Here is a 42,747-nt window from a genome sequence, read left to right as displayed (position 1 = left end):
ACTACACGAAGGTTCTGGAGCCGCTGGCCGACAAGCTCGGCGCGGCGCTGGGCGCCTCGCGCGCGGCGGTCGACGCGGGCTACGTGCCGAACGACTATCAGGTGGGTCAGACCGGCAAGATCGTCGCACCGCAACTGTACGTCGCGGTCGGCATCTCGGGGGCGATCCAGCATCTGGCGGGCATGAAGGACTCGAAGGTGATCGTCGCGATCAACAAGGACGAGGAAGCGCCGATTTTCAGCGTCGCCGATTATGGTCTCGTGAATGACCTGTTTACCGCCGTACCTGAGCTGGTAGAAGCACTTCGATAACGACAAGCCAACAATCGCCGCATCCCGACGGACAAAATCAACCGGAGTTGCCATGAACGAAACAGTCATGTCGGACACCGCGCAACGCAAGGCACTGGCAGACGAGCTGGACAGCTATAACTGCCGTATCGCCCAACCCACCGATGGCCCGCTTTTCACGCGCGAGCCACAATCGACGATGCAGGCGGCGCACTGGAAAGCCGCCGATCTCGCGCGTCTGCTCGAGAAAATCGGGGCGAATATCAAGCTTGAAGCGGGCGGTCAGCGTAGGACCTTGCGTCTCGCCAACCGCGGGTTGCCGTTTGGCACCACGCCGACGATCTGGGCCTCGATCCAGTACATCCTGCCTGGCGAGATCGCCACCGCCCATCGCCATACAGCCAGCGCGCTGCGTTTCATCATGCAGGGCCGTGGGGCAGACACGATCGTCGACGGCGAACGCTATGAGATGAATGAGGGCGATCTCGTGCTCACGCCGGCTTGGGCCTGGCACGATCACGAACACAAAGGCGATGAGCCGATGATCTGGCTGGACGTGCTCGACATCTCGCTGGTGCGCTCGATGCACGCGACTTTCTTCGAGGGCTCCGCTACACCACGCCAGCCGGTACTGGCGATTCCGGATCACTCGTATCGCCGCTACGGCAGTGGTCTCATGCGTCCACTCAACGATACCGCCGTACCCGAACTCAATCCGCTGCTGGTTTACTCGGCGGAACGCGCACAGGAGGCGCTGCGTCTTGCAGCTGGGTTGCCCCCCGATCCATTCGACGACACCGCACTCGAATACGTCAATCCGGTGACAGGTGGCCCGGCGTTGCCGACGATCGGCACGGTGTTGCAATCGTTGCGACCAGGCATGCATACGAAAGCACATCGCCACACGGGCAGCGTCGTCTATTACGTGATGCGTGGAGAGGGCGCGACGATCGTCAACGGCACGACGTTCGAATGGGGCGCGGGCGACTTCATGGCGATTCCGCCCTGGGCTGTGCATGAGCATATCAATCGCTCTCACGAGACGTCCACGATGCTGTTTCAGGTCAACGACATTCCGGCACTGCGCAAGCTCGGCCTGTATCGCGAAGAGGCCGTCGAGGTCGCACCGGCATGACGGAACTGGGAAAGTCGATAAACACTGGGAGACTGTAGATGCAAACACCCGTATTGATTGTGGGCGCTGGCCCAATCGGACTGGCACTCGCCGGCGACCTCGGTTTTCGCGGCGTGCCGTGCACGCTGATCGAACGAAGCGATGGCCAGGTAACCCAGCCGAAGATGGACATGGTCGGCGTGCGTACCATGGAATATTGTCGGCGCTGGGGTATCGTGCCGTGGGTACATGATGCTGGCTATAACCGCGCCTATCCGCAAGACTGCGCCTGGGTGACAGGACTGAAGGGCTACGAATTCGGTCGGGAAGTATTTCCCAGCCCACAGGACGAAAAGTGTCCGCCGCAGAGTCCGCAAAAGCGCGAACGCTGTCCGCAAAATTTCTTCGATCCGGTGCTGCGTCGCTTCGCGCAACAACAGAAAGGCGTCGAGATTCGATACAACACGGAGCTGGTCGAATTCAGCGAGACCTCGGACGGTGTGGTCGCCAAGGTGCGCGACGTGAAAACCGGCGAAGAGTCGGTAATCGAGGCGAGCTATCTGGTTGGCTCGGACGGCGGCGCGAGCGTTGTGCGTCAAGCGCTGGGTATCGGCATGACCGGCGAGCCGACGCTGACGTATACCACCAACGTGGTGTTCCGTAGCGACAATCTCGAAGCGTTGCATGACAAGAAGCCGGCGTACCGCTATATCTTCATCGGCCCCGAGGGAACGTGGGCCACGCTTGTCGCCATCAACGGACGCGATCAGTGGCGCTTCTCGCTCGTTGGCGACGAAACACGGCTCACGCTCACAGAGGAGCAGATGAGTGCCGCGATCGTTCGCGCGGTCGGCCGCGAGTTCGACTTCGAGATTCTGTCGATGCTGCCGTGGGTTCGCCGCCAGTTGGTGGCGGACAGCTATGGCACGAAGCGCGTGTTCATCGCCGGTGATGCAGCGCATCTGACGTCCCCCACCGGAGGCTTCGGCATGAACACCGGTATTCAGGACGCGGTCAATCTGTCGTGGAAACTTGCCGCCACGTTGCACGGCTGGGGTGGCGAGCACCTGCTTGCGACTTATGAAACGGAACAGCGCCCGGTGGCGATCCGCAACGTCGCGGAGGCGACCGGCAATCTCAAACGGATGCTCTCGCCGAGGGTGTTGTCGCCGTCCAGGGAAATCTTCGAAGATGGTCCCGGTTCCGAAGCGGCGCGTATCGAGTTCGGCATTCAATACACAGAACTGATGAAGCGCGAGTGGTTCTCGATCGGCATTCACCTTGGGTATATGTACGAGGGTTCGCCGATCATCGTTCCCGATGGCACGCCGCAACCGCCCGATGAGGTGTCGTCCTACGTGCAGACAGCGCGTCCGGGCTCACGTGCGCCGCACGTGTGGCTTGCGCAGGACGAATCGACGCTCGACCTGTTCGGTAAGGAGTTCGTGCTGATGTGCTTCTCGCCGGCGGTCACGGAGAGCGAGGCATTGCGCGACGCTGCGGCCCGGCGTCATGTGCCGTTCAGGTCGGTCGATATCGATAACGAGGAAGCGCGCCGCCTGTATGAACGGCGACTCGTGCTGGTGCGTCCAGACGGACAGGTGGCCTGGCGTGGCGATGAACTGCCGGACGATCCGCTCGCGCTGATCGATACGGTGCGCGGTTCGGCTAATACGAAGACGAACACGATGTCATTGGCACAGCAGAACGAGGCTTAAGAAAAGGACACGCGGCTGAAAAGGCCGCGTATGTCCTGGCCGGCGACGCAAGATATGCAGCACCGACATAACTGAGGAGCCCTTCATGAAAACGTACAGCAGAGCGTGGTGGCTTGATTTGCAAAACCATGCGGTCACGACGAAAGACCGACTGGTGTGCGCGATGATGCTGTGCGCGCTGGCATATACGGGCAGCGTGCCGGTGGTGGAATAAAAAAATCGTTCTCCCTTACTGCGGAAGAACGATATTCGATCCTGGAGAGATCAGGCAGTCTGCTTTTAGTGCAGTTCAGTCGCGTGTGGCGCTTGTGCCTGTCGGCACAAGACGGTCCAGAAACTCCAGGATGGCCGAGTTGAACGCATCGTTGCGATCGCCCGCGATCATATGCCCGGCGCCCGGCATCAACGCCGTTTCCAGTTGCGGCAAACGTGCGCGCAATTCATCGATCCCGCTGCTTGAGACGACATCGCTCTGCGCACCATGCACGAGCAAAGTGGGGATCTTGATGTTTGGGCACATGTCGAGCAGACGGTTGGTGCTTTTCTCGCGCTGCTCGTCGTTGCGACTGGCGAAGAAACGCGGGTCCCAATGCCAATAGAGACGTCCGTCTTCGCGCAGGCGAAGATTCTTCATCAACCCGCGCGGATCACGAGGGCGCGGACGATGCGGGTTGTAAGCCGCGACCGCATCAGAAGCCTCTTCGATATTGGCGAAACCGTCCGGATAGCCGTTGAGGAAGTCGTGGACACGACGTAGGCCCCTCGGGTCGACGCGCGGCGCGATGTCCACCAGCACCAGCGCACGGGCCAGCTTGCCCTTGCTGCGACCGACGGTATGCATTGCCGTCATTCCCCCCATCGACGCGCCGATGAGCACCGGTTCGGCAGCCACCATGCCGATCACGGCTTCGAGGTCGTCGGCAAGGTGGTTATAGGAGTAGTTCAGTTCAGCCGACCAGTCGCTTTCGCCGTGACCGCGTGCGTCGAATGCGAGTGCATGGTAGCCGAGCTCACCGAGTGTTTTGACCGTGCCGCGCCAGGAATGACGTGTCTGGCCACCGCCGTGCAGCAGGATCACGGCGGGCCGACCGGGTTCACCGCTTTCCGTCGCGCTCAAGGTGACGCCGTCTTCCATCTTCATACGGCGCGTATGCAGACTGTGGTGCACGGGCGGTTTCGTTCGGGCAGTATCCATGCGTTCGCCTGCTTCCGTTCAGTTGACCGGTTTGTCCCACACAGGGTGATTGCCCCCTTGGCTCTGCACGACGTCGAGCGTCATCGCGCCGACTCCGGCGATTTCGATCGTGACCTTGTCGCCGCCATGAAGCGGGCCGACGCCGGCAGGCGTACCGGTTGCGATGATGTCACCGGGGTAGAGCGTCATGACGGCGGAGGCCATGCGAATCATCTCCGGAATATCGACGATCAGATCCCGCGTACTGGCTTTCTGTCTAATCTCGCCGTTCACCGAGAGTTGCAGATCGATCGCGTCGTAGTCAGGCACTTCGTCGGCGGTCACGAGGTAGGGGCCGACCGGGCAGAACGTGTCATAGGATTTGCGCATCACGCGCTCTTCCTTGCCACGCACCACTACGTCAATCAGGCACGCGTAGCCGAACACGTGTTCGAGCGCAGCGGCGCGGCTGATTTCACGGCCGCCTTTACCGAGAATGATCGCGAGCTCGCATTCGTGATGAATCTGACGATTCGCAATCGCGGGTAGCACGATCGGCTCGGACGGCCCGCTCAGGCTCGAGTTCGCCTTCAGGAAAAAGCCTTGGCCGTCCGCCTTGAATGGCGAAATGAGCCCGGTGCCGCGCTTCATTTCTTCCACGTGCGCGTGGTAGTTCGCCGGGAATGCGATCACCTTGTTAGGCCACGCGACCGGCGTTTCCAGCTTCACGCTCGAAAGCGGCACGCGATTGCCGCTTTGCGCATGGTCCTCGAGTTTGTCGCGCAACGCGGCAAAGCGGTCGATCACGTGCAGCATGCCAACCGGCGGCCACGTGTCCGGCGTGGCGTTCACGAGATCGGATACGTCGACGATATCGTCACCGACCACGACGCCGATTCGTCCGCCATCGAAACTTGCAAGTTTCATGTCAATTTCCTGGTTGAGTTGTTCCGTGTTTCTGGCTATTGCGTGCGCCGTCTCAGTGTCCGCCGATTGCCTCATCGTGTTCGCCGATAGCGGGTGGCCCCGAACGCGCAGTCAGCCTGCGGTCGTCGAAACTGGCCGGGTAACGCGCCGTGCGAATCGGGCCGACCGGCGAATCCACGAAGCTGTACACCTGATTGTTTTCTACCTGCGGGTCATGCAGGAACTCGTCGAGTGAGAACACCGGCGCGGCAGGCACGTCCATCTCGCTGAAGCGTTGCAGCCAGAATGCCGTGTTGTTTTCCTTGACAACCGCGCCGACGCGGCGAAAAAACTCTTCAGCCATGGCGACCGGGTCACGCATCTGCTTGAATTCGTCCTTCCATTCCGGGCGTTCGATCGCGTTGAGCGTCTTCGACATTTGCGCGCCGTTGGCAGGTGAGATCACGACGAAACCATCGGCTGTCTCCAGCACTTGCGATGCGGGTGGTTTCCACGCGGACGTGTCGCCCTCGAATGTGCGGTGCTGGAACATGTCGGGGAAGTTGAAATAGCCCATCACGTCGAGCATCGGCAACTGAACATAGCCGCCTTTGCCGGTTTTCTCGCGCTCGTACAGAGCGGCCAGCACAGCCTGCGCGCCGAATGCACCGGTGACCTTGTCGACCATATTGAACGGCGTTACCGCGGGCTTGCCGTTGCGTCCCTCTGACGCGACGATGCCGGTGCGGCCCTGGATCAGCGAGTCGAAAGCAGGGGCATTGGCAAGCGCGCCAGTGTCGCCGAAGCCGTTGATCGACAACCGGATCAGACGCGGATAGCGCGTTTCCAGTACATCGCGGCCGAGCCCGAGCGACGCGGCGACGCGGGGCCGCCAGTTCTCGATGAGGATGTCCGCGCGTTCTAGCAGGTTATGCAGGCGGTGCGTGCCTTCTGCCGTTTTCAGATCGATCACGACGCTGCGTTTGCCGCGATTCGCGTTGGTCCACGACGCGCCGTAGCCTTCACGGTTGTGGCCGAATTTGCGGAATCCGTCGCCGCCAGGCGGCTCGACCTTGATGACGTCGGCGCCGAGATCGGCGAGCATCATCGAGGCAAACGGTCCCGTGAGAAAACTTGAGGTTTCCACGACGACGATACCGTCGAGCGGCCGCTTCGGTACTGTAGCTTGAGCGGAGGATGTGGTGTGGTCGAGGGTGTTGGGGTCTGACATCGGGCGTCTCTCTGGCTGGATTTGCTGCCGTGTGAATATTCGTATCTCGTGATAGTAATTAATATCATTGGATCAACCTTTGAAATTATCATGATGGATCGCTTTGACGATGTCAAGCGGTAGTGATGCTGAGGCACGCGGGAGTGCGGCGCCGGGAGAAGCTCGCAACGGGTAAGGCAGACAGTCGAAGCGCTGTGCTCAAAAACGAAGTGGCCGCGTATTGCCCGATATACGGGGCAGTACGCGGCCAGATGAATGCCGAAAGATTGGGATACGGCGAGCAATGGTGCCGATGGTCGAGTCGCCGTACGTGACCGCGCCTTAAAACTTGTGCCGGATACCGACCCGAACCACCACCTGGTTCGATGTGTCGCTCGGCGTGAGTGTGACCAGGTAAGGCACAGCAGCCTGATTGGTCGAATCGACACCGGAGGCTTTCATGAATGCTCCCGTCAGATAGAGGTCGGTTCGCTTCGACAGGAAGTAATCGGCGATTGCATTGACAGTCTGGTATTTGGCGGGCTTCTTCCCGTCAACGGCGCCGCCAGTGAGATAGTTGTACGCCGCACCGATTTCGAGCGTCGGTGTGACGTAATAGCCCGCAAAGATCGAGTAGTTGTTGAATGCCGCGTTGCCGGTGTACCCAAATGGATTGGTTTGGCTCAGCGTACCCGAGTTCGGACTGTTCAGATTCTGGAAGCGGGTATTCGTATAGCCACCGCCGATCGTCAGGCCGCCTGTCGTGTATTGCAGCGCCGACGCGAAGATTAGCAGCTTCCCAGCCGATGCAAACCCGCCGTAAATCGGATTGACCTGGACACCAGTCACGGAGCCGAGGTTATTGCCCGTGGGTGAACCTGTCGAACCATTGCCCCAGAACGACTGGTTTGGGTTGTCGATATGCATGTATCCGGCTGCGGCAATAACAGGCCCGGTGGTGTAACGCGCGCCGACCGACCAGATACTGTTCTTGCCGAACTCTCCCGGCGCACCGCCGAAGCTATACACGCCGGTTACAAGAAGCCCGTGATAGGTCGGGCTCGTATATTTGATCGAGTTATTGATGCGCTGGGAATCCGCTACGTTATCGATGTCGCCAGGGTGGTCGGCGAATGCGCCGCCCGCGTACGTGCCTGCCTGCATCACGCCGATCACGTCGACGATCGAGTCGTATTGTCGGCCGGCGGTCAGTGAGCCCCACGGCGCCGTCACTCCGACGAACGCCTGGCGGCCGAAAAAGGTACCGCCCTGCTGGAATTTACCGGTGCCGACGTCGAAGCCGTCCTCAAGCGTGAAGACTGCCTTGTAGCCGTCACCCAGATCTTCGACACCTTTGAGGCCCCAACGTGAAGCCTGCACCAGACCCGTTGTCATGGAGATGACGCTGCCGCCGGTTCTACCGTTCGGCGCACCGGCTTTGGCAGTCTGTGCGTTGTTGACGTAGTTAATACCTTCATCCAACAGACCATATAGCGTGACGCTGCTCTCTGCGAAAGCGGGTGCCCATACCGCGAGAGTTAGCGCACCTATCAAGGTTTTTGTGAGCTTCAACATTGTCTCCTGGGTTTCTTATTGCACCGGATCGGCGCTTCATGAACCGGGTTTTATTGAATGTTTTCTGGCTCTTTGTATTGTTATTGGATGAACCATTGATCGAAAATATAAAGTATCCAATTTTGCTGTCAAACCGAGCAAACCCTAATGCATACCGTCATGCATCGCGAACATGCCGGCGCGCTTTCGCCGGGTATTCATCCGGGTATTTGTCGGTTGTATTCCAGGAAACAGTCACGCGATCGAACTCTGATCCACGACTTCCTCGGCATCGGCCAGCGCGACCGGTCGCGGCGCGGCCTTGAACGAAAACCATGCGATTGCGCTCGAGACAATCAGCGCGACGATCATTGAAATGGTTGGATCGCTTGGCGAGAGGCCGATCGCGGCAGTGCAGAGTGACCCATATGCCATCTGCAGGCAGCCATAGAGACCGGCCGCCGCGCCGACCACGGAGGCATCGACATCGAGCGCGCTGCTGATCGCATAAGGGCTCGACAGTCCGGTTGCAAAGAACATGACGATCATCGGTACCATCACCGAGACGAGTGTGATCGAATTGGCGGCATACGACACGATGAGGCTCAGCGACGCGCCCGCCATGATGGCGGCCGCTATCAGCAGTGCCGATCGCGCGGGAAAACTTCCTGCCATGTGTTTGGCTGCGCTTTGGCCGCTTGCCAGTCCGACCACTAGCGAGAAGTACGCGAAACCGAACGCTTGCGGCGACAGTCCGAGACGCGACTCGAGAATGAATGGCGAAGCGGACAGGAAAGCGTAGATGCCGGTGGTCGCACTGGCGCCGCCGATGCTATATGCGAGAAACGACGGCGAGCGCAGCAGGTGGGTATAGCTGATCAGGTAGCGACCGATCCGGAAATTGCGCGACGGGACGTGCGTTTCCGGTACTACGAGCCACACGGAGACAAGCACGAGCACATTCGTCGCGCTCATCGTGATGAAGATCCAGCGCCAGCCGAGATGGGCAACGAATTGCGCGCCGATCACGGGCGCGACCGCTGTTGCAACCGCCATCGCAATGCTGAGTGTGGCAAGGCGCCGGATCAACGTCGTCGAGCCCGAACTGTCTCTGGCAATCGCGCGTCCGAGTACGAGCCCGGAACAGCCACCCAGCGCCTGCAAGACTCGGGCGAGTTCGAGCCACTTCAACGACGGGGCGCAAGCGGCCGCGACGCTGGCTATCGCAAACAACGTCAGTCCTGCCAATAGCACTGGACGCCGCCCGTAGCGATCCGAGAGTGGTCCGTAGATGAGCTGGCCGATTGAAAGCCCAATGATGTATAGCGTGATCGTCAAACCGATTCCTGCCGTCGATGCATGCAGATCGCGAGCCGCCGACGGCAGAGCGGGCACGAATACATGAAGCGGAAACGTACCGGACAGTGTGATGCAAACAAGGATGAACAGCGATGGCGCACGCACGAGGGTTTGAGTGGAAGCACAGGATGTATTCATGGTGGCGCGGCTCAAAGACGGTGACGGAAGCAGTCCTCAGGACTGGATGTTGGCCGTATGGGCGAGTGGATGGCTAGCGAGGCACGAGAAGCTCGACCACCAGTTCGGGGCGCTCCAGCACGCCGGATTCCATTGCACGAACCGTGCAGGATAAGCCGGCCAGCCTGTCGCCGATGATCGCGACGTCCACTATGTTCTGTGCCGCTGCAGTCAAGCCGTCGTGGCTCTACATGGAAGTACGCAGCTAGTAAAGTCACCGTTGTGTCATTGGATGAACCATTAATATATGGCTGCGTCAGTATGGATGTCAATGCGGATTCGTCGAGGAAACGGCACGCTGCTGCATTTCCGGCGGTAGGGTATACAGCAATCGTTTTGTTTTTACAATGGATGAACCATTATGTTTTGCGATGGATGTGATACCTGCCGGTGAAAAAATCTGAGGACGACGTGATGAAATCTCGCATGCAACTGATGGTAGGCGACGTATCGGCGACAACCCTGAACGATGCCACTATCAGAAGCTTTCGATGGGTGATCCTGCTCGTGATCTGGGCCGCGTTCATGGTGAGTTGCGTAGACCGTTTTGCATGGGCCAGCATTGCCGCCCCAGTGGGGCACGCGCTGGGGTTCAAGCTCGCGTTGCTGGGCTCGCTGACTACTGCGTTTTATGTGGGCTATACGGTATCGTGTCCAATCGGTGGGATTCTTGCCGACAGGTTTGGCAGCCGCGCAACATTGGCGATCTCAATGTTTCCACTTGGCGTGCTGACATTCTGTTTCGGGTTCGTACAGACGTTCGGAATGGCAGTCGCGCTACATTTGTTGATGGGTTTTGCCGCGGGCGCGGAATATGGCCCGACCATCAAGATCCTGACGATGTGGTTCGGCAAGGACAAGGGCAGGGCGTTCGGCATCTGGGCGACCGGTACGTCGATCTCGGTCGTGGTGGCGAATGCAACCGTGCCACGTATCGCCGCGGCTTACGGCTGGCAGGCGGCGTATCAGATCCTCGGCATCGCGACATTGGTCTTTTCTCTTATCTGTTTCTGCGTGATTCGCAACACGCCCGACGGACAATCGGTGCCGCATATCACGCGGAAGCAGATCGCTTCGTTGCTGAAGAATCGCAACCTGTTGCTGCTTGCCCTCGGCGGTGCCGGGGCGTTGTACGGTACGCTCGGTTTCGTCGCGTGGGCGAACGCGCTGATGACCATTGCACACGGTATATCGCCGGTAGTGGCGGGTTCCGTACTGGTGTGGTTTGGTGTCGGTGCGTTCGTGTCGAAGCCGCTGTTCGGTTGGCTGTACGATCGGTTGGTCAATTACGCAAAGATCGTCACGATTCTCAACCTCGTAATCTTTATCGTGCTGCTAATTGTGTTCGGAAATTGCTCGTCGATTTCCTCGTATTATGCAATTGCACCGTTTCTCGGCGCGGCCGCTTACGGCTATACGCCGCTTCTGATCGGCCTGTTCACCCAGGCATCAGGACCGCAACTGGCTGGCGCAGCGGCTGGCTTTGTCAATACCGTCTGGTCGGTAGGCAGCTTTATCTCGCCTATCGTTGCAGGCTATGTGTTCCAGCATGGACGCTCGCTGACGAATACGCTGGGTGTCATTGCCATCGGCCCATTGCTCGGCGTGATTCTGCTGTGCTTCGTGCGCAAGCGCGCGGTTGCCGAGTCCTGACACTTACGTCGTTTCCCCTGGTATCGCTCTCCTTGACATCGTCACGCTCGATGACATATTTTCAAATGGTTGGGCCATTCAATGGTTTTAAAATAAACTTATCGATCAGGAGACATCATGCGGCGACGTTCCGGCGGGATATCTGGTTTGCTCAACGCTGCACGGCGAGGGCGCTGGCTGTTGCGGGCTGTGGTACTCGCGTTGCTCGCGAGCGCGTGGGCGCATACCGCATTGGCCGCGGCGCCTGTGCTGAAAATCTGTCATATCGACGATCGCAGTGGCGCGGCCGCTGATACCGGCACGCAGGGATATCAGGCCGTTCGTCTTGCGGTCGATCAGATCAACGCTGCCGGTGGTGTCGCCGGCCATCAGGTGGAACTGATCGGCTATGACGGCAAGACTGATCCGCAACTGTCGGCTTCGTTTGCGGCACGTTGCGCAGAAGATGATCATGCGCTGCTGATTATCGGCGCAAATCCGGCCGCGGTGGCGACGGGTATTGCCGCTGCTGCGAACGAGGACAGGATTCCGTTTTTCGTAATGGGCGCAACGGTCGACAAACTTACCGACCCGCCCGCGCCTTACCTGTTTCGTTTCGGTCCGGCGAACCGGCAGGATGCCGGGGCCGTGGCCGATCTGCTCGCGAAGCAGGGCTTTCGGCGCATTGCGATCATCAACTGCTCGGCACCATTCGGTATTGATGGTCAGCGCGCGATACTTGCCGCGTTGGCGGCTCGTCACATTTCCGTGGTGGTGCAGCAAACCTACGATACCGGGGCAGCCGATCTGACGCCGCAACTGCTGAGTATTCGCGATGCGAAGCCCGATGCGATGGTGATCTTTCCCTATCCCGCGGACGGTGCGCGCGTGCTGAGAACGGCGCAGCAACTGAATCTGAAGGTGCCTACCGTCGTGGTGCGCAGCGCCTTGCAGCAGGCTTTGCTCAAGTTGGCTGGTTCGAGTGCCGACGGCGTACTTGTGCCGAACACGGTCGACCCGAATCGTGCCGACGTAAAAGCGTTCTTCGCCGCATTCAATACGCGCTTTGGTCCGCATCTGCCGAACTTGTATCCGGCCGTGGCCTACGACGCGGCCCAGGCCGCGTTCCGCGCATTGGCCCAACCCGATGTCATCAAGGCCGTCGATAGTGGCAATGTGGAACAGGCGCGAGCGGCATTGCGCGATGCCGTCGAAAAGATCGGTTCGTTCGACGGCATCGAGGGAGCAACGGGCACGCACTATCAGTTCAGCGCGACGCGGCACCAGGGGCCGCCCGACGAGCACTGGTTCACGTTCATCGAGGTGGCTGAGAATGGCACCCGTTTCGTGGCCGCGAATCTCGACACGTTCCGGCCGAAACCCTGAGAGTCGGGTAAGGGCGGCGTGATGCGCGTCAGGTTCGCCGCCTGATTTTCTGCCACGCTCCGGTGTTTGGCGAGTGCGATGTCGCGTCTTCACGCTGTGGCAGATAGTGGCGCTCAAGCGCCTTCAGATGAACTTCCATTTCTCCAACTGCGTTCTCGGTGTCCCTTGCGAGCAGTTGCTTCAATAACCGGCGACGCGACGCCATCACCGTGCTGCTCGGCGCGGGTGTCAGGACTTCGAGCAGCAGGACCTGAATCTCGATTAGCGCGTCGGTGAGGATGATGAGCAGCGGGTTGCGCGACGCATTCGCGAGAATGCGGAAGAACTCGAGATTGATCGATACGCGTTCGCTGATATTACCTGCCTTCACCGCTGTTTCGGCGGCACGCACATTGTTGACCAGCGCGTCGAGATCCGCTTCGGACCCGCGTTCGCAGGTGGCGCGCGTGGTCGCTAACGCAACGACCATGCGTGCCTCGGTCAGGTGTTCGTGGCCGAGGGTGCCGAGCCGGAACAGGTCGGCGATGCCGGTGACCACGCCGTCGCCCTGGCCTTCGCGCACGAAAGCCCCACCGGTGGTCCCTTTGCGAAATTCAAGGACTCCGGATATCTCCAGGGTTCTCAGTGCTTCGCGCACGGTGTTGCGACTCAAGCCGAATTGCTCGGCCAGATCGCGCTCAGCGGGAAGCCGGTCGCCTGGACGCAATTCGCCGCTGCCGAGTTGCGCGCGGATTTGCAACGCCACTTCCTCGAATGCGCGACGAGCCTGAACGGGTGTGTGCGACACGGATGAGGCTGGCGCATCAGGACTCTCGTGAGATGGTGTTGCCCGTGCTTGTCTCGTTCGTTGTGCAGTATCCATGAGTCGAGCCTAAGTGGGATTGAGTGCCGATGGTACCCCGCGGACGATGCATTGGTGTACATGAAGACGTGTCTTTTTTATCGATGATGCGTCGACGCATTTTTCTGCTCGAAATAGTTTACTTGAAAGGTTGAACCATTTAATCTATATAAATATTGACATCTGAGTTGCCGACCCTTCGCGCGGTAGCTACTCATCTGGAGACGATCGATGCAACGTGGACTAGCCCATCCGTCACTCAGTCAGGCCGTGCGCCAGTTCGTTCAGCGACAGCATGGATTGCTGATCGACGGTAAGTGGAGCGAGGCACTGTCTGGCAAGACACTCGATGTCGAGGATCCCGGCACAGGCGAGTTGTTGACGCAAGTCGCAGCCGGTGAAGCTGCCGACGTGGACCGTGCCGTACGTGCCGCCCGCGTGGCGTTCGACAGCGGCCCATGGCGCCGCGTCAAGCCCGCGGAGCGCGGCAGGCTGCTGTGGAAGCTTGCCGATCTGATGAACGATCATGCTGACGAACTGGCTCAGCTCGAATCGCTCGACAACGGCAAACCGGTGGTGTTCGCGCGGGCAGTGGATGTCCTCGGCTCCATCGATATGGTTCGCTACTACGCCGGCTGGGCGACGAAGTTCGGCGGCGAAACGATCGATGTCTCCGTTCCCGGCGAATGGCATGCCTATTCGACGCGCGACCCGATTGGCGTGGTGGGGCAGATCGTGCCGTGGAATTACCCGCTCGGCATGGCGATATGGAAAATCGCGCCGGCACTCGCGGTAGGCTGCACGATCGTTCTCAAGCCGGCGGAGCAAACATCGTTGACCGCCTTGCGTCTCGGCGAACTGATTCTCGAAGCCGGCTTCCCGCCCGGTGTCGTCAATGTCGTTACGGGTTACGGTGAAACCGCGGGGTACGCGTTGGCGGCGCATCACCAGGTGGACAAAATCGCCTTCACCGGGTCGACGGAAGTCGGCAAGCTCGTCGTCAAAGCGGCGCTCGGCAACATGAAGCGCGTGTCGCTCGAACTAGGTGGTAAATCGCCCGTCATCGTTTTTCCCGATGCCGATATCCAGAAAGCAGCGCCGGCACTGGCACGCGCAGCTTTCTTCAATACCGGCCAGGTGTGCTCCGCGGGAACGCGGCTCTATGTACACGAGCACATCTATGACGAACTGGTCGATCAGGTGTACGCCGAGGTGTCCGGCTGGCAAATCGGTTACGGGCTCGACGCGGACACGAAGATGGGACCGCTGATTTCAGCTGCGCAGCACGCCCGCGTCACCGGCTATCTCGAAGCCGCGCGCAAGGATGGAGCGACGGTTCTGGGCGGTGCACCGAGCGAGGCGGAACAAGGCTATTTCGTGACGCCGGCCGTCCTCAAGAATACCCGGCCGACGATGTCAGTGGTGCGCGAAGAAATCTTCGGCCCCGTGCTGTGCGCAATGAGCTTTCGCGACGACGAAATCGAGCAGCTTGCAGAGCTCGCGAACGATACGAGCTACGGGCTTGCAGCCAGCATCTGGACTCGCAACCTTGGCGTCGCACACAAACTCGCGCGGCGCATCAAGGCCGGCTCGGTCGGCGTGAACGCGCATTCCGTGCCCGATCCGGCATTGCCGTTTGGCGGTTTCAAGCAATCGGGCTGGGGCCGTGAACGGGGTCGCGAGGTGCTCGAACTGTACACAGACGTGAAAAGCGTCGCCATCAATCTCGATTGATCTACTCGAATAGAACCGGCGCGCGTGGCGCCTGACAGTCATCCTGCCGCTGTCTGGACTCCGCTTACTCCGTTTAACTGGCTCAACCGATGAGGTAATTGAAGTGAATGAAACCCTAAGTCAACTGGTGACCTACGAAGCACGAGACGGTCGCGCGTACATCACGTTCAACCGCCCCGAGAAGAAGAACGCGCTTACTGAACAGATGCTGGACATGTTGATGGATCACCTCGATCGCGCCGAGGCCGATGACGATGTACGTGTAATCGTGTTTCGCGGGGCGGGTGGAGACTTCTGTACCGGACACGATCTTGCTGAAGTCGGCCACGAATACGGCGAACCGCAACTAGATGCGACGGGCAAACCGCGTCGTCCAAGTCAGCGGGCGCGCCTGCATCACGACAGGCACTACATTGCCCGTTTTCAGCGTATTTTTCTGTCGCCCAAACCGACGCTTGCATTGATCAGCGGCTATTGCATCGGGGCGGGCTTGTACATCGCCGAAGGTTGCGACCTGTCGATTGCGTCGGACAACGCGAAGATCGGCCATCCGGAGCAGAAGCTCGGCCTGTCCGGGGCGTCGTACTTTGGCGCCTGGGAAATCATGGCGATGGGGCCACGCAAGGCACGCGAGCTCCTGTTGCTTGCCGAACTGTGGAGCGCACAGGACGCACTTGCCGCAGGACTCGTGAACAGGGTCGTGCCGCAAGCGGAACTCACCGAGGCCGGCGAAGCATGGGCGGAACGTATCGTGCGCCTGCCACGTGACGGCCTGGCGATCGGCAAGGCGGCGGCGCATCTGGCTTATGACTCGCTGCGGCTCACGAGTCAGTTCTCGTACGGCTATGTGATGCATGCACTCGCGACTAACGTGCGCTACGAGAAAGACGAGTTCAATTTCATGAAGGCAAAGCGCGAGTCCGGCGTGCGGGCATCGAGCCACGGCCGGGAAGCGTTCTATAAATCGTCGGACGGCGCGGATACGCCCTCGTAAGCGCGCCCGAACGCTGCCTTGTTATGCACGCGGGTTTCATGGAAAGGAGATGACGTTGGGTGCTTTACACAAATTGCGCGTGCTGGATTTCACGCAGATGATGACGGGGCCGATGGCCACGATGATGCTCGGCGATTTCGGCGCCGACGTCATCAAGATCGAAGCACCGGAAGGCGATCCGTTTCGCGCATCGGGTGAAGTGACGCTGGGTGGCGACGGCGTGTTCTTTCTCAGCATGAATCGCAACAAGCGCGGCGTCGTGCTCGATCTGAAAACCGAGCAGGGACGCGAAACGGTCAAGGCTTTGGCCGCCCAGGCCGACGTCCTCGTCGAGAATTTTCGTCCAGGACTTGCCGAGAAGCTGGGGCTGGGCTATGACGAGTTGAGGGTGCTCAACCCGAGGCTCATCTTCTGCTCGATTACGGGTTTCGGTCGCGATGGCCCGGACCGCGATCGTCCGGCGCTCGACCAGGTGGTGCAAGCCGAATCCGGCCTGATGCAGATAACGGGGACGACGCAAAGCGGCCCGCTCAAAACGGGCTTTCCTTTCTCCGATCTCGTGACCGCACTGCTTGCCACGGCCGGCATTCTCAACGCGGTTATCGCGCGCTACGAAACCGGTGTCGGCCAGCGAGTCGATCTGTCGATGCTCGACGCGTCGATCTTCAGTATCGCGCCGCGTGACGTCTATTACGCAGCAACTGGCAAGACGCCGCCCCGGACCGGCAACGAGCATTGGGACATCGTGCCCAACAATACCTACGCGACACGCGATGGCCGCGAGATCATGGTGATCTCGATCAACGACAAATTCTGGGTCATCCTCGCGCGCGCTCTGGGGTTGGGTGAGATGGCGATCGATCCATTGTTCGCGACGAAGTCCGCACGTCTGAAGAACCGTCAGTTGCTCGACGAGCGGGTCGCGGCGGCATTTCGTGAGCGCACGCTGGCCGAATGGGAAACGGTGTTGCGTGAAGCGGGCGCGATTTATGGCGCGGTACGCACGTGGGACGAGGTCTTCAACGATCCGCGCGTCGCCGGTGATCTCGTGCACTCGATAGAACATCCGTCTGCGGGCCCGCTCTCGGTCCTCAAAAACCCGCTGCAATTTTCCGCGACGCCGAACGAGATTCGCCGCCCACCGCCGCGACTCGGCGAGCACACGGACAGCGTGCTCGCCAATCCATTGGCTGCCTGGGAAGCGCGCTGAATAATGTGCTGAACAGCGGGCTGAGCGATGTGCCGGGTGCGGCCACTTTATGAGTTCACGTGGAGTAGAAAACATGTCAGAAAAAGTCGCTGTCGTTACCGGTGCGAATGGTCTGATTGGCCAGGCTATCTGCACCGTGCTGGAGAAGCAGGGATATACCGCGGTAGGTCTCGACATTGCCGAAAAAAGCGCACGAGGCGGTGCATATCGCCAGTGCGATCTGACCGACATCGACGCAATCGGCGCGGCGTTTGCCGCGATCGATAACCAGTACGGCACCGTGCGGGTATTGGTCAACAACGCGGGTGTCTGGCACGGCAAGACGTTTTTCGACATCACGCCCGCTGACTACGCCTTTACCTTCGATGTCAACGTGCGCGGCATGTTCTTCGCTTCGCAGGCGGTGGCGCGACGCCTGGTCGAGGTGGGCGGCGGCGGGGCGATCGTGAATCTGGCTTCGATCGTGGGACATACCGGCAGCGCGGTGACGGATTACGGCGGATCGAAGGCCGCGGTCATGGCTATTACGCGCGGTCTTGCAAAGCCGTTGGGCGCGCACGATATCCGTGTCAACGCGGTTTCGCCCGGCACGGTCAATACCGCGATGGGGGCTGCCGTGCCGAAAGCCGCGCGCGAGAAGTTCATCGCCGGCACCGCGCCGCAGCGTGCCGCGGAACCCGAAGAAATCGCGAACGTAGTGGGCTTTCTGGTGAGCGACGCGGCCAGCTACATGTACGGTGCAATCGTCGACGTGAACGGTGCCCTCTACTAATTGCAGCCATGACGCAAAAGATCAGGATTGCCATGGTCGGCGCTGGCGCAATAGGCGGGTATATCGCAGGGCATCTGGCGCGCGTGGCGCGCGCCGAGGTGAGTGTCGTCGCGCGCGGGCGCACGCTTGCCGCGCTGCATGCGGCCGGCCTGCATATCACCACGCCGCGCGAGACGTTCTCCGTCGCGGTCAATGCAGTTGACGACCCGCGCGAGCTAGGTCCGCAAGACTATATTTTTCTTACGCTGAAGGCACACCAGGTCGATAGCGTGCTCGACACGATCGCGCCGCTGATTGGCGCGAGAACGACTGTGCTTCCGCCGACCACTGGCATTCCGTACTACTTCTTCTACGGTCAGCAAGGCGCTGTTGCCGACAGCCGGCTGACGCTTCTCGATCCGGATGATCGTCATTGGCGCGCCATGCCCCCGGCACAGGCACTGGGTGTCGCTTACTGGATCGGTGCGCACTCGCCCGAGCCGGGTCACGTCGTACAGGATGGCGAGCGGGCTGCCTGTCCCGTCGGCGAAATCGACGGTTCCAGAAGTGAGCGCGTCGTGTGCCTGAGCGAACTTCTGAGCGATGCCGGTATTTACGCGCCGGTGCGCGAGAATATCCGCGGCGATATCTGGGTCAAGTTCGTCAACAGCCTGTGCTGGAATCCGGTGGCCGTGCTCACGCTTGCGCGCCTCGGCGAAATGACAGAGGCACGAGGCGTGTTGCCGGTCGTCAAGGCCATGATGGAAGAGGCCGATGCAATTGGCCGGCAACTCGGCGTCGATATCCCGCAGGTACCGGACAAGCGCATTGCCGTCACACTGGGCGCTCGCGCACACAAGATGTCGATGCTGCAGGATCTCGAGCACGGCCGTCCGCTCGAACTCGACGTGCTGACGCGCTCCATCGACGCACTGCGCACGCTTGCCGCCATACCCACTCCCACCGTCGACACGGTTCTTGCACTCGCGCAACTGCGAGCCCGCAGTGTAAGTCATCCTATATAACGGTATTCCTGAGAGTTCAAAGCATGTCAATGCACACCACGCCTGAAACGTCCGCGTCAGCCAACGAGGCCTTTATTCGCCCGCTGGCCGGCATCAGAATCGTCGAAGCGGCCAGCTATCTGGCCGGACCGTTCGCCGCGCAGATGCTCTCCGATCTGGGCGCTGATGTGATCAAGGTCGAACCGCCCGGCGGCGATCCCTATCGTAACTTCGGCTTGAGCCGTCATGGCGTGGGCGTCGTGTGGGGAAATGCTAATCGCGGCAAGCAGGGGGTCGTACTGGACCTGAAGACACCGCAAGGTCTCGAATCATTCAAACAGTTGCTGAGCGGGGCGGATATTTACATCGACAATCTGCGCCCGCATGTCGCCGAAAAACTGGGTGTCGGCAAGGAAACGGTCGAGGCGCTCAATGCATCGCTGATTCGCCTTTCGATCACGGGCTATGGACCTGACGGCGATGCTGCGCGAGAGCCGGTTTTCGATGCGCTGGTGCAAGGAAGAACCGGTCTGATCGCGTACGAGGCTGCAGGCGGTGTGCCGAAAGCTACCAATAGTTTCATGGTCGACAAGCTTTCCGCGAGCTTCGTCTGTCAATTGGCGCTGGCTGGGCTGCTGGCGCGCAATCGTAATGGCAAAGGCGTGCATATTCAGACTTCGATGCTCGACATGGTCTCGTACTTCAATTTCCCGGACATGTTCCAGCATCGCACGTATCTGAATGACGATTCGTCATGGCGGGCACCGCCGCAACCCGTCGTCGCGACGCAGGACGGCCACATCGTGCTATCGCCGGTGTCGGGAAAACAACTGGCGAAGACGCTCGAAGCGATCGGCCACCCGGAGTGGAAAGACGAGCTACGCGGCATTGCCGACAAGGCCGAAATGACGAGTACGTTCTTTCAGCGTATTGCAGTGCCGCTCAAGGAGCGTACCAGCCGTGAGTGGCTCGAGAAATTCCGTGAACTCGAGGTGCCATGCGGTCCTGTCAACGACCCGGATCAGCACCTCGACGACCCGCAAGTGCTTCACAACCGGCTGTATTCAACGCTCGATACGCCGTTCGGCCCGGTCCGTTCGGTGCGCTATCCTGGTGTGTTCGACGGCAACCTGCTCACTGCCCGTTTTTCCGCTCCTGCACTAGGCGAGCACGACGTTACCGTACTGCGGGAAACCGACCAATGAGTTCGCTTTCCGGGTGGCGTCGCAGCGTGCGCTCCGGTGGTTCGGTGCGTGCGGGCGCAGTGGTCGCCGGTGCTGGCCTGAATATGCTGGTCAATACAGGGCCAGTGCTGTTGTTCAGCTTTGGCGTGTTCGTCAAGCCGATCATTGCTGATACCGGCTGGTCGCGCACGACCATCAGCTCTGCAGTGCTGTATGGCCAGATTCTGCTGGCACTGTGTGGGCCGCTGACGGGGCTTGCGGTCGATCGCTTCGGCTCTCGGTACGTCGCGCGATTCGCGGGGCCATTGTTGGGTCTGGGGGTGGCGATGATTGGCCTGCTATCGAGCAGTGCGAACAGCTTCGTGCTGTTCTTTGCGCTGAGTTTTCTACTCGGCGCGGCGCAGGTACCGGTTACCTATGTGAAGGCGGTGGCCGGTTGGTACGACAAACATCTGGGATTCGCTTTGGGGCTTGCGTTGATGCTAAGCGGGCTCGGCGTGGCATTGTTGCCGCCATTGTCGGCGGCGCTGATCGATTCAGTCGGCTGGCGCGCTGCCTATCTTTGTCTGGGTGTGTTCGTATGGCTAGTCAGCGTGCCGTCCGTGCATTGGTTGCTGCATGAACCGCCGCGGGGCGGCAGCATAGTCGTGCCGGTCTCGCGCGAGGCTACCGGGAACAAATCTACCGGTCTCTCACTGAGTGCAGCTTTACTGACGCGTGCGTTCTGGCTGATGGCACTCAGTTTCTTCCTGATTTCGGTGGTGGTCGGCGCAGGCACATGGGTGTTGCCAATCGTGCTATCAGACTATGGACTGAAGGCTCAACAAGGCGCGTTGGTGATGACGGTTGTCGGCATCGCGATGATGGTCGGTCGGGTTGGCTGCGGCGCGCTGCTCGACCGGTTTTTTGCGCCGTGGATTACCGCCGCTGTGTTTGTCGGCACCGCGATCGGCTATGTTTGCCTGTCCGCGGGGATATCAGTAGTAACAGTACCTGTTGCTGCGATCCTGATCGGCTTTACGCTGGGGTCGGAAATCGACGCGCTTGCTTATATGACGTCACGCGTGTTTGGTCGTCGGCACCTGGGTGCCATTTACGGTTCGCTGATGTTCTGCTTCAGCATTGGACTTGGATGCGGCCCCGCGCTGTTCGCGCAGATATTTTCTCGTACTGGCAGCTATCAGATTGCGTTTCAGGCTGCTGTTGCGGCAGCTGTGGTTGCTGCGTTGGCGGTTTTCGGTTTGCGGCGAAGCGACCTGCGTTTTCATGCTTGAATCGCTTCACTGTGTTCAATTCATTCATCTTCCAGGTAATTTCGCATCTACGAAATCTGGTTCGTCAATGAACGGTGTTCACGAGGTGACAGAAAGAGCGTTGATACGGGGGCTGCGGCTTCCTGTCTAGTAGGGGGGCGAATAAGAGCCAAAAATAGGGGCACTACCCACTGACAGCAGAATTGAATTTTCACAATGTGGGGCGATGCTGGGCAGAAAAGAGTGGGGGTGAAAGTAGGGGTGACCTTTGATTCCAGAATCGGGAGTCAAACCGGGTATGGGCCTGCGGGCAGGGTAAAGATGCCTCCGTCTCCGCCCAACAAGCGTGCCAACATCAGCTGTGGTTCGTTGTTTGTAGCGGACATGCACTGTGCGCCAGCAAGATCAGGAACGGTTCAGCGTGAGCTTGGACTCGCGAGGCAACATAGCGAAGCGTGTGTCTAATACATGCCAGCGAGCATGACCGACAGCGTTTGAAAAAATGGGGGACGTGACGGTATTAATGACGGTATCGTCGACCTCAACTTCTCTTTTTGGGCGATGACCTCGACGATTTGGTCGAGGGACGCGGGTGACTATCCAGAGCCGGTTGCCGAAAGCCGTCAAGTGCCGACCTGTAGTGTCGGTATCGGTGACGGTATTACCGTGACTCAAACGCTTGGTAGCTCCGTCTCCACAAGGCTTTCAGCTTTCGATTGACAATCGAGTGGGTGTTGGGTCCTGATCGAAGGCGTTCTAGTTCTATTGGGTGACTGCTTGTCGGCATGCGAGGGCCAGTCCAGCACGTTTTGCTTCTTTGTTGCAGAAATGCGACACTAATATGCTAGGAAGTTGCGAGGGAACTCGGCGTAGGTTCTGGCGTAGGTTTGCAGGCGGAGGTCCATCAGGAAAGGCCTCTTCACTACTTCGAGGAGAACGAGTAGTTTAGGGTTGCATAGCGATGGCCCGCTTTGATTTACCTGCGCCGGGGAGCGACAACCTTTCACGCATCGCCACGACACCATCCACCCGGAAGGGTGATCTGCCAGCCAGGCAGTTTGCGCGTATGGCAGTCGATCGCCAGGGCCAGCGTCGCTCAACCGTCACGGCTATTTACATAGGAGCAGAGGAGTACGGGCTTTGTCCGCATTGGTATGCTTCTGTCTCGGCCCGACTTCGGGTGTAACGGTTGTCGGAACTCCAGTACATATGCGTCGTCACCGACAGCCGCCATTCGATCTTTGAACGATCGGCAAGGCTCAATCCATCACTTTGAAAATGAATATGGCCTGTCAGTATCGCTGACGGCATCTGCGTGACCGCATTGAGCGGAAACGCCGTCTCCAGGATGGTTCGGGAGACTAACAGCAGAATTGACTTCCTAACAGTATGGAATAATGCCGTGGCAGGCAGGAATCAGGGAGGCCTTCGATCCTGGAGCCAGGCGTCAAACCCGGCATAGACCTGCGGGCAGAATAAAGATGCCTTCGTCCCCGCCGGGCGCCAGGCCGGAATGAAGCTAAGCGCAATGGCGAACATCCGCCTCCGTCTCTAACAGAACGAGGAGTGACGCATGCCCGATTCAAGCGACGCAAAGCGCACCAAAGCGGCCACGCCCGCCGCCGACCCAGGCACACTCGCGACACAGGAAGATCCGTCCATGCTGTTTGCGGGGCGCGGCGCATCCGCCAGGCGCGTCGAGGCGGGCAAGGCGGCGCGCAGCAAGGTGCCGCGCGAGAAGCTTGCGGAATGCAAGGTGACGGATCGCGATCCCATCGCGCTGCTCGACGCGTCCAACGCCGGCCGCGTGACCGAGCTGATACCGATCCGCTACGGGCGGATGGTCGCGAATCCGTTCGCGTTCTATCGCGGTGCCGCGCCGTTGATGGCGCACGATCTGTCGAAGCTGCCGCATTCGGATGTGATCGTGCAATTGGGCGGCGACGCGCATCTCGCCAACTTCGGCTTGTTTGCCAGCCCGGAGCGGCGCATTCTCTTCGGCCCCAACGACTTCGACGAAACGCTGCCGGGTCCGTTCGACTGGGACGTGCGCCGGCTGGCCACCTCATTCGTGATTGCCGCACGCGAACGCGGTTTCGCGCAGCGTGACCAGCGCGGTGTGGTGCGCCGGCTATGCGAGACCTTCCGGCAGCAGATCGCCGAATTCAGCCGGATGGACACGCTCGATATCTGGTATGCCCAGTTCAACTCGGACAACATGCTGGCCATTGCCGATTCGGCGCAGGAGCGGCAGAAAGAGCAGGCCGTTATCGACAAGGCGAAGCAGCAGTCATCGCGTTCCGTGGTGAATCATGCAACCGAGCTCGTGAACGGCAAGCTGCGCATCAAGGATCAGCCGCCGCTCGTGTATCACGTGCCGTTTGAAAGCCCGCACGAGAACAAGCAGTACGACGCGATGGTGCGGCGCTTCTTCGCCGACTACCGGCTGACGCTTCCCGACGACCGCCGCACGCTGTTCGATCGCTATGAACTGGTGGATGTCGCGATTCGAGTGGTCGGCATCGGGTCCGTGGGAACGCGTTGCTACGAAGCGCTATTCATGGCCGACGGACAATGCCCGCTGTTCCTGCAACTCAAGGAAGCGCGGGCTTCCGTGCTGGAGGGCTATCTGCCGCCGAGCCGTTATCCCAATCACGGTCAGCGCGTGGTGAACGGGCAGCGCCTGCTGCAGTCGGCCAGCGACATCTTTCTTGGCTGGTCGAAGATGCGTCACACAGGCAACGACTTCTACGTGCGGCAATTGCGCGACATGAAGGGCGCATTCGACTTTACGACTTTCGATGTCGAAGATCTCGGCGAGTATGCGGTGTCCTGTGCCCACGCGCTGGCTCATTCGATGGCGAAAGCGGGGGACCCCGCGTTGCTCAGCGGATATGTCGGCAAGTCGGATGCATTCGACGAAGCGATCGTGCAATTCGCGCTCGCTTACGCGGACCAGAATGAAGCCGACTGGACGGTTTTGAAATCGGCCGTCAAGGCGGGACGCATTCAGGTCATTCGGGAATGAACGGGTCATCCCCGGCGCTGTCGTTTGCTCCATCGGCCAACGACAGCGCAGAAGATTACGCGAGACGGTAGACCTTCGACACCGTGCCCCGGAACAGGGCTTCCCGATCCTGCGCACTCGCCTGCGCGGTCAGGCGTTTAAATGCATTCCAGCCGTTGCTATAAGGATACGAGCCTTTATCGACGGGGAAATTGCTTTCGAACATGCACCGGTCCACGCCGAAAGCCTCGATGCATGTATGCATCCACGGTTTCCACGTTTCGGCGAGTTGACTCGACGAAGGCGGCCGCTCGCCTTTCTCGAAGTCAAACCCGTTGATGCGCATGCCGAGGCCACCGAGCTTCACATACACGTTGGGCAACTGCGCTAGTTCGCGCATCGAACGCGACCATGCCTCGAACACTTCCTTGTGTTTGTCCGCGTAGCTGGCGATTCTCACGACACCGCCGCAATGGTTGATGATGAACGGAATGTCGGGATAAGCCTTCGCCAGATCGAATAGTTCGGGTAACTGAGGAAAGAAGAGCCACGCATCGCAGGAAAGACCCAGTGCGCCGAGTTGCGCCACGCCCGCGCGATAGGCCGGATCGAGCAGCAGTCCGCGCGGCGAGGCCGACAACGGATTCACGAGCGTCGCGTCCGCATCCCACGTCGCGAGGTGCCGCACGCCCCGCAAGCGGCCGTCGCCGGCCTGAAGCTCCGCTTCGAGAACCTCGCGCACCGCCGCGCCGCGGCGCAGGTCCGCATAGCCCACGATACCTTTTGCGACCTGCGGCTTGCTCTTCTGCAACGGTGACGTTACCTGAGCCACGTATTCGATTTCTCCAACCGGGCGCAACGGTTCCGGGCCCGATTGCCGATAACGCGTGAGTGCCTGCATGTACACCGACGCGGTGATGTTGTGGCCCGATCTCGCGTCCTCGAGATAGTCGTCGAGCAGGTACGTCCATCCCGGCCGCTCGTAGAAGTGATGATGCGCGTCGATGATCGGCAGGTCCGGTTCGAGCGCGGCTTCGGTGCCCGAGGCGAGCCATGCCGCGCGAACGGGAAGGTAGTTGCTGGTCGTGTTCATGCCGTGCGTTTCCTCTTTTGCGAATCCGTGCCGCGCGGTGACGGCGGGGATCATGATCGATGCGGCCGCCATCCCGAGGAGCCGGCGCCGTCGTGGCGAACGAAGCTGGGTCATCTTCACTTTTCCGTGCTGAAGGCATACAGCGAGAGGGTCAGCAAGGTCGTGACGAACAGCACGATCGACAGACCGATCATGCCGGCCGTGAACGTGCCGAAGCTGTCCTTGAGATAACCCACGAGATACGGTCCCGCAAACCCGCCCAGCGCGCCGATCGAATTGATCAGCGCAAGGCCGCCGGCGGCCGCCTGCCCCGAAAGGAACCTGGCCGGCAACGTATAGAAAATCGTGCGGCCCGCGATCGTACCGATGAGCGCCAGCGTGATACCCGTCATGGCGGGCACCAGGTGATGGAAGTGGGTCGATACGCCGAGCGCCACGGCCCCGATCAGAAGACCCACCGCCAGATTCGCGACGGGGCCGCCGCGGCGGTCGACGCGCCTCGCCCACCAGAGCAGCGCAATGGTGGCAAAGAAGTACGGTATCGCCGAAACCCAGCCGGTCTGCGTCACGCTCATGCCGTGCGCCTTGAGCATCTGCGGCAGCCAGATGCCGATGCCGTAGGAGCCCATCGTGAAGCCGAACGAGATCATCGCGAGAATGTACGTGCGCACATCCTTCAACGCGGCGGAGAAATCCTTCTTCTTCTGGCTGGCCGAGCCCTCGCGGTCGAAGGCGCTCTGCAGCGCCTGCCGTTCTTCCGGCGACAGCCACGCGGCATCGGCCGGCCTGTTCACGAGCATCTTCAGCACGAGGAAGCCGAGTAGGCATGCGGGCAGTCCTTGCGCAATGAACATCCATCTCCAGCCAGCGAGCCCGAGGAAGCCGTCCATATTGAGCAGCCAGGCGGAGAGAGGCGCACCGACGAACGATGAAAGCGGCGTGGAGACGGTGAACCACGCGAGCACACGCGTGCGATAACTCGCGGGAAACCAGATGGCCAGAAAGAAGATAACGCCGGGGAAAAAGCCGGCTTCGCCGATACCCAGCAGGAGCCGGACTGCGTAAAAGCTCTTCGGCCCCACCGCAAGCGCCGTGGCCGCCGCAAAAAAGCCCCACGTAATCATGATGCGCGCCAGCCAGCGCCGCGCGCCGAAGCGATACAGCGCGAGATTGCTTGGCACTTCGAAGATACAGTAGCCCGCGAACATGATGCCGGCACCCCAGCCGAACTGCGTGGCGCTCAGGCCGAGGTCGTGGTTCATGGTCAGCGCGGCGAAGCCCACGCTGGTGCGATCCAGGTAATTGAAGAAATAGGCGAGCGCGAGAAGCGGGATAAAGCGCCACGCGGCCTTTTTCACGGCCTGCTGCTCGAGCGCGGAATCGGCAAGGCTGTCGGCCGCTATAGTCGAGGAAAGGGATGTCATCTATCGTCTCCTGTCGAATCACTGGCCGAGTCGAGCCATGCCGCTTACGCGCGGCACCGTGATTCTCCGTGTGCTGTTCGGGTATCAGGCGCTGGCGGCTTCGTTCGCCGATGGCCTCGTCGTATCGCCGGGCTGCGGGTCCTGACACCTGACGACGCCCGCTTCGGTCAACTGTCTGAGATCTTCCGGCGTGTAGCCGAGCTGCATGAGAAGCGCCCGCGTGTCCTGACCGAGTGAAGGCGGCGCGGCACGCAGTTGCAACCGGTCCCCGCCGAGCGTCAAAGGCAGCAGCGCGGTTTTCGTGGCGACGGCCTGGCCGGCACCGCTGGCGTCGGCCGGCAACGTCACGTCGGCGAGCCCGCCCGTGGCGAGCAGGTGAGGGTCGTCGAACAGATCCTGAGGCTTCGTAATCGGCGCATACGGCAACCCGTTGCGTTCGAAGATCGCGCTGATCTCGGCCGCGGTGAAGGCTTCCATATGCTTGCGAAGCTGCGGCATCAACCAGTCGCGCGCCTGCACCCGTTGATTGTTGGTCGCGATGCGCGCGTCCGCCTTCAGGTCCGCGAGGCCGAACGCGTCGCAGAAGATCGCCCATTGCGTGTCGGACACGACCGCGAGAAAGATCTGTTCGCCGTCCCTGACCGAAAACACGTCGTAGATGCCCCATGCGGAGATGCGGCTCGGCATCGGCGCGGCGGCTTTTCCGGTCACGGCGAACTGCATCATGTGCTGTGCGACGAGAAACACGTTGTTCTCGAATAGTGCGCTTTGAACTTCCTGGCCCAGCCCGGTGCGCTCGCGTTGAGCGAGCGCCGCCATCGCGCCGATCGCGCCGAACATGCCGCCCATGATGTCGTTGACGCTCGTGCCGGCCCGCAACGGACGGTCTTCCGGTCCTGTCATGTAGGCGAGGCCGCCCATCATCTGCACGACCTCGTCGAGCGCGGTACGGTGATCGTACGGACCGGGCAGGAATCCCTTATGCGATACGTAGACGAGACGCGGATTGAGCCGCGAAAGCGCGGCATAGCCGAGGCCGAGCTTGTCCATCGTGCCGCTTTTGAAGTTCTCGCTGAACACGTCAGCACCGCCAAGCAGCTTGTGCAGAATTTCGAGCCCGCGTGCATCTTTCACGTCGACGGCGATGCTCTTCTTGTTCCGGTTGAAGGTACCGAAGAAACCGGCTCCGGAGCCGCGCAGTACGCGCGTACTGTCGCCCGCTATCGGTTCGACCTTGATGACTTCCGCGCCCAGGTCGGCGAGTACCATGCCGCACGTCGGTCCCATCACCATATGCGTCATCTCGACGACGCGTACGCCGCTATACGGCAGCGCCTGATTCGCTTGCACCTCGCTCATTGCGCCACTCCCAGCAGGCAGCCTTCCGGTTGCGGCGCGCTCGGTACGCGCCCGTCTGAATAGGTAAAACCTTTTGGCAGCCCGGCGTCCTGCACGTGCCCGTACAACGCTTCTCCCGGCAACGCTTCGGCCAGAATCGCGCGCGCGGCGACGAGTTGGTCGATGTCGACGCCCGTGTCGTAGCCCATGGCTTCCAGCAGGAACGCCAGGTCTTCCGTGACGATGTTGCCGGTGGCGCCCGGTGCATACGGGCAGCCGCCAAGGCCGGCCTGACTCGAATCGATCGTCGTCACGCCGACATCGAGCGCGGCAACCACATTGGCCAGTCCCTGGCCGCGCGTGTTGTGGAAGTGCGCGCCGCCCGCCTTGCCGCCGAATTCGGATTGCAGCCGGCGGAACAGACGGCGAACCTGCGCCGGGTTGGCGTAGCCACTGGTGTCGGACAGGCCGATCTCGTCCACGCCGCATTCGGCCATCGCGGCGCACATGCGCATCGTCTCGTCGTCGGTGACCGTGCCGGCGATCGTGCAGCCGAATGCGACCGACACCCCCGCTTCGATCTGCACGCCGGGAAACCGCTCGTTACGCAATGCAACGATGCTGCGGACCTCTTCGATCATCTGCGCCGTCGTCTTGCGGATATTGGCCATCGAATGCTCGTTGGTCACCGAGACGGGCAGCGTCACCTTGTGCACGCCGGCTTCGAAGGCGCTCTGGGCGCCGCGCAGATTCGGCGCGAGGACCGCGACGTGCAAGCCCGGAATCGACAGCGCATGCGCCACGACCTCGCGGATGTCGGCCATTTGCGGCAGCAGCTTCGGCGGCACGAACGAGCCCACCTCGATCTCCTTGAGTCCGCCGGCGGCCAGCGCGGAGATCCAGCGCAGCTTGGCCGCTGTCGGCATGACGCTTTTGATGCTTTGCAGGCCATCGCGCGGCCCGACTTCGCTGATCAACACCTTGGGGTTGGACGTACTCATCACTGGCTCCTAAGTTCTTACTAAGTTCTATTGGATAGACCTATGTTCTGTTTGAAAGAACTATAGGCGTGCATAGGAGGCCGGTTAAGAGGGGTAAACCCCAGAATTTCTAAAATAATAGAACTTGAGTTCTGTTGAGTAGAACTGTAAAGTCGGGGTGACGATCAAGGAGGAGAACACATGTCTAACAATGCGCTTGCGCCGACGGAGCCGTCGGCCGATGCGTCGGAAACGTCGAGTGGCGTTGCGGTCCTGGATCGCGCATTCGCGATTCTCAACGCCTTTGGACCGACCGATGACCGCCTGACGCTCACCGAACTTTCGCGCCGAACCGGCTTGTACAAGAGCACGGTTTTGCGGCTGCTCGGGGCTTTGGAGCATGGCGGATTCATCCGGAAGCTGAATGACGGGCAGTACGCGATCGGCCATCAGCCGTTGCGTCTCGCCACGCTGTATCAGCGGTCATTTCAGGTCGGTCCGGTGGTCGAGCCGATACTTCAGCAGTTGAGTCGGGAGCAGGGCGAGACGGCCTCTTTTTACGTGCGGCAGGGCGATCAGCGGCTGGTGCTCTACCGGGTGGAGCCGTCGAGAAGTGTCCGGGTCGCGATACGCGTCGGCGAGGAGTTTGCGATCGACAGGGGCGCCTCCGGCAAGGTGCTGCTCGCGTTCACCGAATTATTGGACCCGCGCTGGGATGAGGTGCGCGAACGGCTTTGGGCCGTCTCGTACGGCGAACGCGATCCTGAAACGGCCTCGGCCTCGGTGCCGGTGTTCGATTCGACGGGGCAACTGGTGGGGGCGCTGACGTTATCCGGACCTAAAGGCCGATTCGATGTCCCGGCCGTCATGAACGTTGCGTTGGTGGCTTTGCTCGACAGTGCGAAGCGAGCGACAACGGCTCTCGGCGGCAGGGGTGCGCGATACGATGCGAGCATCGCCAGGTTTGCTCATGAGGACGCTGTCGACGGCATGAGACGACGAGATGCGGATGCCGGTGGTTAGCTGCGGTTGAACTGCCGATGGGCTGTGTGGCGGGGGCTATCGTTGCAGGACTGTTATGCCCTGAGCCAGCCTATCAAGTTCGAAAGCATCGAGGTGTCTTTCACGCCTTCGCAATAGACCTGCCCGTACGGATACTTTGAAGTCGGGGGATGGGTGATTTCCGTCACTTTATAGCCGCGTGCTTCCAGAGCAGCGCGAGCCTGTGCCCGGTAACTTCCGTCACCGTTGTAAAAGATGACTTTCCCTGACTTGTTCAGCAGCGTGTCCGCGCCTTCAATCCAGCCGTCGATCTCGGTCTGGCTGAATCGATCGCGGGGGCCGCGATTGAGGTACTCGAAAGCCACGGTGTCGAATCGACCCTTGCCATGTTCGTATAGCTCGCTGTTTTTATAGTCGGCAAAGTCGAGGGTCAGGTTGGCACCCGCGTCAGGGCTGATATCCACGGTGAAGTCGTTGTGATGGTCGCTCCGGTTTGTGCATGTTGTGCCCTGCATCGTGCCCATTGTGACTTGCTGCGGAGTCGTGCCGCAGCCAATGACGAGGTTCTTTGTTCGTTCATGACGAATCACAAGGTATTCGCGGATATTGAGCGGTGGTGGCGGGCTCCGCTTTCGCTCTGAACTTAGATTGGACAGGGCTGCCAGATCCCCAACGGCACTGGGGTGGGTCGGCGATCGCGGTTGCTGGAGGCGGCGAGATTCGGCTGGCTGGGTACCGCGTGCGTGCTCAGTGGGATTGAGAGGCGGCGACGCAGAGGTGGAACGATTGATCGATGGCATGGGCGATTCTCAGGGTTGCGGCGTATGCGATCGGTTATCGGCAAATAGCGTGGGAAACAGGGCCGTTGAAAGAAACGGCGAAATGGCGATGCAGCAAAGCAGGTTGGATCGCAGGTCAGTTGCCCCTCATGCGCCATGGCGTGATCTGATCATAATCAGCCAGCGTGCCGGTATGGGATCGCTTCGCGAAGCGATTGCGCAGATAGCGAAGGGTCGCCGCCAAAGCGGCACAGCAGGCCGGCCCGGCGATACAGCAGCATGCCGACGTTTCATGCTTCGGCAGCGGACCCACCCGGTGAGTCGTTCTCAGGCGACGAGCAACCGGGCAGCAAGCGCCGTTGCGGCTGGAACCGCCAGTTTCAACCCGAAGGCAGTCAAGGTACTGCCGGAAAGGAACTCGACGCGCCGACGCTGTTTCGCGTAGAAATTCGCCACTGACTTGACCGTGGCAACCAGTACGATATTGCAGCGGGTCAACACGCTGACGCAGGCCACGCCAACGACCAGAGCCACCGCCACGGAGAGCGGCGGTTTGACGGAAAGAGCCGTGAGAAACAGGGACGAAAAAAAGATGATGGCCTGTGCATTGAGCATGCCGGCAGTGAGGCCGATCCGGTAGGCATGCGAGGCGCTCAAGGCGACTGCACGCCTTTGTGCATCGGACGAGGGAGACGGTGTCCGGTTGCTCAGCATGAACCGCAATCCGCCCTGGATAAACCAGAGTCCGCCGAGCAGACTGATGCCTTTCACAAGGAAAATGCTCTGGCCTAAAAGGGTCGCGAGGCCGGCGGTAGCTGCTACCGCAAACAGGGTGTCGGCCGTCGCCAAACCCAGTGCGATGAACAAGCCCGAACGCTGACCATGATTCATGGCATTGCTAACTGTCAGGACGAAAGAGGCGCCGGGCGTCAGGACATTGAGCGCGAAAACGCCGAGCATGGCGAAGAAAGTCGTCAATTTCGTTTCCTTTGGCAGCTCACGTGCCGGGCAGGACGTGTCATGCCATTCGGCATGCATGCGGTTGGGTTGACAGGCGAACATACGTGTCGATCTGTTGCCGACAGGACACGACAACGTCAATGCCTTTCCTCGGTGTTCTTTTCTGGCTACTGACTACGACGGGCGAGGTGCGCCCTGTCGGGTAATCGGCAATGACTTGGGAGGCCCCGTGCCCGACGTCGGCGGAATATCGTGGTTCGATTCGCTGAGGATCGTGTCGTGCGCTTACCCGTTGCTACACAGTTCGGAGCTGGCGGTGCCGATACGTTCGTCGATTTCGCCTATCGCCGCGCGGATCCGCTTCACCCGTAAGGTCTGTGCGGGGATGAGTTCTACGGTTTGCATCGCCTCGACACGATTACGCCAATATGAAAGCGAAAGCGGAATAGAGTCCAAAACCGACAGTCGAACAATGACGTGTTCGAGATGTCGAATGTCCTGTTCGATCTGCTGGCAATTCATTATTTCCCCGATCCATACGAAACTGCCCGGCCTTCAATGGGCCGTTTGCCGTGTTGTTTTCGGTCTTCCCCGCTTTCCCCGAGGTCTCTCGCGCTTGTTCTGTTTCTCAATGGGTAGAACGGTACCGGACGGGCGGGTTCCGAGTAAATACTGCATATGCAGTATTTACCCGGCAAAGCTGTCGGCGTGGTGCGGCGCCTCGCATGAGGCCGCGGGATGGTGAGATGGCGAGACGCGCTCAGCCGGGCGGCGCGTCGATCAACGCACGGAGTTCCTGCGGATCGAGCGGTTTGTGCATGACGCGAAAGCCGCTCGACGACGTGGCATTGATGCCGTCTGTCGAGGTATCCCCGGTAATGATGATTGCCGGTATTGTGCGATCGATGGAATCGAATACGGCATGGATAATATCGGTGCCGCTGACGTGCCTCGTCAACCTGAAGTCGGTCACGAGCATTTCCAGCGCGTCGCGATGCGACTTTGCCGCCGCGACCGCGTGTTCCAGCGATTGTGCGGTGATCGCCGTGTGTCCCCACGCCCGCAGCAGGCTCTCCATGCTGGACAGCACATCGCGGTCGTCGTCGACGACCAGAATCGTCTTCTGCCGGCGCTCCCGGGCCGGCAGGCCGAGCCGTCCCTCTCCCCTGGCGCCGGGCGTCATGGCATGCGGCATCGACCGCAGCCGCACGGAGAATCGCGAGCCGCGCCCCGGCACGGAACGAACATGGACACGGGCTCCCAGCAGTGCCGCCGTACGCTGCACGATGGCGAGGCCGAGGCCCAGCCCTTGTTCCCGGTCGCGTGCCGCATTATCGACCTGATAGAACTCGCGGAAGATGTTCGATAGCTGATCGGGCTCGATGCCGATGCCGGTGTCGAATACCTGGATCTCCACATGGTCGCCGCGATGCCGGCTGGCAACCAGAATGCCTCCGCGGCGGGTGTAGCGCACGGCATTGGACAACAGGTTCGAGAGCATGTTGCGCAGCAGGACGGCATCCGTTTCCAGCCAGATCGAAGTCGGCCTGATTCTGAGCGTCAGGCCTTTGGCCGTCACCGCCTGCAAAAACTGGTTCTCCAGCGCGTCCAGTTCATGCTGCAACTCGAAGCGGCGCGGTTCGACTTCGACGACGCCGGCGTCGAGCCGCGAAATATCCAGCAATACGTTCAGCAATTGAGACATGCCTTTCAGCGCGGTCCGAAGCCGTTCGGCAATGTCGTTGAGCGCTTCGCGCTCGACGGCCGGAGCCTCGGCCATCGCGCGCAGCGTCGCGATGTAGAGACCCAGCGCATGGGTCGGCTGGCGCAGGTCATGGCTGGCGGCAGCGAGGAATTGCGATTTGCTTCGATTGGCGAATTCGGCCCGCTCCTTTTCCTCGGTCAACTGCCGGATCAGGCCGATATTTTCGAAGCGCAAGCAGACGGTGTCCCGCACGGTGTGCTGCAGCGTTCGGCTGAAGGCGAGATTCACCCCCAGCAGAAACAGCGAAAGGAATCCCAGCACCGAGAACAGCGCGTTGCCGTACGCAAACGAGCGAATGGCAAACGGCAGGACAGTCAGCAGTGCAAACGTGACGTAGGTCGGCCACCAGGAGGACAGTGAGGCAACCGAACCGCCGGTCATGCCTGCCAGCACGATGCAGGTCAGTACTGTCACGATGGTGTTGTCCGGGGCGAAGAACAGAACGCCCATGGAACCCCACAGACAGCCGGACAGGGCGGCGAAGAAGGTGTAGCGCATCGCGCGGCTGTTCGCTGTTTCTACCGGGTGCCTGGCGGTCCGGCGATCTCGCCATATCATCACGAAACGAATGCTCGTCAACACGTAGATCGCGGCAGCCCAGGCAAGCAGATCGTGCCGAGGAACCTCGTGCCACAGCAGGAAGATCGTCAGGCTGACCACCGCGAGATTGCCGAAGAGAATCGGCGGCGACTGGCGATACAACGTATTGATCAGTTCCAGTCGCACGTCGGCACTATGTTCTTGAGGTATCTTTCTTCTCGCCATCTTGAAGATGTTTTTATCTGAACTTGTGTGGAATCGGGCTTTTCGTAAAATACCGTCGGCCATAGGGGCAGTGTATCGGACACTCGTCCGGCATTGTCGTAAGAACGCGGGCTGTCAGTCGGCTCGAAAAACAGCGAAAGAAAAATGAAAAATATCGTACTGGCTGAAGATCACGCCATGATCCGCGACGGGATGAAATTGCTGTTGATGACCCAACCCAACTGGCGCGTTGTGGGCGAAACGGGAGACGGGGCGGCCGTGAGTCGACTCGTACGCGAGACGCGAGCGGATTTGTTGCTGCTCGATCTGGATTTACCCGGTTGCCGCGGCCTCGATCTGGCCCAGCAAATCAAGACCGAATCGCCGGGAACCGGAATCCTGGTCGTTACGGGCAACCAGAATGCGTCCGCGGTGCGATCCGCGCTGGCTGCCGGGGTGGACGGATACGTGCTCAAACACGAGGACAGCAGCGAACTGCTGCAGGCCATTTCCCTCGTCTTCTCCGGCACCCGCTACGTGAGCAAGGTACTCGCCCACGCGCTGGAAAGCACTGACCACGGCGCTGGGCAATCGATGACATCTCGCGAGAAGGAGATTCTCGTCCTGATCGCAAACGGATACTCCAGCCAGGACATCGCGAGAAAGCTGACGTTGAGCGTACTCACCGTGAGAAAACATCGGCAGAACCTGATGTCGAAGCTGGCGTTGCACAACGTGGCCGAACTGACGGCCTATGCGATCCGTGACGGTTTGGCCTCCGCGGTGCCGGAGGTTGTCCCGTCCGTTCGGACCGATTGCGGCACGACTTGACCTCCGGGGGCATGGTCTCGTGCCGCCGGCGCCACCTGTCGTGTCTGGAGACCGGCAAGGCTCAGCTGAGCCGGGAGAGGGTGATCCGGCTCGCGGGATACCTCGATATCCCGCTGCAGGATCGAAATACGCTGACGGGCACGACACGCCCGAACGGGTCACCGCCCAATGCAGATTCTCCCATGTCGACACGCTGAGACAATCCTTTGCGAGGCATGTCGGGATAACGCCGGCTGAGTATCGGAAACGCCTGGTGTACATGGCTCGAATCGATGCCTGATCGGCACGCCACATGCGATGGCAGGAAACGACGGTCGCCTGGCAGAAATGCCTTGCATTCGACTATTGAGGGAGCAGTGCGATATCGCAATACTTGAACCCGATAAAGCGGGCTCGTACCCGCGAGTCATGTTACCTACCTCAAAAGGAGTCATCCTATGGCCACTACCATTGCCGGAATCCGGATTCCCGACAGCGCGATGGCACGCGCGGCGACCGAATTTGTTCGCGACACCGAATCGGACCTGCTCTATAACCATTCGCGGCGCGTGTTTCTTTTTGGTGCCCTTACCGGAGAGAGAAAGCAGTTCAAATACGATGCGGAATTGCTCTATATCGGCGCGATGTTTCATGACATCGGTTTGGTCGATGCCTATAGCAGCAAGGCGGACCGCTTCGAAGTCGATGGGGCGAATGCGGCGCGAGATTTCCTCAGGCAGTACAACGTGAGCGAGTACGACATCGAGCAGGTATGGCTGTCGATCGCATTGCATACGACGCCCGGCGTGCCGGAACACCTGAAGCCGGTGGTCTCGCTGGTGACGGCGGGTGTCGAGATGGACGTACTTGGGCTTGCGTACGGCGAGTTCAGCGAGGAGCAGCGGGTGCAGGTGGTGGAGGCTCATCCGCGCGAAAAGGACTTCAAGAACGGCATCATCGATGCGTTTGCTCATGGCACGAAGAAGAAACCCGAGACGACATTCGGTAACGTCAAGGCCGATGTGCTCGATCTTCGCGACCCCACGTACAGGCGACTGAACTTTTGCAAGATCATTTTGACGTCGGCGTGGGACGATTCGAACGGGCATGTGCACGACACGCACTGCGCTTGCGGCGGCGCTGCTTCTGCAACGGTGTAATAGCGGCAGCAGTCGGGAAAGTGCCGATCGCCGTCAGGGAGCAGACCTCATTCGCGCCGACTGCCGGCGAAACGCCCGCACGACTTCCAGAAACGCCGTCAGCGCGGGCGCCGTATCGCCTTTCCGGTACAGGCAGTTCAGTTCGATATGGCGAAGACGTCGCGAACGCAATGGCCGATAAGCGAGGCCCGGTAGTTTGAGATTTGCCGCAGAGGCCGTTGTAATACAGACGCCGAAACGGCTCGCGGCAAGACTCATCGCGGTAATGACATCCTCGACTTCCTGCTCCACGACGAGCGCGATGCGTTCTTCGGCAAATGCGTCGGTGACTTCCTGCGCGAGACCGCGAAGCGCCGCATTGGGATAGAGAATCATGGGCTGGTTGTCCAGATCACCGAGCGATAGGGTGTTCTTGCGAGCGAGTGGATGCTGCTCGTGCAGGGCGACGATAAATTGTTCCTTCAGCACCATCTCTACGACAATGTCGTCTTCAGCGGGCACGTAGCGATTAAATCCGACGCTGATGCGGCGCTCGCGTAACGCCTCGATTTGGCCGGCCTTCGACAGGTTGTGCAAGCCGATTTTCACGCCCGGCCGATCTGCATGAAATCTTGCCAGCAGCTGGGGTATCGCATGTAGTACCCCTGACGTAAAGATGCCGACATCGAGCCTGCCCAACATGCCTTGGCCTGCCAGTTGGGTATGTTCCGTGGCGCGCCGCGTGAGCGTCAGGATATTGGGTACTTCCGCGAGCAATGTTCTGCCCGCTTCCGTCAGTTCCGCTCCCTTGGGGGTGCGAACGAATAGCGCCGCGCCCAATTCGTCTTCCAGAGCCCTGATATGCCGGGTCAACGGCGGCTGGGCCATATGCAGGCGTTGCGCGGCACGCCCGAAGTGCTGTTCTTCAGCGACAGCCAGGAAGTAACGCATCTGTTTCAGTTCCATGGACCACGGGTCTCCTTCATACCGAAACCGTATCGTAACGGCAAAAAACGGTATTGGACTGTATCCGGGCGGCCTCGGCAAGATGACGTACATCGCGGTGCCGTTCGTGCTCGCCGCTCAATCAGGATGGATTCTCTATGCCTATCGTGCACATTTCCCTCGTTGCCGGTCGCAGTGACGATGCCGTCAAGGCCTGTGTCAAGGCCGTTGCGATTGCCGTTCACGAGAGTATCGGCGCACCGCTCGACAGTATCCGCGTCTATGCCACTCAGGTGCCGTCCGCTCACTGGGCCGTAGGCGCTCAAACCAAAGACGAGCTGGTCGCGGCGAGTGACGTGAGCGCGTCTCCGGCTGGAGCGGTGAGATGAACGCCGGGCAGATCAAGGATGCGGCGTCGGCTCTGCGCGCCGCGGCCCACACGCATGCGTTTCTGGCGCCGTTGCGCGAAACGTACCCTGACATGACCATCGACGACGCTTATGCGGTCCAGAGCGAGAACGTCCAGTGGCGGATCGATGAGGGGCGGCGCATCGTCGGCGCCAAGATCGGCCTGACGTCCGTGGCAGTTCAACGACAGCTCGGCGTCGATCAACCGGATTTTGGCGTCCTGTTTGACGACATGAGCTTCGGACACGGCGAACCGGTTCCCGTTGGCTTGCTCACACAGCCGAAGGTCGAGGCTGAGATCGCGTTCGTGCTGGGCCGCGATATCCACGTGGGCGACGCGGGGCATGCAACGTTCGCGGATGTCGTGGCCGCCGTCGACTATGCGCTGCCCGCGATCGAGATCGTAGGCAGTCGCATTGCGAGCTGGAATATCGGCATCGTCGACACCGTAGCGGACAACGCATCGTCGTCGGCGTTCGTATTGGGGGGCCGCCCCGTGAAGCTGGATGCCTTCGATCTCCGGCTGTGCGGCATGCTGCTCGAGCGTCGCGGCGAACCCGTCTCGGTCGGGGCGGGGGCTGCTTGCCTTGGCCATCCGCTCAACGCGGTCACATGGCTGGCGCGCACCGTGATCGAGCGAGGCACGCCGCTGCGCGCCGGCAGCGTGGTGTTGTCGGGCGCGCTGGGTCCGATGGTATCGGTCGAGCCCGGAGACCGATTTGAAGCTCATATTCATGGTCTCGGTTCCGTCAGCGCTGTTTTTGAATCCCATTCGAAAGAGCCATCCTGATGAGCCAGATCCAATCCATTGCCGCACAACTCGACGACGCAGCTCGTCACGCGCACGCGATATCGCAATTCGATCCTCAGGGAGCGTTGTCGCTTGAGGACGCGTACGCGATCCAGCGCACGTCGATCGAGCGACGTCTCGTGCGAGGCGAGCGACGAGTCGGCGTAAAAATGGGCTTTACCAGTCGCGCCAAGATGGCGCAGATGGGTCTTTCCGATGTTATCTGGGGGCGTCTGACGTCCGCGATGCAGGTTGAAGAAGGTTCGGCAATCGACCTGTCGCGCTATGTGCATCCGCGGGTCGAACCCGAGCTGGCCTTTGTTCTGAAGCGGGGTCTTCACGGCAACGAGACGGGCCCTGCTGCGCTGGCTGCTGTCGAGGCGATCGCTCCCGCACTGGAGATCATCGATTCGCGTTACCGCGACTTCCGCTTCAGCTTGAGCGAGGTTATCGCAGACAACGCGTCGTCCAGCGGTTTCGTCATCGGGCCGTGGAGCGATCCACGCGCAGACTTCTCGAATCTCGGGCTCGTGATGAGCATTGACGGACGAACCGTTCAAGTCGGTTCTACGGCCGCGCTGCTCGGCCATCCGCTACGTTCGCTGGTGGCGGCAGCGCGCCTTTCCGCGGCGGCGGGTGAGCCATTGGAGGCGGGCGACGTCGTGATGGCGGGCGGTGCGACTTCGGCCGAATGGCTCAAACCCGGGCAGTACATTGGCGTGGAGATGGAACGGATCGGCCGTGCCGGTTTCCACACGGACAGGCAGCGATTGATCGGTCAGTAGGGCGAAGCGTTATGGAGGGCGGCATGACGGACAAGCTAAAGGTGGCAATCATCGGGTCCGGGAATATCGGCACCGACCTGATGATCAAGATCCTGCGTAATGGCCGGTACCTGGAAATGGGCGCCATGGTCGGCGTCGATCCCGCATCGGATGGCCTGGCCCGTGCCGCGCGCATGGGCGTGATGACGACCGCGAAAGGCATTGAAGGCTTGCTCGAGCTGGGGATGTTTGGCGAGATCGACATCGTGTTCGACGCCACATCGGCGGATGCACATGCGCGTCACAACGAGATCCTGCAGGCACACAGCATTCAGGTCATTGACCTCACACCGGCCGCTATTGGGCCGTACGTGATTCCGGCGATCAACCTGGAGTCGGAAAACGCCTCCAACGTGAACATGGTCACGTGTGGAGGGCAGGCCACGATCCCGATCGTCGCCGCGGTGTCTCAAGTCGCCAAGGTGCACTATGCCGAAATCGTCGCGTCGATCAGTAGCAGGTCGGCAGGCCCGGGCACGCGCGCCAACATCGATGAATTCACCGAAACGACGCGAGCCGCTATTGAACAGATCGGGGGTGCAACGCGAGGCAAGGCCATCATCATCCTGAACCCGGCCGAGCCGCCGCTTGCCATGCGCGATACCGTGTTCGTTCTGTCGGACGCTGTCGACACGCGCGCTGTCGATGCAGGCATCGAGCGCATGGTCGCCGCCGTGCAAGCGTACGTCCCGGGTTATCGTCTGAAGCAGAAGGTGCAGTTCGACATGATCGAACGGGACAAGCCATTGAATGTGCCGGGCGTGGGTACAAGACACGGCTTGAAAACCTCGGTCTTTCTCGAAGTCGAAGGCGCCGGCCACTATCTGCCTGCCTACGCCGGCAATCTGGACATCATGACATCGGCGGCACTGGCTTGTGGGGAAACGATGGCTCGCCGGCGAATGGCGGCCGGCGTGGCGCGTGGTCGGAAGGAGGTTGCGTAAGTGAACAGCATGAACCGCAAAATCTACGTTTCCGATGTCACTTTGCGTGACGGTAGTCACGCGATTCGGCATCAATATAGTATCGAAAACGTAAGATTGATCGCGTCCGCTCTCGACGCGGCCGGTGTCGATAGCATAGAAGTCGCTCACGGCGACGGCATTGAAGGATCGAGCTTTAACTATGGCTTCGGCTTGCATTCGGACGTCGCATGGATCGAAGCTGCCGCGGCGAGCGTCACGCACGCGAAAATTGCGACCTTGCTCATTCCGGGAATCGGCACGATTCATGACTTGCGGAATGCGTACGATGCCGGTGCGAGAATTGTCCGTGTGGCGACGCATTGCACCGAGGCCGACGTATCGCGACAGCATCTGGAGTTCGCAAGCAAGCTTGGAATGGACGCCGTCGGCTTTCTGATGATGAGCCATATGACGACGCCCGCCAGGCTCGCGGAGCAGGCCCGGCTGATGGAGCGCTACGGTGCAACCTGTGTCTATGTCGTCGATTCGGGCGGGGCGCTTGGAATGAACGATGTCAGGGAGCGATTCCGGGCATTCAAGGACGTACTGAAGCCGCAGACGTTGACCGGCATGCATGCTCATCACAACCTGGGTCTCGGGGTTGCCAATTCGCTCGTGGCACTCGAAGAAGGCTGTGACCGTATCGATGCAAGCCTGGCTGGAATGGGGGCAGGCGCGGGTAATGCGCCGCTTGAAGTGTTCGTTGCCGCCGCGGAGCGGCAGGGATGGCGTCATGGCTGCGATTTATACCGCCTGATGGACGCCGCCGATGACCTCGTGCGTCCACTTCAGGACCGGCCCGTCAGGGTCGATCGTGAAACGTTGGCACTCGGTTATGCGGGCGTCTACTCGAGTTTTCTCAGGCATGCAGAACTTGCGGCGAGAAAGTACGGGTTGAAAACGGTCGATATCCTTGTGGAACTGGGGCGTCGGAAGATGGTGGGCGGTCAGGAGGACATGATCGTCGATGTCGCGTTGGACCTGGTTTCGCTTGCCTCGGGCGGCGTACTGGCAACCGACGCCAGCAGCCATCGGCGATCCGCAACCCTGACTGAATGAATCGGTATGGGTGACGCTCGTTCGACGAAGTCAATCGCTTTCCTGCACGATCAGGCGCAGACATTTCAGGAACAGCGGGCGGTATTCCTGCGGCAGGCGTTCGAGAAGTTTCTTTTCGACGCTTGAGTCACGCGTCATCATTCGATCAAGCAGCGCCGCGCCGGCAGGGGCGAGAAATAATTCATACGCCCGGGCATCGGTTGCGGCCGGGGTTCGTTCGATAAGACGGTTGGCGCACAGCCGCTTTACCATCTCGGCGACGGTATTGCGGTCCATAAAAAGCTGTTCCGCGAGCAGGTTTTGACTCATTCCGGGATGTTGATAGAGGGCGATCAGGGCAGCTTTCTGTCGCGGCGTGACCGATTCATCGTGGAATTCCGAGGCAAACAACTCTTCCGCTTTGAAGTGAGCACGACGCAAGAGATGCGACGTCACTTGATCCAGCCGGAAAGCGTCCAGAATCTTCGTGGTGACTGGGGACAATTCAGGGTAGTTCTTTTTTTTATGCATATCGTGGGTTCCAGAGTCGAATAACAGGTCGCTCGCCGGTGTCCGTGAAGGCGCATAACGGGCAGATGGCTACAGTCGGTTGCCGACATATTATACGTATAGAGACAATGCGATTGATGCCGGCAGACTATCAAGGTGTTGGCTTGACCAGTCTTAACCAGGCATGATCTCGGAGTGAATTCGGGTTAATCCCAATAATTTTGGCTATTTTTAGTTTGACAGTGCAAGTTGTGCTACTTAGACTTTGAATTGCCATAGAGCGAATTGACTTGCTTATAAATGACGTGTACGTACTATTTGAATGTGTTTATGCCGGAATATCCGGCAGCGGATGGAGGAACGAGGTGCGTCGACTTATGAGACCTTCGGCATTGCCGGCTCCGAGGTTTCGCTATACACCGGTTGTCCGGGTAGGTTCTCTAGTGTTCGTGTCCGGACTGATTGGACTCGACCGGATGACGGGCGAATTGGCAACGGGTGGTGCGGCGGAGGAGACCCGGCAGGTGTTGCACAACTTGCTCGCACTTTGCGAGGCGGAGAAGTGGTCACTTAGAACCCTCGTGTTCGCGCGGGTATACTGCGCCGGCCACGAGAGTGCCGCAGCCGTGAATGATGCATGGGACGAGTTCTTCAGGAATGAGCCGCTGCCAGCAAGAAGCTTTGTCGTCGTAGCGGGACTGCCGCTTGGGGCGGCAGTCGAAATTGAATTCCAGC

The 42,747-nt window shown here is 60.3% G+C and carries 40 protein-coding genes and 1 pseudogene (1 of these 41 cut by a window edge); 25 read left to right on the top strand and 16 right to left on the bottom strand.

The annotated features are described in order from the left end of the window. From F3J19_RS24270 to F3J19_RS33015, 4 genes are all read left to right on the top strand, one after another. Nucleotides 1-311 (top strand): FAD-binding protein (locus F3J19_RS24270; RefSeq protein ID WP_205193199.1); only part of this gene is annotated, 311 nt, incomplete at its 5' end. A gap of 52 nt (nt 312-363) precedes the next feature. Next, nucleotides 364-1,425 carry a cupin domain-containing protein gene (locus tag F3J19_RS24265; RefSeq protein ID WP_167047190.1) on the top strand — a complete coding sequence of 354 codons (1,062 nt, stop codon included), beginning with the start codon at nt 364-366 and terminating at the stop codon, nt 1,423-1,425. Between the two features lie 38 nt (nt 1,426-1,463). Then, nucleotides 1,464-3,122 (top strand): FAD-dependent oxidoreductase, encoded by a 1,659-nt coding sequence (locus tag F3J19_RS24260; RefSeq protein WP_167047187.1) that lies wholly within the window; start codon nt 1,464-1,466, stop codon nt 3,120-3,122. A gap of 85 nt (nt 3,123-3,207) precedes the next feature. Further along, nucleotides 3,208-3,336, top strand: a complete 129-nt coding sequence (locus tag F3J19_RS33015; protein ID WP_275691486.1) for a hypothetical protein — start codon at nt 3,208-3,210, stop codon at nt 3,334-3,336. A gap of 75 nt (nt 3,337-3,411) precedes the next feature. On the opposite strand, the gene F3J19_RS24255 is transcribed toward F3J19_RS33015, so the two are convergent. The 5 genes from F3J19_RS24255 to F3J19_RS24235 form a co-directional block, all read right to left on the bottom strand. Next, on the bottom strand, nt 3,412-4,263 hold the full coding sequence (locus F3J19_RS24255; protein ID WP_167047183.1) for an alpha/beta hydrolase: 852 nt from the start codon (nt 4,261-4,263) through the stop codon (nt 3,412-3,414). Nucleotides 4,264-4,335: 72 nt separating this feature from the next. Further along, nucleotides 4,336-5,223: a fumarylacetoacetate hydrolase family protein gene (locus F3J19_RS24250; protein WP_167047180.1), complete on the bottom strand. Its 888-nt coding sequence runs from the start codon at nt 5,221-5,223 to the stop codon at nt 4,336-4,338. A 52-nt stretch (nt 5,224-5,275) separates the two neighbouring features. Then, nucleotides 5,276-6,433, bottom strand: a complete 1,158-nt coding sequence (locus F3J19_RS24245) for a CoA transferase (RefSeq protein ID WP_167047177.1) — start codon at nt 6,431-6,433, stop codon at nt 5,276-5,278. A 321-nt stretch (nt 6,434-6,754) separates the two neighbouring features. After that, nucleotides 6,755-7,987, bottom strand: a complete 1,233-nt coding sequence (locus F3J19_RS24240) for a porin (protein WP_167047174.1) — start codon at nt 7,985-7,987, stop codon at nt 6,755-6,757. A gap of 234 nt (nt 7,988-8,221) precedes the next feature. Then, the gene (locus F3J19_RS24235; RefSeq protein ID WP_167047171.1) at nt 8,222-9,463 is read right to left on the bottom strand and encodes a multidrug effflux MFS transporter; all 1,242 of its coding nucleotides are present in this window, start codon (nt 9,461-9,463) and stop codon (nt 8,222-8,224) included. Nucleotides 9,464-9,928: 465 nt separating this feature from the next. On the opposite strand from F3J19_RS24235, the gene F3J19_RS24230 reads away from it, so the two are divergent. Together F3J19_RS24230 and F3J19_RS24225 are read left to right on the top strand one after the other, a co-directional pair. Continuing rightward, nucleotides 9,929-11,155, top strand: a complete 1,227-nt coding sequence (locus tag F3J19_RS24230) for an MFS transporter (RefSeq protein ID WP_167047168.1) — start codon at nt 9,929-9,931, stop codon at nt 11,153-11,155. Nucleotides 11,156-11,272: 117 nt separating this feature from the next. Then, complete coding sequence (locus tag F3J19_RS24225) at nt 11,273-12,520, top strand: ABC transporter substrate-binding protein (protein ID WP_167047165.1); 1,248 nt, start codon at nt 11,273-11,275, stop codon at nt 12,518-12,520. A gap of 28 nt (nt 12,521-12,548) precedes the next feature. Here the strand turns inward: F3J19_RS24225 and F3J19_RS24220 are convergent, their stop codons facing one another. Continuing rightward, nucleotides 12,549-13,307 carry a GntR family transcriptional regulator gene (locus F3J19_RS24220; RefSeq protein WP_167047163.1) on the bottom strand — a complete coding sequence of 253 codons (759 nt, stop codon included), beginning with the start codon at nt 13,305-13,307 and terminating at the stop codon, nt 12,549-12,551. A 285-nt stretch (nt 13,308-13,592) separates the two neighbouring features. Here F3J19_RS24220 and F3J19_RS24215 point away from each other — a divergent pair, with 285 nt between their 5' ends. The 8 genes from F3J19_RS24215 (at nt 13,593) to F3J19_RS24180 (ending at nt 24,519) form a co-directional block, all read left to right on the top strand. After that, nucleotides 13,593-15,095 carry an aldehyde dehydrogenase family protein gene (locus F3J19_RS24215; protein WP_167047160.1) on the top strand — a complete coding sequence of 501 codons (1,503 nt, stop codon included), beginning with the start codon at nt 13,593-13,595 and terminating at the stop codon, nt 15,093-15,095. A 103-nt stretch (nt 15,096-15,198) separates the two neighbouring features. Further along, the gene (locus F3J19_RS24210) at nt 15,199-16,089 is read left to right on the top strand and encodes an enoyl-CoA hydratase/isomerase family protein (protein ID WP_167047157.1); all 891 of its coding nucleotides are present in this window, start codon (nt 15,199-15,201) and stop codon (nt 16,087-16,089) included. Between the two features lie 55 nt (nt 16,090-16,144). Then, complete coding sequence (locus tag F3J19_RS24205) at nt 16,145-17,299, top strand: CoA transferase (RefSeq protein ID WP_240159196.1); 1,155 nt, start codon at nt 16,145-16,147, stop codon at nt 17,297-17,299. 73 nt (nt 17,300-17,372) lie between these two features. After that, a complete protein-coding gene (locus F3J19_RS24200; RefSeq protein ID WP_167047152.1) occupies nt 17,373-18,071 on the top strand; it encodes an SDR family oxidoreductase in 699 nt (232 codons plus the stop codon). Nucleotides 18,072-18,079: 8 nt separating this feature from the next. Next, on the top strand, nt 18,080-19,075 hold the full coding sequence (locus F3J19_RS24195; RefSeq protein ID WP_167047149.1) for a 2-dehydropantoate 2-reductase: 996 nt from the start codon (nt 18,080-18,082) through the stop codon (nt 19,073-19,075). A gap of 23 nt (nt 19,076-19,098) precedes the next feature. Further along, on the top strand, nt 19,099-20,259 hold the full coding sequence (locus F3J19_RS24190; protein WP_167047146.1) for a CoA transferase: 1,161 nt from the start codon (nt 19,099-19,101) through the stop codon (nt 20,257-20,259). Further along, nucleotides 20,256-21,512 carry an MFS transporter gene (locus tag F3J19_RS24185; RefSeq protein ID WP_167047143.1) on the top strand — a complete coding sequence of 419 codons (1,257 nt, stop codon included), beginning with the start codon at nt 20,256-20,258 and terminating at the stop codon, nt 21,510-21,512. Before F3J19_RS24190 ends, F3J19_RS24185 begins: the two co-directional genes overlap by 4 nt. Nucleotides 21,513-23,064: 1,552 nt before the next feature. Further along, a complete protein-coding gene (locus F3J19_RS24180) occupies nt 23,065-24,519 on the top strand; it encodes a DUF2252 domain-containing protein (protein WP_167047140.1) in 1,455 nt (484 codons plus the stop codon). Between the two features lie 55 nt (nt 24,520-24,574). Here the strand turns inward: F3J19_RS24180 and F3J19_RS24175 are convergent, their stop codons facing one another. The 4 genes from F3J19_RS24175 to F3J19_RS24160 all read right to left on the bottom strand — a co-directional run bounded on the left by F3J19_RS24175 (nt 24,575) and on the right by F3J19_RS24160 (nt 29,354). Continuing rightward, on the bottom strand, nt 24,575-25,705 hold the full coding sequence (locus F3J19_RS24175; RefSeq protein WP_167047137.1) for an amidohydrolase family protein: 1,131 nt from the start codon (nt 25,703-25,705) through the stop codon (nt 24,575-24,577). Nucleotides 25,706-25,707: 2 nt separating this feature from the next. Continuing rightward, the gene (locus F3J19_RS24170) at nt 25,708-27,015 is read right to left on the bottom strand and encodes an MFS transporter (RefSeq protein WP_167047134.1); all 1,308 of its coding nucleotides are present in this window, start codon (nt 27,013-27,015) and stop codon (nt 25,708-25,710) included. 84 nt (nt 27,016-27,099) lie between these two features. Beyond that, nucleotides 27,100-28,374, bottom strand: a complete 1,275-nt coding sequence (locus F3J19_RS24165) for a CaiB/BaiF CoA-transferase family protein (RefSeq protein WP_167047131.1) — start codon at nt 28,372-28,374, stop codon at nt 27,100-27,102. Next, nucleotides 28,371-29,354: a hydroxymethylglutaryl-CoA lyase gene (locus F3J19_RS24160; protein WP_167047128.1), complete on the bottom strand. Its 984-nt coding sequence runs from the start codon at nt 29,352-29,354 to the stop codon at nt 28,371-28,373. The genes F3J19_RS24165 and F3J19_RS24160 overlap by 4 nt, the downstream gene beginning before the upstream one ends. 180 nt (nt 29,355-29,534) lie before the next feature. Here F3J19_RS24160 and F3J19_RS24155 point away from each other — a divergent pair, with 180 nt between their 5' ends. Beyond that, the gene (locus tag F3J19_RS24155; RefSeq protein ID WP_167047125.1) at nt 29,535-30,356 is read left to right on the top strand and encodes an IclR family transcriptional regulator; all 822 of its coding nucleotides are present in this window, start codon (nt 29,535-29,537) and stop codon (nt 30,354-30,356) included. Between the two features lie 53 nt (nt 30,357-30,409). Here F3J19_RS24155 and F3J19_RS24150 read toward each other — a convergent pair whose 3' ends face one another. Continuing rightward, nucleotides 30,410-31,135, bottom strand: coding sequence for a hypothetical protein (locus F3J19_RS24150; RefSeq protein ID WP_167047122.1), 726 nt, complete (start codon nt 31,133-31,135; stop codon nt 30,410-30,412). Here F3J19_RS24150 and F3J19_RS24145 point away from each other — a divergent pair. Continuing rightward, complete coding sequence (locus F3J19_RS24145; protein WP_167047119.1) at nt 31,129-31,284, top strand: hypothetical protein; 156 nt, start codon at nt 31,129-31,131, stop codon at nt 31,282-31,284. The genes F3J19_RS24150 and F3J19_RS24145 overlap by 7 nt on opposite strands. A gap of 157 nt (nt 31,285-31,441) precedes the next feature. On the opposite strand, the gene F3J19_RS24140 is transcribed toward F3J19_RS24145, so the two are convergent. The 3 genes from F3J19_RS24140 to F3J19_RS24130 form a co-directional block, all read right to left on the bottom strand. After that, nucleotides 31,442-32,092 (bottom strand): LysE family translocator, encoded by a 651-nt coding sequence (locus F3J19_RS24140; protein WP_167047116.1) that lies wholly within the window; start codon nt 32,090-32,092, stop codon nt 31,442-31,444. Between the two features lie 267 nt (nt 32,093-32,359). Then, a complete protein-coding gene (locus tag F3J19_RS24135; RefSeq protein WP_167047113.1) occupies nt 32,360-32,596 on the bottom strand; it encodes a hypothetical protein in 237 nt (78 codons plus the stop codon). Nucleotides 32,597-32,834: 238 nt separating this feature from the next. Then, a complete protein-coding gene (locus F3J19_RS24130) occupies nt 32,835-34,667 on the bottom strand; it encodes an ATP-binding protein (protein ID WP_240159195.1) in 1,833 nt (610 codons plus the stop codon). A gap of 81 nt (nt 34,668-34,748) precedes the next feature. On the opposite strand from F3J19_RS24130, the gene F3J19_RS24125 reads away from it, so the two are divergent. From F3J19_RS24125 to F3J19_RS24115, 3 genes and pseudogenes are all read left to right on the top strand, one after another. Further along, nucleotides 34,749-35,414, top strand: coding sequence for a response regulator transcription factor (locus F3J19_RS24125; protein ID WP_167047110.1), 666 nt, complete (start codon nt 34,749-34,751; stop codon nt 35,412-35,414). 133 nt (nt 35,415-35,547) lie between these two features. Beyond that, nucleotides 35,548-35,694, top strand: a pseudogene (locus F3J19_RS32765) (AraC family transcriptional regulator); the annotation flags it as partial. 157 nt (nt 35,695-35,851) lie between these two features. Continuing rightward, nucleotides 35,852-36,553: an HD domain-containing protein gene (locus F3J19_RS24115; protein ID WP_167047107.1), complete on the top strand. Its 702-nt coding sequence runs from the start codon at nt 35,852-35,854 to the stop codon at nt 36,551-36,553. A gap of 33 nt (nt 36,554-36,586) precedes the next feature. On the opposite strand, the gene F3J19_RS24110 is transcribed toward F3J19_RS24115, so the two are convergent. Continuing rightward, a complete protein-coding gene (locus F3J19_RS24110) occupies nt 36,587-37,498 on the bottom strand; it encodes a LysR family transcriptional regulator (protein ID WP_167047104.1) in 912 nt (303 codons plus the stop codon). A gap of 137 nt (nt 37,499-37,635) precedes the next feature. On the opposite strand from F3J19_RS24110, the gene F3J19_RS24105 reads away from it, so the two are divergent. From F3J19_RS24105 to dmpG, 5 genes are read left to right on the top strand one after another with little or no spacing between them, the layout of a single operon-like run. Next, nucleotides 37,636-37,866 carry a tautomerase family protein gene (locus tag F3J19_RS24105; RefSeq protein WP_167047101.1) on the top strand — a complete coding sequence of 77 codons (231 nt, stop codon included), beginning with the start codon at nt 37,636-37,638 and terminating at the stop codon, nt 37,864-37,866. After that, nucleotides 37,863-38,675 (top strand): fumarylacetoacetate hydrolase family protein, encoded by an 813-nt coding sequence (locus F3J19_RS24100; RefSeq protein ID WP_167047098.1) that lies wholly within the window; start codon nt 37,863-37,865, stop codon nt 38,673-38,675. The genes F3J19_RS24105 and F3J19_RS24100 overlap by 4 nt, the downstream gene beginning before the upstream one ends. Further along, a complete protein-coding gene (locus F3J19_RS24095) occupies nt 38,675-39,460 on the top strand; it encodes a fumarylacetoacetate hydrolase family protein (protein ID WP_167047095.1) in 786 nt (261 codons plus the stop codon). The genes F3J19_RS24100 and F3J19_RS24095 overlap by 1 nt, the downstream gene beginning before the upstream one ends. Nucleotides 39,461-39,483: 23 nt before the next feature. After that, a complete protein-coding gene (locus F3J19_RS24090) occupies nt 39,484-40,443 on the top strand; it encodes an acetaldehyde dehydrogenase (acetylating) (protein ID WP_167047092.1) in 960 nt (319 codons plus the stop codon). Beyond that, entirely contained in the window at nt 40,444-41,523 is a 1,080-nt protein-coding gene (gene dmpG, locus F3J19_RS24085) for a 4-hydroxy-2-oxovalerate aldolase (protein WP_167047089.1), read from the top strand. Nucleotides 41,524-41,553: 30 nt separating this feature from the next. Here the strand turns inward: dmpG and F3J19_RS24080 are convergent, their stop codons facing one another. Continuing rightward, entirely contained in the window at nt 41,554-42,033 is a 480-nt protein-coding gene (locus tag F3J19_RS24080; RefSeq protein ID WP_167047087.1) for a MarR family winged helix-turn-helix transcriptional regulator, read from the bottom strand. Nucleotides 42,034-42,389: 356 nt separating this feature from the next. On the opposite strand from F3J19_RS24080, the gene F3J19_RS24075 reads away from it, so the two are divergent. Beyond that, nucleotides 42,390-42,747: the 5' portion of a RidA family protein gene (locus F3J19_RS24075; protein ID WP_167047084.1), read on the top strand. The gene runs 11 nt beyond the window's last position; 358 of the gene's 369 nt are visible here — the first part of the coding sequence; the start codon lies at nt 42,390-42,392; its stop codon lies beyond the right edge, outside the window.

The organism is Burkholderia sp. Ax-1724, from assembly GCF_011752995.1.
GTDB lineage: Bacteria > Pseudomonadota > Gammaproteobacteria > Burkholderiales > Burkholderiaceae > Paraburkholderia.
The sequence above is the reverse complement of the archived record's forward strand: the minus strand, read 5'-3'. Positions and strand labels throughout refer to the sequence as shown.

Bases quoted from the DNA above. Each gene is read 5' to 3' on its own strand.
- F3J19_RS24265 (WP_167047190.1), top strand. From the start codon at position 364: ATGAACGAAACAGTCATGTCGGACACCGCGCAACGCAAGGCACTGGCA.
- F3J19_RS24260 (WP_167047187.1), top strand. From the start codon at position 1,464: ATGCAAACACCCGTATTGATTGTGGGCGCTGGCCCAATCGGACTGGCA.
- F3J19_RS33015 (WP_275691486.1), top strand. From the start codon at position 3,208: ATGAAAACGTACAGCAGAGCGTGGTGGCTTGATTTGCAAAACCATGCG.
- F3J19_RS24255 (WP_167047183.1), bottom strand. From the start codon at position 4,263: ATGAAGATGGAAGACGGCGTCACCTTGAGCGCGACGGAAAGCGGTGAA.
- F3J19_RS24250 (WP_167047180.1), bottom strand. From the start codon at position 5,223: ATGAAACTTGCAAGTTTCGATGGCGGACGAATCGGCGTCGTGGTCGGT.
- F3J19_RS24245 (WP_167047177.1), bottom strand. From the start codon at position 6,433: ATGTCAGACCCCAACACCCTCGACCACACCACATCCTCCGCTCAAGCT.
- F3J19_RS24240 (WP_167047174.1), bottom strand. From the start codon at position 7,987: ATGTTGAAGCTCACAAAAACCTTGATAGGTGCGCTAACTCTCGCGGTA.
- F3J19_RS24235 (WP_167047171.1), bottom strand. From the start codon at position 9,463: ATGAATACATCCTGTGCTTCCACTCAAACCCTCGTGCGTGCGCCATCG.
- F3J19_RS24230 (WP_167047168.1), top strand. From the start codon at position 9,929: ATGCAACTGATGGTAGGCGACGTATCGGCGACAACCCTGAACGATGCC.
- F3J19_RS24225 (WP_167047165.1), top strand. From the start codon at position 11,273: ATGCGGCGACGTTCCGGCGGGATATCTGGTTTGCTCAACGCTGCACGG.
- F3J19_RS24215 (WP_167047160.1), top strand. From the start codon at position 13,593: ATGCAACGTGGACTAGCCCATCCGTCACTCAGTCAGGCCGTGCGCCAG.
- F3J19_RS24200 (WP_167047152.1), top strand. From the start codon at position 17,373: ATGTCAGAAAAAGTCGCTGTCGTTACCGGTGCGAATGGTCTGATTGGC.
- F3J19_RS24195 (WP_167047149.1), top strand. From the start codon at position 18,080: ATGACGCAAAAGATCAGGATTGCCATGGTCGGCGCTGGCGCAATAGGC.
- F3J19_RS24190 (WP_167047146.1), top strand. From the start codon at position 19,099: ATGTCAATGCACACCACGCCTGAAACGTCCGCGTCAGCCAACGAGGCC.
- F3J19_RS24185 (WP_167047143.1), top strand. From the start codon at position 20,256: ATGAGTTCGCTTTCCGGGTGGCGTCGCAGCGTGCGCTCCGGTGGTTCG.
- F3J19_RS24180 (WP_167047140.1), top strand. From the start codon at position 23,065: ATGCCCGATTCAAGCGACGCAAAGCGCACCAAAGCGGCCACGCCCGCC.
- F3J19_RS24175 (WP_167047137.1), bottom strand. From the start codon at position 25,705: ATGACCCAGCTTCGTTCGCCACGACGGCGCCGGCTCCTCGGGATGGCG.
- F3J19_RS24170 (WP_167047134.1), bottom strand. From the start codon at position 27,015: ATGACATCCCTTTCCTCGACTATAGCGGCCGACAGCCTTGCCGATTCC.
- F3J19_RS24165 (WP_167047131.1), bottom strand. From the start codon at position 28,374: ATGAGCGAGGTGCAAGCGAATCAGGCGCTGCCGTATAGCGGCGTACGC.
- F3J19_RS24160 (WP_167047128.1), bottom strand. From the start codon at position 29,354: ATGAGTACGTCCAACCCCAAGGTGTTGATCAGCGAAGTCGGGCCGCGC.
- F3J19_RS24155 (WP_167047125.1), top strand. From the start codon at position 29,535: ATGTCTAACAATGCGCTTGCGCCGACGGAGCCGTCGGCCGATGCGTCG.
- F3J19_RS24145 (WP_167047119.1), top strand. From the start codon at position 31,129: ATGGCATGGGCGATTCTCAGGGTTGCGGCGTATGCGATCGGTTATCGG.
- F3J19_RS24150 (WP_167047122.1), bottom strand. From the start codon at position 31,135: ATGCCATCGATCAATCGTTCCACCTCTGCGTCGCCGCCTCTCAATCCC.
- F3J19_RS24135 (WP_167047113.1), bottom strand. From the start codon at position 32,596: ATGAATTGCCAGCAGATCGAACAGGACATTCGACATCTCGAACACGTC.
- F3J19_RS24130 (WP_240159195.1), bottom strand. From the start codon at position 34,667: ATGGCCGACGGTATTTTACGAAAAGCCCGATTCCACACAAGTTCAGAT.
- F3J19_RS24125 (WP_167047110.1), top strand. From the start codon at position 34,749: ATGAAAAATATCGTACTGGCTGAAGATCACGCCATGATCCGCGACGGG.
- F3J19_RS24115 (WP_167047107.1), top strand. From the start codon at position 35,852: ATGGCCACTACCATTGCCGGAATCCGGATTCCCGACAGCGCGATGGCA.
- F3J19_RS24110 (WP_167047104.1), bottom strand. From the start codon at position 37,498: ATGGAACTGAAACAGATGCGTTACTTCCTGGCTGTCGCTGAAGAACAG.
- F3J19_RS24105 (WP_167047101.1), top strand. From the start codon at position 37,636: ATGCCTATCGTGCACATTTCCCTCGTTGCCGGTCGCAGTGACGATGCC.
- F3J19_RS24100 (WP_167047098.1), top strand. From the start codon at position 37,863: ATGAACGCCGGGCAGATCAAGGATGCGGCGTCGGCTCTGCGCGCCGCG.
- F3J19_RS24095 (WP_167047095.1), top strand. From the start codon at position 38,675: ATGAGCCAGATCCAATCCATTGCCGCACAACTCGACGACGCAGCTCGT.
- F3J19_RS24090 (WP_167047092.1), top strand. From the start codon at position 39,484: ATGACGGACAAGCTAAAGGTGGCAATCATCGGGTCCGGGAATATCGGC.
- F3J19_RS24080 (WP_167047087.1), bottom strand. From the start codon at position 42,033: ATGCATAAAAAAAAGAACTACCCTGAATTGTCCCCAGTCACCACGAAG.